The sequence below is a fragment of the Streptomyces sp. 7N604 genome (assembly GCF_052245475.1).
In the GTDB taxonomy this organism is placed as follows: Bacteria; Actinomycetota; Actinomycetes; order Streptomycetales; family Streptomycetaceae; genus Streptomyces.
Genome location: NZ_JBQQBX010000042.1, coordinates 1 through 57,671, shown reverse-complemented (window position 1 = coordinate 57,671; position 57,671 = coordinate 1). Strand labels below are relative to the sequence as shown.

Here is a 57,671-nt window from a genome sequence, read left to right as displayed (position 1 = left end):
CGCAGCCCCGCTCCGCCCCGTCCGCGTCCCCGTCGAAGCGGTGACCGCCGGGGGGAACACACCAGGGGGTTACGGACGCGTACCGCGCTGCTGGCGGCGGAGGGCGGCGACGCGGTGGTAGAGCTCGACCGCCTCGGCCGGGCGGCCGAGCTGCTCCAGGCAGTGGGCCTCATCGTTGCGGCTGGTCAGAGCGTCGGGGTGGTCCGCCCCGAGGATGTGCTCGCGCGCGTCCGCGACCTCCCGGTAGACGGCGAGCGCGTCGGACCAGCGCCCGAGCCGGCCGAGGCCGACGGCCACCTCGCGCCGACTGGCGAGCGTGTCGGGGTGGTCCGGGCCAAGGACGCTCTCGCGGATGGCGGATACCTCGCCGGCCTCGGCGAGCGCCTCCTCCCAGCGGCCGAGGCGTCCCAGGTTGACCCCGAGGCCGTGCCGGGCCCGCAGCGTCTCGGGGTCGGCAGGCCCCTGGGCGCGGGTACGGTCCTCCACCAACTCGCGGTACAGCGCCAGCGCTTCCGCGCTGCGCCCGAGTCGTCCCAGGCTGATCCCGACCTCGTAGCGGGCGGCGAGCGTGTCGGGGTGGTCGTGCCCCAGGGCCTGGCCGCGGGCCTCGGCGACCTCGCGGTACGCCTCGAGGGCCTCGTGCCAGCGGCCCAGCTGCCCGAGGGCGTGGGCGACCTCGCAGCGGGTCACGAGCGTGTCCGGGTGGTGCCCGCCGAGGACGCGGGCACGGTCGGCCGCCACCTCGCGCGCCATCTCGTACGAGTCCTCCAGCCGCCCGAGCCGCCCCAGGTTGAAGGCGACGTTGTGGCGACAGCGCAGGGTGTCCGGGTGGTCGGGGCCCATAGTCCGCTCGCGGGCGGCGAGCACGGCCGCGTACACCTCGTGGGCCTCGAAGTGGCGGCCGAGCCGCCCGAGCGCGTACGCGGTCTCCTGACGGGCGGTGAGCGTGTCGGCGTGGTCCGCCCCGAGCACCCGCTCGCGCCCCGCGGCGACTCTGCTGAACTCGCGGAGCGCGTCGGCCGGGCGGCCCAGACGGCTGAGGGTGAAGGCGACTTCATAGCGGCTGGCTAGCGTGTCGGGATGGTCGGGGCCGAGGGCGTGCTCGCGCTCGGCAGCGACCGAGCGGTGCACCTCTCCGGCCTCCTCCCAGCGGCCGAGCCGGCCGAGGCTGAGCCCCGCGCTGTGCCGGCCGGCGAGGGCGGCGAGGAGCCCGGGCGGCGGTACGGGCCGCTCCTGCCCTGAGGGCGGCGGCGCGGGCCGCCCGGTGTCGGCGCGGGCGGTCCACTCGCCGGTGAGCCCGGCGGACGGGTCCGGTGGGGTGGTTCCGGGAGCGCGGCCGGCGTGCGCCTTGGAGCCTGTGGTCATGCCACGCGCCCACGCGGGCAGCCGGGTCGGTCCCGGCCCCACGTACGGCAGCGCGGCGAGTCGCGCCCCGGAGTCGGCGCCACCCCAGGCGGCTTCACCCCAGGCTGCGACTCGGTCCCCGGCGACGCCAGGGCCTGCCGCGGCGCGCGCCGTGACGATCCGCTCGCCCAGTTCCGCGGCGTCGCCGGGGCGGTCCTCGGGGTCCTTGGCCAGCAGGTCGAGGACGATCCGCTCGAGGGATTCGGGGAGTTCGGGCCGGTGGGTGCGCAGCGGCTCGGGCGCGGTGTCGCGGTGGCCGACCAGCACCGCCCAGGCGTCGCCGTGATCGAACGGCGGGGCTCCGGTGGCCATCTCGTACAGCACGCACCCCAGCGAGTAGAGGTCGCTGCGGTGGTCGAGGGCGTCGCCCGCGATCTGCTCGGGCGACATGTAGGCCGGGGTACCCATGGCGACGCCGGTACCGGTCAGGCGCGCCGTGAAGCCGATGTCGTGGCCGAGCCGGGCGATGCCGAAGTCGCAGATCTTCACCGTGCCGTCGGGGAGCCGCATGATGTTCGCGGGCTTGAGGTCGCGGTGCACGATGCCCTGCCGGTGGGTGTAGGCGAGGGCGGCCGCGACCTGGTCGGCGATCTCCACGATGTCCGGTACGGGCAGTGGGTGCTGCTCGTTGTCCGCCAGCAGCTGACTGAGGTTGCGCCCGTCCAGCAGCTCCATCACCAGATAGAGCACCCCGTCGTGCTCGCCGAAGTCGTGCACGACGGTGACCCCGCGGTGCTGCAGGGCCGCGGCGACCCGCGCCTCCCGCCGGAACCGCTCGCGGCGCATCCGGCCGAAGGCCTGGTCGTGCTGCTGGTCGTGGTGCGGGCCCACCGGCTTGAGGCATTTGACGGCCACGCGCCGCCCGAGCGATTCGTCGAGCGCCCGCCACACCTCGCCCATGCCGCCGCGCCCGATCAGCTCGAGCAGCCGGTACCGGCCGTGGATCAGCCTGGTTTCCCCCATCGCGTACCGCCGCCCCCGTCGATTCGCCGCGCCCTCCCGGCTTCGTCCAGTATGGCGGCCGGTCCGCGCAGCTTGTAGGGCGAGGGGCGGGCCTCGGGGCCGAGCCGCGCCATGGCCTTGAGGATGTGTCCCGGCGGCAGTTTCCAGCGCAGCTCAGCGGGCACGGCGCGGAGGATGCTCCCGGTGGCCCGCAGCCGCCTGGTGACGGTCCCCGGTGCGGGCGCGGGACGGCCGTACAGGAGGTGGGCGTACGGCGGCAGGGCGGCGTACGCGAGTGCTGCGACGCGCCGCCAGAGCACCTCGCGCGCGGGGACGAGCAGCGGGTGGATGGGCGGGCGGCGGAGGAAGGCGTCGACCTCGTACGCCTCGGGGCCCGCGGCGAGTTCGGGCCGTACGCGCTCGAAGTAGGCGGCGAGCCCGGCCGTGTCCGCGGGGACCGCGGCAGGGTCGAGGCCGACGAGGCGGGCCGCCTCGCGCTGCTCGTCGACATAGGCGTCGGCCTGGCGGTCGGTGAGCGGGAACCCGGAGCGGTGCCCCACCTGGAGATACGAGTCGATCTCCGCGCAGTGGACCCACAGCAGCAGGTCCGGCTCGTCCACGCCGTAGCGCTCGCCGCTGTCCGGATCGGTCGCGGTGAGGTGCCGGTGGATGGCACGGACCCGGGCCCCGGCCTTCTCGGCGGCCTCGGTGGTGCCGTAGGTGATGGTGCCGACGAAGTTGGCGGTGCGCAGCAGCCGGCCCCAGGCGTCCTTTCTGAAGTCGGAGTTCTGGATGACGCCGCGGACGGCGCGCGGGTGCAGCGCCTGGAAGTACAGGGCGCGCACCCCCGCGATCCACATCACGGGGTCGCCGTGCATCTGCCAGGTGACCGAGTCCGGGCCGAAGAGCCCTTCATCGCCATCGCCCATGGCCGCCACCTCCCGATGACCAGGCTAAGACGTGCGTAGCGGGGTGCGCCCCGGCGGGCATCGCGGCCCGTGTCCGCTTCGGCTAGCGCCGGACTCTTGGCATGCCCAGGCCGATCCAGGAGATGATCTCCCGCTGGATCTCGTTGTTGCCGCCGCCGAAGGTGAAGATCACGGCGCTGCGGTAGCCGCGTTCCAGCTCGCCGTGGAGCACCGCGCCGGCGGAGCCCTCCTTCAGCGGGGCGGCCGCGCCGACGATCTCCATCAGCCAGGCGTACGCGTCCCGGCGGGCCTCGGAGCCGTAGACCTTGACGGCCGAGGCGTCCTGCGGGATGAGCGCGCCGCGCTGGAGGGCGTCCACCATCTGCCAGTTGAGCAGTTTCATGGCGTCGAGCCGGGCGTGCGTACGGGCGAGGCGGCCGCGGACCCAGCCGAGGTCGATGACGCGGCGGCCGTCGGCGAGCTTGGTGTCGGCGGCCCAGCGCTGGACGTTGTGCATCGCGCGGATCGCCATGGTGCCGTGCGCGGCGAGGGTGACGCGCTCGTGGTTGAGCTGGGTGGTGATGAGCCGCCAGCCCTTGTTCTCCTCTCCGACGCGGCGGCTGACGGGGACGCGGATGTTCTCGTAGTAGCTGGCGGTGGTGTCGTGCGAGGCGAGGGTGTTGATGCGGGTGCAGGAGTAGCCGGGGTCCGAGGTCGGGACGAGGAGGATGGAGATGCCCTTGTGGGGCGGCGCCTCGGGGTCGGTGCGGACGGCGAGCCAGACCCAGTCGGCCGTGTCGCCGTTGGTGGTCCAGATCTTCTGGCCGTTGACGACGTACGTGTCCCCGTCCCGTACGGCCCGGGTTTTGAGCGCGGCGAGGTCGGTGCCCGCGTGGGGCTCGCTGTAGCCGATGGCGAAGTCGATCTCGCCGGAGAGGATCTTCGGCAGGAAGTACGCCTTCTGCTCGTCGGTGCCGAACTGCATGATCGTCGGGCCCACGGTGTTGAGGGCCATCAGGGGCAGTGGTACGCCCGCCTGGGCGGCCTCGTCGAAGAAGATGAACTGCTCCATCGGGCTCATGCCGCGGCCCCCGTACTCGGTGGGCCAGCCGACGCCGAGCCTGCCGTCGGCCCCGAGGCGGCGGATGATCTTTCGGTAGAACCGCTTCTGGTCGCGGGGTTCGGCGATGGGGGTACCTCCCGTGCCCTTAAGGCTACGGGGGAGCGCGTAGGCGTTGTCGGGCACCAGCTCGGCGAAGTAGGCGCGCAGCTCGGCGCGCAACTGCTGCTGCTCGGGCGTGTATTCGAGGTGCACGGCCCCTCCTGGGAGTCTCGCTGTCCGTCGTTCGCGTCCCTGCGGCGCGCACAGACTAGAACGTGTTCCACTCATCTGGAAGAGAGAGTGCGACACCGCCTCAGGACCGCCTACTTCACGCCCCTCTCCGCCGGGACCGGCCGCGGCTTGCGGTAGACGTACGCGGGCGCTGCGGCCGGGGCGGCGTCCGCCGGAACCTCGTCCGCGTGGGCGTCGTCCGCCAGGGCGCGTACGAGGCCGTGGTCGGGGGACAGTGCGCACGCCGGGTCGGTGCGGGTGGCGTCGCCGGTGAGTGCGTACGCCTGGCAGCGGCAACCGCCGAAGTCGCTCTCGCGCCGGGCGCAGCTGCGGCACGGCTCGGCCATCCAGCCGGTGCCGCGGTAGCGGTTGAATCCCGGGGAGTGGTTCCAGATCCAGTCGAGCGGGTGGTCGCGGATGTTCGGCGGGTCCAGGTCCGGCAGGGCGGCGGCCGCGGGGCACGGCAGGACGGTTCCGTCCGGGGCGACGGTCAGCGAGACCGCCCCCCAGCCGCCCATACAGGGCTTCGCGACACCGTCGAAGTAGTCGGGCACCACCCACACCAGGTCGGTCCGGCCGACGAGTTGCCGCCGGCGGCGCCCGACGGTGTCGCGGGCGCGGGCGAGCTGGTCGCGGGTGGGGAGCAAGGCGGTCCTGTTGCGCAGGGCCCAGCCGTGGAACTGGGTGTTGGCGAGCTCGATCCGGTCGGCGCCCCAGGCCACGCCCAGGTCGACGATGGCGTCGATTGCCTCGAGGTTGTCGCGGTGCAGGACGACGTTGAGGCCCAGCGGCAGGCCCGCGTCCCGTACGAGCGCGGCAGCCCGCTCCTTGGCGGCGAAGGAGGGGCTGCCGGCGATGCGGTCGGAGGCGGCCGGGTCGGCGTGCTGGACGGAGAGCTGGACGCTGCGCAGCCCGGCGGCCGCGAGGGCGGACAGTCTCGGTGCGCCGAGTCCGACGCCGCTGGTGACCAGCTGGGTGTAGATCCCGGCGGAGTCGGCCGCGGCGGTGATCGCCTCCAGGTCGGAGCGCAACAGCGGCTCACCGCCGGAGAGATGGGTGTGGACGACGCCGAACCGGGCGGCCTGCCGCATGACCTCCTCCCACTCGGCGGTGGCCAGCTCGCGCGACCTGCGGACCAGTTCGAGCGGATTGGAGCAGTACGGGCAGTGCAGCGGGCAGGCGTGGGTGAGTTCGGCGAGCAGGGCCCAGGGGCGCGGTGGGGCGGTCATCGCAGCCAGCCCTCCTCGCGTACGCGGTGGAGGAAGTCGGGGACCTCGGTGGCCACGGGCGCGCCGGGGTGGCGCGCCGCCAGGACCTCGACGATCTCACCGACCGCGCGCCGGCCGTCGCACAGCCGGATGACGCCGCCGGCCTGGGTGTTGAGGACGACGACCCGCTCCGGCAGCACCAGGAGGACGGCCCTGCGCACCGGGTCGTACCGGAACAGCACACCCGGCGCCAGGGCGGGCCGCCACTCGGCGCCCTCGGCCGCGCCCTCGACTGCGCCGTCGGCCGCGCTCACGGCTCGTCCTTGGAGTCGCCGTGGTCCACCGCGTCGAGCAGCGACCACAGCACCTCGCACTTGAAGGTGAGAGCCGCGACCGCCCGCTCCTGGTCGTCCTCCGTGCGCGCCCAGTCCAGGACCAGTTCCAGCGCCTCCCCGCTGTCCTGCCGTCCTTGCGTCTCGCGGTTGCGGAAGTAGGCGAGTCCTTCAGGAGCGATCCACCCGTAGTGGCGCTCGAAGGCACCGATGCGGGCGCGCATGATGTCCGGGGCCGACAGCTCGGTGAGCGAGGCGGCCACGGCCTCCAGCGGGGAGTGCAGGCGGCAGAAGTTGACGTAGCCGTCCACGGCGAGCCGCACGCCGGGCAGGACGCCCTCCCCCGACAGGAGCCGGGCCCGGTCGATTCCGGCGGCCTCGCCGAGCCGCAGCCACCGCTCGATGCCGCCCTCCCCCGCGGCCCGCCCGTCGTGGTCCTCGATCCGCCGCAGCCACATGCGGCGCAGCTCCGGAGTCCCGAACTTGGCCGTGATCAGGGCGTCCTTGACGGGGATATGGCGCTGGTAGTGGAAGCGGTTGAGAATCCAGCGCCGCAGCTCGTCCGGGGTCAGGTCTCCTTGGTGCATACGGACGTTGAAGGGGTGCCGGTCGTGGTAGCGCTCCCGTGCGACAGCCCGCAGCCGGTCCTCGAATGCGGCTGACGCGGGGGATGCGGTCCGTGCGGTGGATGCGATTGATGTCGCTGATTCCGTTGGCGTGCTCACAGCTCGATGACCATTCCGTCAGCGGCGACCTCGATGCCCCGCTCGGCCAGCAGCTCGTACTGCGGGGCGCCCGGGTCGACCAGGGGGTTGGTGTTGTTGAGATGGGTGTAGAGGCAGCGGGCGGCGAGCGGGGCCAGGCGCTCCGCAGTGCCGCCGGGCCCGTCGATCGGGAGGTGCCCCATGCCGGTCGCGGTGCGCTGGGAGACACCGGTGCGCCGGGGCTCCTCGTCGTCCCAGAACGTGCCGTCGAGGATCACGCAGTCGGCGTCGGTGACGGCCTTCTGGAGAGCATCGGGCCAGGAGGCGAGCGCCGGGGCGTAGATGGCGGTGGCACCGGTGGCGCGGTCGGTGAGGCGCAGCGCCACGACCCAGGTCCGGTCGTCCGGACCGGTCATGTCCGTCGTGTACCGGGGGCGCTTGGCGGAGACGGGGACGGCGCTGATCTCGATCGCGGAGTCCGCGGCGAGCGGCTCGGGCAGCTTGTGGGGCCCAGGTGGTGACTCATGCCGCTCGTGCGGCAACTCCCGCCAGTTGAGGGAGGTGTACGGACCGAGGACCGCGCCCAGGTGGAGACCGGTGAGCAGGGCCTCGCGTACGGCACCCGTGGCGAGCACCTCCAGGCCACGGGCCTCGCGGAGGCGCGCGATGCCCAGCGTGTGGTCGAGCTCCGCGTCGGTCAGCACCAGGCCCGCCAGCGGGGTGCGCCGCGCGCCGGGCCCGGGGCGGAGCGAGGGGGTGTCCTCGATCTGATCGCCGATGTCGGGGGTGGCGTTGACGACGTACCAGCGGCTGTCCGAGGCCCGTACGGCGAGCGAGGCGTGGCGGCGGCGCCACCGCGGATGGGCGCGTGCCCCGGTGCAGCCGGGGCACGCGCAGTTCCACTGGGGTACGCCGCCGCCCGCCGCGGTGCCGAGCACCTGCAGCAGCATGGCGGCGGGACTAACGGTCGCTCAGGAAGTACGCGGTGACCTCGAGTCCGGTCTCGACCACCTCGTAGTCGGGGGTCTGCCAGGCCGCCGCGGCCTCCTCACAGCCGGGTCCCGCGTGCTGCGCCTGCTCCACGGCCTGCTGTACGGATTCGGTCATGGGCCATACCTGCCTTTCCTGGTGGGGGGTTTCCCGTTGCGGGAACTGTGCCGGGAGGCGTCTCGGGGGCCATGAGGGTTATCAGGGGTCATAAGGATCACTCCCCGCCCGGCGTGCTCTTGATGCAGGAGCTGTCACAGCGGCGGGAGTTCATCTGTTCAGGTCGACATCGGTCGCAGAATCGCGGACCTGGCGAGCCTCGGTCAATGGTGTGGACTAAGTTATTGACGAGTTAGGAAGGTTTCCTTACATTCACCGGCACGCACAACCCGGGCTCCACAACGCCGTGCTCCACAACCCCCTGCCCCACAACCCCACTTGGGCCCGCCATACCCAGGCTGTTCCTAGGAGGACCGCCCCATGGCAACAACCCCCCACACCTCCGGAAAGCGCACCTCCAGAAGACTCTCGCCGCACGCCCTCACCGCCGCCGCGGCCGCGACCGCCCTCGCCGCAGGGCTGCTCGTCGCGGTGGCCGGGACGGGGAACGCGGCGCCCGTGCTGCTCAGCCAGGGCAAGCCGGCGACCGCCTCCTCCGAGGGCGGCGCCGGTTACGCCACGAAGTTCGCCGTCGACGGCGACACCGCCACCCGCTGGGCGAGCGTACGCAATGCCGACCCGCAGTGGATCAAGGTCGACCTCGGCGAGACGGCCACCGTCAGCCGGGTCAAGCTCGTCTGGGACCAGTCCTGCGCCTCGTCGTACAAGGTCGAGTTCTCGACCGACAACTCCACCTGGAAGACGGCCCATTCGACGACGGCGGGCGACGGCGGCACCGACGAGATCAACGTCTCGGGCACCGCCCGCTACGTCCGGGCGACCGGGTCCGTGCGCTGCCGACCCACCATGGGCTACTCCTTGCAGGAGTTCCAGGTCTTCGGCACCCGCGGCAGCGACAGCCAGGCACCCTCCACCCCGCAGAACCTGCGCTCCACCGGTTCCACCGCGACCAGCGTCGAGCTGGCCTGGGAGGCGGCCGAGGACAACGTGGGCGTCGCGGCGTACGACATCTATCACGACGGCAACAAGGTCGCCGAGGCGGCGGGCAGCGCCACGGCCAAGAAGGTCACCGGACTTAAGCCCGGCACCGACTACCGCTTCACGGTCTTCGCGCGCGACGCGGCGGGCAATGTCTCCCAGGCCAGCAACGCGGTGCCGGTCACCACCCCGCCGAGTTCCGACACCACCAAGCCGTCCACGCCGTCCGGCCTGACCGTCACCGGCACCACGGCCGACAGCGCCTCGCTGAAGTGGACCGCCGCGACGGATGACGAGGCCGTGGCGGGCTACGACGTCTACAGCGGCTCGACCGTCGTCGCCCCCGACGTCGCGGGCACGACGGCGAAGGTGACCGGCCTCGCGGCCGACACGACGTACAGGTTCACCGTCCGGGCCAAGGACACCTCGGGCAACGTCTCGGACCCGAGCAACGAGGTCAGCGCGAAGACGAAGCCGGCCGGCGGAGGTGACTCGGTTCCCTCCGGCATCAAGACGATCTCGTCCGGCTGGTCGATCCCCTGGGGACTGAGCTGGCTCCCGGACGGCTCGGCGCTCTTCACCGAGCGGGATACGTATCTGGTGTACAAGCTCACCCAGGCGGGCCAGAAGACCGAGGTCGGCAAGGTGCCCAACGTGGTGACCACCGGGGGTGAGGGCGGGCTGCTCGGCGTCGCCGTGTCGCCGGACTGGAACAGCGACCACCACATCTATCTGATGCACTCGGCCTCGGGCGACAACCGCATCGTGCGGATGACGTACGACGGCTCCTCGCTCAGCGACTACACGGTGCTGGTCACCGGCATCAAGAAGAACAAGTACCACAACGGCGGCCGGATCAAGTTCGGCCCCGACGGCTACCTCTACGCCACCACGGGCGACGGCCAGACCCCGGACCTCGCGCAGGACAAGAACTCCCTCAACGGCAAGATCCTGCGGATGACCAAGGACGGAAAGCCCGCGCCGGGCAACCCGTTCGGCACGCTCGTCTACTCCCTCGGCCACCGCAACCCGCAGGGCATCACCTGGGACCCGGAAGGCAGGCTCTGGGAAGCCGAGTTCGGCAACAGCAAGTACGACGAGCTCAATCTGATCGAGTCCGGCAAGAACTACGGCTGGCCGGTCTGCGAGGGCAGCTGCGACAACTCCGGCATGACCAACCCCAAGCGGCAGTGGGCCGTGAGCGAGGCCTCGCCGAGCGCCATCGCCTACGCAGACGGCGCCATCTACATGGCGGCGCTGCGCGGTGAGCGGCTGTGGCGGATACCGGTCGACGGCTCCAACGCGGGCACCCCGGCCGCGTACTACGTCAACCAGTACGGGCGGCTGCGGACGGTGGAGAAGGTCCCGGGCAAGAACGCCCTGTGGCTGTCCACGACCAACGCCGACAACAACGGAGGGGAACCGGACGGTGCGGACAAGGTGTTCCAGGTCGAGCTGAAGTAGCGCACGGCCTGTCCGGTGGGGGCGCGCTCTCGCCGAGCGCGCCCCTGCGGGCCCTTGCGGGCCTGCCCCGCCCCAGGCGGACCTCTCGTCCGGGAGTGACGGCCCGCGGCACTACCGCATCCGGCGCGCCTGGAGCCCGTGCTCGGCGAGCGGCCCGACCTCCAGGCCGCGCTCCCGGCAGACCGTGACCAGGCCGGGCAGGGCGCCCAGCGCTGCCCGCCACGCGTCCGGGGCGCTCGTACGGTCGGAGTCGTGCAGCAGGACGGTCGCTCCGCCGCGCAGCGACCGCGTCATCTCGGACAGCACACCGGCCGGATTCGCCTCCGCCGTCCAGTCGTGGCCCCAGACCGACCAGAGCACCGGCTGCAGCCCGGCCCGCCGGGCGGCGGCCCAGCGCCCTCCGGTGAGGACGCCGTACGCCGGCCGGTACCACAGCGGCCGCACGCCGCCGATGCGCAGCACGGCGTCCGCGGCGCGCGACACGTCGCGGAGATCGCGCCGGGGCCTCGGGTACCACGGCCACTCGTGCCGCCAGCCGTGGACGGCCAGTTCATGGCCCTCGGCGACGATCCGGCGGCCGAGCCCCGCGTACCGCTCGAGTTCCGCGCCGAGGACGAAGAACGTGGCTCGCACGGAGAGCCGGTCCAGTTCCCGCAGGAAGTGCGGTGTGCTCCGCGGGTCGGGCCCGTCGTCGAAGGTGAGGGCCACATGGCGCGGGTCCCCCCGACCGTCGAGGGCGGGGCTCATCGCCCGGCGCAGGGCCGGGAGCCAGGTGGCCGCGGGTCCGAAGTGCCAGCCGGCGGTGGCCAGTGCCGCGACGGCTGTCACCGTGGCGGTGGTACGCGCTGTCACCACATCTGCTCCCCGTTCTTCCCCGAGACCACCGGTGACCTGGCCAGTTGCACACTGCCCAGCACCAGCACGGCGAGTGCCACCGCCTCCGGCAGTATCCGCAGTCCCAGGGTGATGTGCTCGTCGAAGAGCACACCGCCGAGGATCACGCTGAGGAGCGCGTCGCCCAGGGTGAGCGCGGGCTGCGAGGCCACGAGCGTGCCCGCGTGCAGGGTCACCTGGAGCAGGAAGAAGCTGGCGAGCCCGACGACCGCGACCGCATACGTCTGCCACGCCGTCAGGAAGTCCCCCACCCCCTCGGCCAGCCGCCCGATGGCGTCCTTCATCAGCGCCGCGGTGCAGGAGAAGCCGATGGCCGTCGCCGTACCGAGCACCGCGGCCTTCGGCGCGGACGGCAGCCGGAGACCCACGGCGATCAGCACGGCCACCACGACCAGCACCGACAGGGCCACCGGCAGCCACCTGCCGTCCGGCACGGTCGAGCTGCCCTCCGCAGGCTCGGCCAGGCGCAGGAAGGCGGCGAGTCCCGCGGCCATGGCGAGGAAGGCCCACCGGGTGCGGGCATCCGGCCGGTGGTGGAAGACCATGCTGCCCACCACCAGCGTGAACAGCAGTTCCGTGGTCATCACGGGCTGCACCACGGCCAGTGGCCCGGTGGCGAGGGCGCCGGCCTGGCAGATCCCCGACAGGACGAGCGTGCCCGCCCCCCAGAGCCAGACCGGGTGGCGGAGGAGGGGCAGCAGCCAGCCGAGCCGCCGGGCCGCGGCCGCGGGCTGCTCCTCGGCAGCGGCACGGCGCTGCAGCACGGACGCGGCCGCGTTGGCGAGCGCGCCGAGCAGCGCCAGGGCGACCGAGAGGGCCGTCAGCACTCGACGCCCACCTCGCTCGCCTCCGGGCGCTTGCTGTGTTCGATCAGCGGCTTCCGGCCGCGGACGGCGCGCCCTTTGGCTCGCTCGGTCGTCCTCGTCCCGTCCATGGCTTCTCCGGACCTCGCCGCGCGCCTCAGCCGAAGCGCTTGGCGAGCGCGCGGAAGACGCCGGGTGCGGCACCGTGCACGCGCGCGGGCAGGCCGAGCCAGGGCGGCACGAACGCCTCCTCCCGCCCGGTGACGAGGGCCTGCCACACGGCGTCCGCCACCCGCGCCGGGGGCACGGGCCGCGGCCTGCTGCGGTGGTACGGCACCCCCCGGCGGCTGAAGAAGGGGGTGTCCACGGCGCCGGGCATGACCATCGACACCCGTACGCCCGTAAGACCGAGCTCGTGGAGCTCATAGCGCAGACTGTCCGCGAAGGCCATGAGTCCCCCTTTCGTGGCGGCGTACACCGCCTCGTCGCGCACCCCCACACACCCCGCCATGGAGCCGATCATCACCACGCGCCCCGCTCCCCGGCTGACCATCCCGGGCAGGAAGAGCCGTACCAGGTGGACCACGGCGGACAGGTTGACCGACAGGACCCGGTCGATGGCCTCCCGCGGCATCCCGGTGAACGGTCCGGCCCAGCCGATCCCCGCGGCCGCGACCAGCGCGTCGACCCGGCCACCGCGCTCCAGAGCCTCTTCCGCGAGCCGCTCGCGGCCGCCGCTGTCGGTGACGTCGGCGGGCAGCGGGGTGCCGTCCGTCAGCTTGGCCACCCCGGCGAGCCGCTCCTCGTCGCGCCCGTTGAGCAGCAGCTGCCAGCCGCCCTCGGAGGCCAGCCGCTCGGCGACCGCCGCCCCGATCCCTGAGGACGCACCCGTGATGAGCGCTACGGGTCGCTCAGCGCCGGACGCGGCACGGCGCCGGGGCCTGTGGGGCATCGTGGGTCCTCCGGGTCTTCAGAAGCTGCGCTTCCAGCATCCTGGCTACCCGGCTGGGCCGCCTCCTCACAGCCCACGGTCCGATCCACCCGAACAGCTCGATTCAGGCCGCCGCCCGTGCGGCATTCAGCCCTTCGGCACGACCCTCGGCCCCGGCCTCACCCAGGCCGCGGCCCCAGCCCGGTCCCGACCGACCTCGACCCTGGAGTCTCATGGAGCGGCGTTTCGTGGTGCTCAGCGCGAGCATGGGCGCGGGCCACGACGCGGTGGCCGGCGAACTCGCGCGCCGATTGCGGGCCCGGGGCCACGACGTCCTGGTACGGGACGTGCTCGCGCTGCTGCCGCCGGGCGCCGGGGCGGCCCTGCGCTCCTTCTACCGCGCCTCGGTGCGCTATGCCCCGCAGCTGTACGCGGGGATCTACGCGGCCTTCCTGTCGCCCGGCGAAGGGCCTCGGCCCGGCACCTCCCCCCTGGCCGCGCTGGCCGAGCGCCGGCTGACGGACCTGGTGGAGCGCCGGCGTGCCGACGCCGTGGTGTCCACCTTCCACCTGGCGGCGCAGATCACCGGTCGGATGCGTGAACGGAAGGTCCTGGAGATCCCCAGCGCCGTGGTCGTCATCGACTTCGCCGTGCACCGGGGTTGGCTGCATCCCGGCAACGACCTGCACCTCTGCGTCACCGAGGCCGCGGCCGAGGCCGCGCGCCGGGGGACCGGCCGCCCCGCCGCCGCGCCAGGTCCCGTGGTGCCCCCGGAGTTCCTCGCGGCCGCCGGCGCCCCGGACCCGCGGTGGCGCGCCACGCTCGCCCGCCATGCGCCGGACCGTCCCGCGGTCCTGCTCTCCGCGGGCGCGTGGGGAGTCGGCTCGGGGCTGAAGTCCACGGCGCAGGCGCTGTCCCACCACGGCTGTCTGCCCGTGCTGCTGTGCGGCCGGGACGAGCGGCTGCGGCAACGGGCGGCCCGGCTGCCGGGTGTGCTGGCGCTGGGCTGGGTGGGCGACCTGGCGGGTCTGATGTCGGCAGCCCGGGTCCTGGTCGACAACGCGGCGGGCCAGACCGCGGTGCAGGCGCTCGCCGCGGAACTCCCCGTGATCGGTTACCGCCCCATCCCCGGCCACGGCGCGGAGGGGGTACGGGAGATGGCGGCGGCCGGCCTCTCCGCGTACGCCGAATCGCCGGGCGAGCTGCTCGCCACCGTAGGACGGCTGGCCCCGGACGGCCCTCAGCGCAGCCGGCGCATCGCCGAGGGAAGGGCGGCCTTCAGAGCGGACGCCGCCCAGCTCATCAGCGATCTGGCCGGATGACCGGGATCGTCAGCGTCGCTGACGACGTCCGGCAACGGCTCCGAGCGGGACCCCCGGGAGTGACGGCCACCGGGGGCGAGGCCGGCCGGATGGAGACGGGTCAGGCGTAAGCGCATGGCGTGAACCGCCGGGGTGTTCAGGCGCCGCTCCCGGACGGCTCGAGTCCGGCCAGTGCCGCACCTTCCGCCAGCGCCTCGCGGAGCATGGCGGGCGTGAGCCTGCCCGTGAAGGTGTTCTGCTGGCTGACGTGGTAGCAGCCGAGGAGGTGCAGCGTGGACCCGCCGCCCGCGTCGGGGAGTTCGATGTGCACGCCGTGGCCGAACCGCGGGCGCGGGCGCGGCACCTGCCACCCGGCCTCCTCGAGCACCGGCAGCAGCGCCTGCCAGCCGAACGCGCCGAGCACCACGACCGCCCGAAGGGTCGGCCGCAGCAGCTCGAGCTCCCGGGCGAGCCACGGACGGCAGGTGAGCCGCTCCTGCGGCGTCGGCTTGTTGGCGGGCGGCGCGCAGTGCACCGGCGCGGTCACCCGTACCCCGTAGAGCTCGAGGCCGTCGCCGCGCGCCGTTGATTCCGGCTGCGACGCCAGCCCTACGGCGTGCAGCGCGGCGAAGAGGACATCGCCCGAGCGGTCTCCGGTGAAGATCCGGCCGGTGCGGTTGCCGCCGTGCGCCGCCGGGGCGAGCCCGACGACGGCGAGCGCGGCATCGGGCGGCCCGAACCCCGGCACCGGGCGCGCCCAGTAGTCCCACTCCTGGAACGCCCGCCGCTTGACCCGGGCGGTCTCCTCCCGCCACTCCACCAGGCGCGGGCAGGCCCGGCAGCGGATCAGCTCGTCGTCCAGGGCGGCGAGGTCCCTGGCCCGGGGCGCCGTGCGGGACGGGAAGTCCGGCGCATCGGGGCCCGGCACTCCCCCGGTCCCTCGCTTCCGCTGCTCGCCCTGCACGACGCCGCCTCCTCGCAGACCTGGCCGGATCCCTGCACCGGCTCCCTGCACCGGCTCCGTACGCCGCGCCGTTGAGCGCTCCGTACGGATCCGTGGTTCCTCTCCGATCATCGCGCGATCCGGCCCGCCTGTGGGACCCAAGGGCGCTGACGCCTCAGCAGGTGTGACCGGCGGTAGCGGCGCATGTGACAGGTGTCAAGTGGCGTGACGCTCACGAATGTTTAACGAATCGCTGATTTTTGAGCCTCTTGATGTCAGAGTTGCTCACGAGGATGCAGTTACTGACCGGTTGGGCCAAAGAGTTGGGAGGGGCCATGGCACTCCGCAGAGCGACCGCAGCGGACGTTCTCGCCATGCTGAGCACCCTTCTGCTCGCGGTCCTGATGTTCTGCCAGGCAACCGCAACTCCCGCGGAGGCCGGGGACATCCGCGCCGGCGGAGCCCCGAAGGAAGCCGACTCCTTAGCCGGCGGCCCGTCCTGGGACGACCCCCATCCCGCCGACGGGCCGCATCCGCATCCCAGCGCCACCCGGCCGTACAACCGGCCCATTGCGCTCCCGCCGCCCACCGGCGGCCGCACCCTCAGCGTCTTCACCAGCGACGGCGGCCCAGCCGCCCGCTCCATTCCCCGGCCCACGGCGCATGGCCCTCCCCACGGCCCACCAGGCCTCGGCCCCGCAGCACGCCCCGCCGTACTGCAGGTGTTCCGCCTCTGATCGGGCCAGTCGGCTCCCGCACGGCTTTCCCCCACCGCGTACCTGCGATCCGACCAGGACGACCACCCCCACTCGCGCCCTTCACCGGGCGCGCCGGAGGAACACCCCCATGCACATCCTTATGAAGAACGCCCGTGCCTTCCGGGACCGGGCCGCCGCGCAGGCCGACGAGTTCGGCCGCCTGGCGGAAGGCCAGTCCCCGGAAGCGCTGTTCATCACCTGCTCCGACTCGCGGGTGATCCCCTCGCTGATCACCGGAGCCCGCCCCGGCGAGCTCTTCGAACTCCGCACGGCGGGCAGCATCATCCCCGCTCACCGGCCGGACCGACCATCGAGCGAGGCGGCCACGATCGAGTACGCCGTCGAGGTCCTCGGCGTCGCGGACATCGTCGTCTGCGGCCACTCCCACTGCGGGGCCGTCGGCGCCATGGTGCGCCGCGAAGACCTCTCCGGCGTCCCCGCCGTCCGCGGCTGGCTGGAGAGCGCATCGCCTCCGCCGGTCTTCGTCGACCCCTCGGCGCCCGACATCGCCCCGGCCGTCCAGGACCACGTACTCCGGCAGCTCCGGCAGTTGCGCGACTATCCGTGCGTCGCGCGGGGGATGGCCGAGGGTCGGCTGCGCCTGCACGGCTGGTTCTACGAGATAGCCACCGGGTCCGTGCTCGCGCACCGGGCCGACGACGACGCCTTCCTTCCGCTATGAACGCGGAGACCACCCGCGTGAGCGGGATACCCGAGCAGGAGAGTCGCGGACCGGAAACCTACGCCCCCGGGACCTATGACCCAGGGACCTACGACACGGGGACCTACGACACGGGGGCCCAAGGCCACGCAACCCATGACACAGGGCCCCACGGCCACCCGGCCTACGACACAGGGCCCCACGGCCACCCGGCCTACGACACAGGAGCCCACGGCACCGCAACCTATGGCACAGGAACCCACCGCCGCCCGACCCACGACACAGGCCCCCACGGCCACCCGGCCTACGACACAGGAGCCCACGCCACCGCAACCTATGGCACAGGAACCCACCGCCGCCCGACCCACGACACAGGCCCCCACGGCCACCCGGCCTACGACACGGGAACCCACAGCCAGCCGACCTACGACACAGGAACCCACGGCACCGTAAGCCCCGAACCGGAAAGCCGCAGGCGCGAAAGCAGCGAGCCCGGGGGCGGGCCAGGGTCTCGGGGAGCAGGCAACCGCGGACGCCACCGGCGGGCGGCGCAGCAGCGCGGGGACCGCCCCTCCACCTCCACTCTGCGGACCGACATCACCGCGTCGGTCGTCGTCTTCCTCGTCGCCCTGCCGCTGTGCGTGGGCGTGGCCGTCGCGTCCGGAGTCCCGGCCGAACTCGGCCTGGTGACGGGCATCGTGGGCGGTATCGTCACCGGGATGCTCCCGGGGAGCAGCCTGCAGGTCAGCGGGCCCGCCGCGGGCCTGACCGTCCTCATACTCGAAGCGGTCACCGAGTTCGGGATCGGTGCCCTTGGCGTGTTCGTCCTGACGGCGGGCGTGCTCCAGCTGGTGATGGGCGCGCTGCGTCTCGGCCGCTGGTTCCGCGCCATCTCCATCGCCGTCGTGGAAGGCATGCTCGGTGGCATCGGTCTGGTGCTGATCGCCGGTCAGCTCTACGCGATGGCGGACGCGAAGGCGCCCGGCTCGGGGCCGGCCAACATCGCGGGCCTGCCGGGGATGTTCGCCAAGACGGCCGGTTCGCCGCCGGCGCTGACGGCCTTCGCGCTCGGCGCGGCCACGGTCGCGATCATGGCCTTCTGGAAGCACATGCCGGAGAAGGTCCGGGTGCTCCCCGCACCGCTCGCGGCCGTCGCGCTCACCACCGCCGCCGTGGGGCTGTTCCAGCTGCCGGTGAAGCGGGTGGAGGTGAAGGGGCTCCTGGGCGCGATCCAGCCACCGGGCGTCGGCGACCTCGAGGGGCTCATGGAGGCCGGAATCGTCGGGGCGGTCGGCACCGTCGTCGCGATCACCCTCATCGCGTCGGCGGAGAGCCTGTTCAGCGCCGCCGCGGTCGACCGGCTGCACAGCGGCCCCGGCACCGACTACGACAAGGAGCTGATGGCCCAGGGAGCGGGCAACACGGTGTGCGGTGCGCTCGGTGCGCTGCCGATGACCGCCGTCATCGTGCGCAGCGCGGCCAACGTCCAGGCGGGCGCCAAGACCAAGGTCTCGCGGGTGCTGCACGGCGTATGGCTGCTCCTCTTCGCGGCGCTGCTGCCCGCCGCGCTCGGCCTCATCCCGGTGGCCACGCTCGCCGGCATCCTCGTCTTCTCGGGCTGGAAGCTGATCCCGCTGGGCGAATTGAAGCCGCTGTGGCGCGAACACCGCGGCGAGGCGCTGATTCTGGTGGTGACGGCCATCGCCATCATCGCCACGAGCATGTTCGAAGGCGTGCTGGCGGGGCTGCTGCTCGCGGTCGCCAAGACCGCGTGGGACACCTCGCACATCCAGGTGCAGGTGGACGACAGCGGCGGCAAGGCCGCCCCCGTACGCGTGGCCATTTCGGGCAACGCGACCTTCCTTCGCCTGCCGCGGATCCTCGACACCCTGGAGGGCCTGCCGAAGGACCGTCAGATCGAGCTCGACCTGCTCGACCTGCGGCACTTGGACCACGCGTGCCATACGGCGCTGACGAACTGGGCGGACAAGCACAACAAGGAAGAGGGCGTCACGCGTGTGGTGATGTCAACGGTCTGACCGAAGACCACGGTTGTGTGGTCGCGGGCCCCCTCACTCCCCGGGCGGGAGCGAGGGGGCCCGCGTGTCCTGTGGCGCGCCATCACGGCCGCTGACAGGTCCGGAACCCGCTCGCAGCCGGTCCAGGGGCTCCGCCCCTGGCCCCCTGAGGGCTGGGGGCCGAGCTCCGAGGTCCGGGAAGGGGCGGATCAGGGAGGAGAGCCCGCCGCGCCGGCGGCGGCGCGGCCACCTTCCCCATGATCGTGTTCTCGCAGACACAGGCGCTGCGTCATGTGTCCACGAGCGTCTCCGGAGCGATACTGGCACTACCCGGCGGTGCTACTTCGCCCAAGGGGGTTGCACGATGAGGATTGCCTGACACAGAGTCAGCAAAGTCGCCGCGGGTCCCGCCCGAGTCCACTCGGGCCCGCCGCGCAACTGTCGAGATCATTAAGCCGCCACCCTCTCTGACCTGCGAATACCTGGTCCTGGCGGCGGCCAGGCTCACTCGGAGGTACACCATGAAGATGCTGATCAACGTGCCCGAGACCGTGGTCGCCGATGGCCTGCGCGGGCTGGCCGCCGCTCACCCCGAGCTGACGGTCGACGTCGAGAACCGCGTGATCGTACGGCGGGACGCCCCCGTCGCCGACAAGGTCGGGCTGGTCTCGGGCGGCGGTTCCGGCCACGAGCCACTGCACGGCGGATTCGTCGGGCACGGGATGCTCGATGCGGCCTGTCCCGGAGAGGTCTTCACCTCCCCCGTCCCCGACCAGATGGCGCGCGCCGCGGCCGCGGTGGACAGCGGCAAGGGCGTGCTGTTCATCGTGAAGAACTACACGGGCGACGTGCTCAACTTCAACATGGCCGCGGAGCTGGCGGAGGACGAGGGAATCCAGGTCGCCAGCGTGCTGGTGAACGACGACGTGGCCGTCACCGACAGCCTCTACACGGCCGGACGGCGCGGTGTGGGCGCCACCCTGTTCGTCGAGAAGATCGCGGGCGCGGCGGCCGAGGAGGGCGCGCCACTGGAACGCGTCGAGGCCATCGCCCGAAAGGTCAACGAGTCCTCCCGGAGCTTCGGGGTCGCGCTGAGCGCCTGCACGACCCCGGCCAAGGGCGGCCCCACCTTCGACCTGCCGCCCGGCGAGCTGGAGCTGGGCATCGGCATCCACGGCGAGCCGGGGCGCGAGCGCCGCGCCATGATGACGTCGCGCGAGATCGCGGACTTCGCGGTCGACGCCATCCTGGAGGACCTGCGGCCGGACTCCCCCGTGCTGGCCCTGGTCAACGGCATGGGCGCGACGCCGCTGCTCGAGCTGTACGGGTTCAACGCCGAGGTGCAGCGCGTGCTGGGCGAGCGCGGCGTGAGCGTCGCCCGGACGCTCGTCGGCAACTACGTCACCTCGCTCGACATGGCCGGCTGCTCGGTGACGCTGTGCCAGTCTGATGAGGAACTGCTGCGGCTGTGGGACGCACCGGTGGCGACGGCGGGGCTGCGCTGGGGCCGGTGAGCCAGGACTAGGACCGGTGAACCAGGACTAGGACCGGACCCGGAGGAGGCCCGGGACCGGACGCGGCGCCCGGCGCCGGGGCTCGTGCGACATCGCCCTTGCGCCGGAGGCCGCCCGTCACCGGCAGCGCCGCCTCACTGCCCCTCCGTCGCCGACTCACAGCCCCTGTCCGCCGTCTCACAGCCCCCGCTCGGCGAGGTACCCATCGAACTCCTCGCTGCGCTGGGTGTCTTCGAAGACCACGTACCGCGTGAGCTTCCCCCACCGGATGTGCCCGTAGATGGTGCCCTCGTTCTCGTAGACGGTCTCGCCCCGCTCGTCCTCGCAGTAGTCGTGGAAGCGCAAGCAGATCCGGGTCGCCCAGGGCGGCCCCGAGACGAGGACGTCATCGAACTCGATCTTGAGGCCGGTGTCCACGAACCGCTGCAGCCACTTCTCGAGCTCCTTCTTGCCGCGGAACTCGCCGGCCCAGGAGCTGCGGCCGGGGAAGATGAACCGCACGTCGTCCGCGTACGTCCGGAGCTGCGGCGCGAGGTCGCCGTCGGCCAGCCGCCGCGCGTTGTAGCGGACCATCGCGCCCACCGCCGCCTCGTACAGCGCGGGCAGGACGGCCCCCGCGACGATTCCGGCGACAACGGCTGATCGGCTCCTGCCCGGCATCCCGGTCCTCCTCGCACTCGGCGGCCCCACTCGGATGTGACCGTAGTGCCCCGGGGAACCGCGCGCACGGCGGTCACGGCGGATCGTGGCAGTCACGGCGGATCGTGCCTGTTCCGCGCGTGGGTACGGCCCGGCGCAGGCTACGGGGGGAGCGTCGCGCCCGTGGATGAGCGATACGGAGCCGCGGTCCGCTTCGCCGGAGACGCCCTGCCGACGACCACCGAGGAGTTCCGCTCCCGTTCTCGACCGGCGGGCGGAGCGCACGCGATCGGCTGACGCAGGGTCAGAACTTGTCGCTGCCCATGTGCTCGGCGAAGGAAGCCGGATCGGCGTCGAATCCGCGGACGGCCGGCCGGAACTTCCATTCCCCCACGTCGTCCCGGGTGAACTCCGCAACGATGGCGGCCGTGGACTCCGAAACGTCTGCGAAGTCGCTCGTCGCCAGTTCAGCATGCCCTTCGAGGATCCGGATGCTGCTGTTCGGCACGTCGCCGAAGGTCTTCCGCCCCTCGCGCTGCTGGATGGCCACGCCCACGACCACGCGCGCGTACGTCGGCGCCAGCCGCTCGAGTTCCAGGGTCATGGCCTCATCGGTGCCAAGCCCCTGACCGGTGCGGCTGTCCCTGTTGAGGGTGATGGTGCCGTCGGGCGACCGGCTGTCGAAGTGGACGAGGTAGGCGGGCTTGCCGTACGGGGCATCCGCAGGATAGGTGGCGGCGACGATGTCGAGATCGTGGTCCGGCGCCCCGAAGGGGCTGGGGTCCCACTTGAGCGCCACCTCGACTTTGCTGATGCCCTTGCTGAGACTGCTCACGGACTTCCTTCCTCCCCGAACCGCGCCGGCATGTGGTGGAGCACCCTGGGGCCCGGCGCCGGTGACACCGTCGCGCCGCTCCATGGCTGAGAGTGTTTCAGCAGGCGGCTCCCCCTCTCCAGGGTGTTGGCCAAGGTGGCGCGGCGGAGGAGCGAATTTCGGCCATCCATGGCACGGCCAGGGCTCTGGCCTGTAGTTCACGCGTGCGGGACGACGGCGACAGGACGGGCCGCGTGATGCAGCACCGCCTGGGTCACAGGTCCGATGGGCGCTCCCGCGGCCGCGGTCCGGTTGCGCCGCCCCACGATCAGCAGACTCGCATCTGCACCCGCTTCCACGATCTGCCGTCCCGCCGAACCGGACGCCGGCCGCTCGTCCACCCCCACCGCGGGGAACCTCTCCCGCAAGGGACTCAGCACGTCCTCCAGCTCCTGCCTCACGCGCGACTCCAGCTCCGCGCCCGCCGCCGGGTCCAGGAGTGCGGACGGGGAGGCGTACAGCGAGTCCCGGCTCCAGGCATGGACCACGCGCAGCGTGGTTCCCCGGACGGCGGCGGTCTCGAAGGCGAAGTCGATCAACGGGCCGCACGGGCGGCGGAAGTCCAGCCCGACGACGACCGGGCGACCATCGTCCTCTTCCAGCCTGGCTTCCCCGCGGACCACCACCACCGGCCGCCGTGCCCGGGAGATCACCGTCAGCCCGACGGAGCCGACCAGGAATCCGGCGAGACCACCGAGCCCGCTGGAGCCGAGGACCAGGAGCTCCGACTCCCGGGCGGCGTCCAGGAGCACCTCGGCCGGCGTGTCCGCGGTCTCGTTCGCGGCGATCACCAGGCCCGGATGCCGGTCACCGGCCCGGCGCCATGCCCTGCGGAGCTGAGCCTCCTCCCAGTCGCGCTGGGCCGCGGCGCCCCTGGAGAACCGCTGGCCGGCGGTCTGCCCGTCCGAGGCGTGCACGATGCACAGCGCCAGACCGCGCAGCGCGGCCTCCCCGGCCGCCCATTCAGCGGCCGCCAGGCTCTCCGGAGAGCCGTCGACACCGACGGCCACGGGTCGTTTCACCATGGATATCCCAACGCCCCCCACGGCTTCGGGGCGTACCCCCTTCCCATGGCCAGCCTCCCGCCCGCGCTGCTTCCGCCAGAGGGGCCGAACGTCCTCTTCCTCGGCCATCGGTCCCGTGGGGACGGGGCGCCGGGATCACGTGTGAAGGTGCCTGGCCGTGGCCGCGGGCTTACTGTCTCCGTATGAGCGGCGGGGACGAATCGCCCGCCGGCTGGGGCGAGACCACGGGCGTCGCCGGCGACGGCGACGACGGCCTGGAGAAGCCGGCCGGGGATCTGCAGCAGGGGCTGGAAGGACTCGGCGCGCACGCCGGCGGGCTCTTTCTGCTCAATCCGGAGCAGGTCCTGGAGCTCACGATCCTGGTGGGGCTACCGCGCGAATTCGCCGGACCGTGGGAGCGCGTGAGTCTCGCCGCTCCGAATCCGGTGGCCGACCCGGTGCGCACGGGCGAACTGGTCTGGGTGAGCAGCCAGGAAGGCTGGATGCGCCGCTATCCGCGCATCGCCGTCGCCGTCCCGTACGACTACTCGCTGGCCGCCGTCCCGGTCAGCGGCTCGCGCGGCAGCTACGGGTCGGTGTTCGCGCTGTGGCCCGGCGCCCAGCCGTACCCGATCCCCGATGAGCTGCGGGAGGGGATCTGGAGCCTGGCTGCGCGCCTGGGCCGCGAGCTGGACCGGGCCACCGCTGAAGGGCACCGTCCGCGTCACCGGGGCGAGCCGCTCATCGTTAGCACGTCCAGCCCCGCCCCAGGGACCGCCGAGGCCACCGAGCGGATGTACGCGCGGCTGCCCGAGGGCGTCTTCGCGCTGGACGTCCACGGGAGCATCACCGCGGTCACCCCCGCCGCCGCTCGCCTGCTCGGAGAGCCGGCCGTACGGCTCGTCGGCGCCCGGCCCTGGGAGCTGCTGCCCTGGCTGCACGACCCGCTCTACGACCGCTACCGGGCCGCCGCGATCAGCGGGCTGCCCACCTCCGACATCGGGCTGCGGCCTCCCGACCAGTGGCTGAACTTCGAGGTGTACCCGGACACCTCGGGCGTCAGCGTCCGCGTCAGCCCGGCCGCCGGGCAGCGTGCTCCCGTCCAGCCGGCGGATCTGGCCCACGAGCTGCCGCCAGCCCCCACGGGGGCGCTGTATCACGTGCTCCACCTGGCGACGACCCTGACCGAGGCCATTGGCGTGGAGGACGTGGTGAACCTGGTCGCCGACGAGATCATGCCCGCGTACGGTGGCCAGGCCCTCGCCGTACTCGCCACCGACGGCGGACGGCTGCAGACCGTCGGCCAGCGCGGCTACCCGCGCGAGGTGGTCGCGCGCTATACCGACAGCCCGCGGTTCGCCTCCACGCCCGGCGCGCGGGCGCTGCACTCCGGCCAGGCCGGCTTCTACGAGTCGGTGGCGGACCTGGACCGGGACTTCCCGCACGGCACCGGCCGGCACGACGGCATGGCGTCCTGGGCCTTCCTGCCCCTCATCGCCTCCGGCCGCCCGATCGGCACCTGCGTCCTCGCCTACGCCCGGCCGCACCACTTCACCGCCACCGAACGCGCCGTGCTGATCTCCCTGGGCGGCCTGATCGCCCAGGCACTGGACCGTGCCCGCCACTACGACATGAAGCTGGAGCTCGCCCGCGGACTCCAGCACGCCTTGCTGCCTCAGGCCCTCCCCGTCGTCCCCGGCCTGGCGACATCCGCGCGCTATCTGCCGGGCACCGAGGGCATGGACATCGGCGGCGACTTCTACGACCTCGTACCCGTCGGCCGGGACGCCGCGGCTGCCGTCATCGGCGACGTACAGGGCCACAATGTCACCGCCGCGGCCCTCATGGGCCAGATCCGGTCGGCAGTCCACGCCTACACCACGGCCGACACCCATCCCGGGCAGGTCCTCGCCAGTACCAACCGGCTGCTCTCAGACCTCGAAACCAGCCTGTTCGCCAGCTGTGCCTGCCTCCGCCTGGACCTGCGGCACCGGGAGGCCTGCCTGGCCAGCGCCGGGCACCCGCACCCCCTGGTGCGCACGCCCGACGGGGCGGTCCAGGCGGTGCCCACCCCAGGCGGCCTGCTGCTGGGCGTCGAGCGGGACAGCGACTACCCGGAGTCCTGGTTCCCGATGCCGGTCGGAACCACGGTCATGCTCTACACCGACGGGCTGGTGGAGACGCCCGGTACCGACTTCGGCGATGCGGTGGCCGAGCTGGCCGGGGAACTGTCGCGGGCCGGAAGCCTGCCCCTGGAGGACCTCGCGGACGTCCTCGTCCGCCGCGCCCACATCGCCCGGCACCGCACCGACGACATCGCGCTGCTCCTCCTCCGCACGGTCCAGGCGGGCGGGGAATGAGGCCGAGCGGGCGCCGGGGTGCGAGGCCCTGCCGACGGGATGTCAGAGCGTCGAAGTCAGCGGCTGTTCCGCCCAGATGGTCTTGCCGTCGCGCGTGTAGCGAGTGCCCCACCTCTCGGCCATCTGGGCCACCAGGAACAGGCCGCGCCCGCCCTCGTCGGTGCTGCGGGCCCGGCGCATGTGCGGGGAGGTGCTGCTGGTGTCCGAGACTTCGCAGATGAGCTGGCGGTCGCGGATGAGCCGGAGCATCACGGGCCCGCCGCCGTAGCGGTAGGCGTTGGTGACCAGTTCGCTGACGATCAGCTCGGTGGTGAAGGCGATCTCGTCCAGTCCCCACTCGGCGAGTTGTGAGGTCGTCAGCGCACGGGCCCGGGCGGCCGCGGTCGCTTCCGCGGGCATCTCCCACGTGGCCACCTTGTGGGCGGCCAGGACGCGGGTGCGGGCGATGAGCAGCGCGACGTCGTCGCCGGGGCGATCGGGCAGCAGCGCGTCCTCCACCGCCTTGGCCGTCGCCTCCAGCGAACGGGCGGGACCGCTCAGCACCCTGCGCAGTCGCCCCATGCCCTCGTCGAGATCACCGCGCCGGGCCGCGACGAGCCCGTCGGTGTACAGGGCCAGCAGGCTGCCCTCGGCCAGTTCCAGCTCGGTGGACTCGAACGGCAGCCCGCCCAGGCCGAGCGGCGGCCCGGCGGGCAGGTCGGGGAAGTCCACCTGCCCGTCCGGCGTGACCACCGCGGGCGGCGGGTGGCCGGCGCGGGCGAGGGTGCAGCGCCGGGACACCGGGTCGTAGACGGCGTACAGACAGGTCGCGCCGATGAACTGCTGGGACCGTTCACGGGCCGGCTCCTGCTCGGAGGCCAGACGGTCCACGAGATCGTCGAGGTGGGAGAGGACCTCGTCCGGGGGCAGGTCGCTGTTGGCCAGGGTGTGTACGGCGGTGCGCAGCCGGCCCATGGTGGCCGCGGCGTGGATGCCGTGGCCGACCACGTCGCCGACGACGAGCGCGACGCGGAGCCCGGAGAGCGGGATGACGTCGAACCAGTCGCCGCCCACGCCCGCGGTGGCGTCGGCCGGCAGATACCGGTGGGCGATCTCGGCCGCCGGGTGCTCGGGCACCTCGCCCGGGAGCAGGCTGCGCTGCAGGGCGAGCGCTGCCTGGTGCTGCCGGGTGAACTGGCGTGCGTTGTCTATGCAGACGGCGGCGCGGGAGGCGAACTCCTCGGCCAGCGTGAGGTCGTCCTCCTCGAACGGCTCGGGCCGCCGCCACCGCCACAGGCTCACCACGCCCAGCACGAGACCGCGCGCGATCAGCGGCACGACCATCAACGAGTGGACTCCCAGGTCGAGGGCGCGCTCGGCCCTTTCCGTTTCCGCGGGGAACCACGCCGTGGACGTCCCCAGGACCGGTTCGAGGACCGGACGCCGCTCGGTCAGACACCGCGCCTGCGGAGCGTCCGGGGGGAAGTACATCTGGTTGCCCTCCGGATACATGATCAGCAGCGGATCCGGCGAGACGCTCCGGAGCGCTGCCCTGCTCACCGGTCCGCTCGCTTCCCGGACTGGCTCTTCGCCGCGGGTCACCGGCTCCAGCAGATCCACGGAGACGCAGTCCGCGAGGTCGGGGACCGCCACCTCGGCCAGCTCGTGCGCGGTCCGCGTCACATCCAGCGTCGTCCCGATACGGGCGCTGGCCTCGTTGAGCAGCGACAGTCTGCGGCGGGCCCGGTAGCGGTCGGTGACGTCCTCGACCAGCTGGGCGACGCCGAGGATCCGGCCGGTGGCGTCCTCCACCCGGAACGCCGAGAGGGACACGACGAGCTCCCTGCCGGGATCCCGCCGCAGTCGGCTGGGCTGTTCGGTGAAGATCAGGGGCTGACCCGTATCCAGCACCCGCTGCAGCCCCGTGTCCACCGTGGCCGCGTCCGCGCCGATGAGGAAGTCGCCGGTGCGATGCCCCGGGAACTGCTCGACCGGGAGCCCACCGAACCGGGCGAGCACCTTGTTCACCCGCAGAATGCTCAGGTCCGGGGCATAGACGGACAGACCGATCGGGGACCGGCGGAACATCCCCTCCAGAACGGCCCGGTCCGTCTCCCACTGGAGGACCTCCTCCGCCGGAGCGCAGACGACGAGCCACTCGAGGGCGCCGTCGGCTCTCATCACCGCCCGGGCCCGGCACCCCAGCCCGACCCGGCCGCCGCTGCGGTGGCGGACGGGCACGACCCCGAACCAGCCCCCGTCGCGTACGCATGCGGCCACTGCGTCCATGACGGCGGCCCCATCGCGGGGGTCGACCAGGAAATCCCGAGCCGGCCGGCCCAGCACCTCCTCGAGCGGGTAGCCGAGCAGTGCCTCCGCACGATCGCTCCAGCCGACTACATTCCCCCGGTCGTCCAGCACGGCAGAGGCCGACCGAAGCACGGCGAAGGGGTCGTGCGGGCCCTCGCTGATCGTCGTCACCGGTGTGTCCATCACCTACCACCCTCGTGCCCTTCGAGTGGAACCGCGCGTCGGCGCACTGCGGTGACTTCTCGGCGTTCCCCGGTCCCGGCGCCTGGCACGGCTTGAACCAGTATCGGCCCGGCGAAGACACCCCGCGTTCCGAAGGCTCACGCACCAGCGGAAGCCACCGCTCACCCGGGGAGCGACGCGGGGATCGCACCGCTCCTACCTGGAACGATTCGTGCCGCGCGGCAGTCAGTCAAGCCCTCTGCAACGAAGCGCCCCGGGTGGTGCGGGAGCGCGGCCGCCGTCGGTGGACCGCCCCCACCGGTGGCCGTGCGAGTCCGGCCGGGTGGGGTACCCGGTGCTCGAGCCACCGCACGAGTGCCGGAGGCCAGACCATGAGCGCGCACGATCCGCAGTTCGCACCCGGGCCCCACGGCCCCCGCCACGGGCGCAGGACCCACGCAGCCGATCCCCTGAGGCGTCGGTCCGACCGCGTCGAGGCCTGGGTCTCCCGTCTCGTCCTGCTCCTGCTCGTGATCGGACTTCCGGTGGCCGCGGTGAGTGTCGGTCTCGCGGCGTACTCGTCCCAGATGCGCGTCGTGCACACCGAGTCCGCGGAACGGCATCAGGTCACGGCGCGCCTGACCGAAGACGCCGCCGGCCCGCTGATGGTGTCGGACGGTGACGACTTCCAGAGGGCGCCGGTGCGCTGGACCGAGGAGGACGGCGCGCAGCGGGCGGGCACCGCGCGCGTGCCGCCGGGCACGGAGGCGGGTGAGACCGTCCGGGTCTGGGTGAGCCATGACGGTGCCGTAGCCCGGGCGCCGCTGTCCCCCGGGACCGCGGCGGCGAACGGCTGGCTCGCCGGCGGCGTTACGGCAGGTGGCGTGGCGGCCGCGGTGCTCGCGGCCCAGACAGGGGTCCGGCATGTGCTGGACCGCAGGAGGTACGCGCAGTGGGACGCCGAGTGGCAGGTGGTGGAGCCCCAGTGGTCCGCCCGGTTCCGCCAGTGAGGCCGGACGCAGCGCCCGCATGTCCGCATCGGCGCTGAGGAGGTGCCGTCGATGTCCGACGCAACGGTCACCGATCTGTACGAGGTGACAATGGCGATGTCGTATCTGCGGGAGGGGATGACGGAGCCGGCGACGTTCAGTCTCTTCGTCCGCGCCCTGCCGCCCGACCGCGGCTTCCTCGTCAGCGCGGGTCTGGATTCCGCGCTGGACTTCCTGTCCGCCTTCCGCATCGGCGACCAGGACGCCGATGCCTTCGCCGCGGCTCTCCACCGGCCGCGTCGCGCCCTGGCTCCCCTGCGCGGTCTGGAATTCACCGGCGAAGTGCAGGCCGTGCCGGAGGGCCGGATCGTGCTCGCGGGCGAGCCCCTCCTCGAGGTGACCGCGCCCCTCCCCCAGGCGCAGCTCGTCGAGACCTACCTCCTCAACCAGCTCAGCCACCAGACCGCGATCGCCTCGAAAGCCGCCCGGTGCGTACTCGCCGCGGCCGGACACCCCGTCGTGGACTTCTCCCTGCGCCGCACCCACGGCACCGCGGCCGGATTCCAGGCCGCCCGGCTCAGCGCGATGGTCGGCTTCACCGGGACCAGCAACGTGGCCGCGGCCACCGCCGTCGGAGTGCCCGCCGTCGGCACCATGGCCCACTCGTACGTGGAGGCCTTCGGCTCGGAGGAGGATGCCTTCCGCGCCTTCGCCAGGGCTCACCCCGGCCCGGTGACGCTTCTGGTGGACACCTACGACACGGATGCGGGCGTCCGTACGGCGGCGCGCGTGCTGCGGGACCTGGACCGCGGGCCCGGCTCGGCGATCCGGCTGGACAGCGGCGACCTCGGAGCCCTGGCGATACGGGCGCGCGGCATCCTCGACTGCGCGGGGCTGCCGGACGTACGCATCGTCGCCAGCGGCGGGCTCGACGAGTACGCCGTCGACCAACTGGTCCGCTCCGGAGCGCCGATCGACCTCTACGCCGTGGGCACCCGCGTCGGCGTCTCGGCCGACGCACCGTACCTGGACACGGCCTACAAGATGGTCGAATACGGCGGCCGGCCGGTGATGAAGCTCTCCTCCGCGAAGGTGACCGCGCCCGGCCGCAAGCAGGTGTTCCGGCGGCCCGGATACGCCGATGTGATCGGGCTCCGGGGCGAACCGCCCCCCTCCGGCGGGCGGCCGGTGCTGGAGACCGTCATGCGGGACGGACGTCGCACCGACGCGCCCTTCGCCCTCGAGCAGGCGCGGGCGCGGTTTACCGCGGATCTGCACGAACTGCCGCGAGCGGCCGCCCGTGTCAGGGATCCGGTCGCCCCGCGGGCGGTCGCCTCCGAGCGGCTGACCGCGCTCGCCGCGCAGGTGCGGCACCGCATCGGGGAGGAGAACCTGCCGCCCGCCGCCGCGTGGCGCAGAAGGCATGAACAGACCACGTGAACGAACCGGATGAGGAGAACGGCGATGGCGCACACAGTGGAGTGGAGGGTCCACCTCTACCTCTTCGAGGACGAGGGGACGACGAAGGCGCGCGTCGAACTGGACACCGGGGCCACGGCGCTCACCGGCCGGGGAGTCGCACGCTGCAATCCCGCGGACACGGACGTACCGGAGATCGGTGACGAGCTGGCGGCGGGCCGGGCCATGCACGATCTCGCCCAGCAGCTGCTGGACGCCGCCGAGCGCGACATCGGGGGCTCGGACACGTCGATGAGCGGCCCGGGCACTCGGCAGGCGGCGGGGTGGCCGATGTAGCCCTGCGCTGACCCGCGCGGCGCGGCGACAGCTGACCCTGCGAGGTTCGCGCCCGGTCAGGACGTCCATTCCAGAGTCTCGGCGGCGAGCGCTTCGGCGATGCCGCGCGCCCAGGCACGTACCCGCTCGGGGTCCCGGAAGTCGCCGCCCCGGCCGGACTTCAGAATCTGCCGGGCGATCAGGCCCTTCGCCCCTTCCTGGAGCCTGCCGCCGAAGGTGATGTGGCCAAGGACGTCCAGCCGGAAGGCGATCCGGTCCACGCCCGGTACCGGGGGAATGTCCCGCTCGCCGGCCGAGGGGTCCAGCGGTCCGCTGCTGAACAGCCAGACGGAGCGTGCGTAGAGCGCCGCGTCGTGGCGGCGGGCGAATCGGGTGGCATCGCGGTGCCACCGGCCCATATAGAGGGCGCCGCCCAGCACCACGGCCTCGTACTCCTCGATGTCCCGCACCTCGGCCGCGGACCGCACCTCGGCCCGCAGCCCGGACTGGCGCAGCGCATCGCCGATCCACTCGGCGATCTCGGCGGTGGACCCGTTCCTGGTCCCGTAGGCGACGAGTACGTTCTGCGGGCTCATGGCTACCTCCGCACTGCGATCCGGCGGCGACGTCCGTAGGGCGGCCGGCGGCGAGCAGCCGGGCAGCGGGGCGCGGCCGCCTCCGTCTCCCATCCTCAGCTTCGCGCGGCCCGGCCGCAGCCCCGAGAGGCCGATGGTCCTCGGGGCTGTGCCATCCGGCCCCGTGACCGTGTCACCGGGAGGTCCCTTCGCCCGGCGCGGAGGGCTGGAGGTCGGCCTCCTCCGGGAGTTCGTCGACGTCGACACCGCGGACCTGAGCCAGCTCGTGCTTGAGCGCGGCGAGTTCCGCGCCGCCCGCCATGTGGTTGGTCAGCTCCTCGAGGCTGATCTCGCTGCGGCCGGCGCTCAGCTCCAGGGTGCCGAGGCGGAGCACGGTGAAGTGGTCGCCGACCATGTAGGCGTGGTGCGGATTGTGGGTGATGAAGATGACGCCGAGGCCACGGTCCCGGGCGGCGGCGATGTACTTCAGTACGACGCCGGACTGCTTCACGCCGAGCGCGGCGGTGGGCTCGTCCAGGATCAGCACCCGGGCCCCGAAGTACACGGCCCGGGCGATCGCCACGGACTGGCGCTGGCCGCCGGAGAGCGTGCCGATGGGCTGGTCGAGGTCGTCGAGGACGATGCCCATGTTGCGCAGTTCCCCGTCGGCGGTCTTCTTCATCGCCGCGATGTCGAGGCGGCGCAGGGGCCAGACCCCGCGGGTCACCTCGGAGCCGAGGAAGAAGTTGCGCCACACCGGCATCAGGGGGACGGTCGCCAGGTCCTGGTAGACGGTGGCGATGCCGCGGTCGAGGGCCTCGCGCGGCGTGGTGAGCTGCACCGGCCCGCCGTCGATGCGGTATTCGCCCTCGGTGTGCTGGTGCAGCCCGGAGATGATCTTGATCAGGGTGGACTTGCCGGCGCCGTTGTCGCCGAGGACGCAGGTGACCCGGCCCGGCCGGACGGCCAGGTCGACGCCGTGCAGGGCGCGGATGTTGCCGTACGACTTGCCGACGCCCTCGAGTTCGACGATCGGCTCGGCGTCCTCGGGCGCGGTCCCGGCAGGTGCGGCCGCGCCGGGCGCGGTTCCGTTGGTTGACATGTGATCACCTCCGGGTCGCCTGGCGGCGGACCCACAGATTGACGAGTGTGGCGAGCAGGAGCATCACGCCGAGGAAGAACTTGAACCAGTCGGGGTTCCAGTTGGCGTAGACGATGCCCTGCGACACCATGCCGAAGATGAAGGCGCCGATGACCGGGCCGATCGCGGAGCCGTAGCCGCCGGTGAGCAGACAGCCGCCGATGACCGCGGCGATGATGTAGAGGAACTCGTTGCCCACTCCCTCGCCGGACTGCACGGTGTTGAACGAGAACAGCAGGTGCATACCGACGAACCAGGCACCGGCGCCCACGCCCATGAACAGGGCGATCTTGGTGAGATTCACCGGTACGCCGACGGCGCGGGCGCTCTCCTTGTTGCCGCCCACCGCGAAGATCCAGTTGCCGAACCTGGTACGCAGCAGCAGCCAGGTGGCGGCCGCGGCGAAGGCCAGCCACCAGAACACCGTGATCTTCACATGGACTCCGCCGATGCCGATCTCCGAGGCGAACAGGGACTTGGCCTGGTCGAAGCCATCCATGTCGCGGATCGAGTCGGTGGCGACATTGCCGGTGTAGATCTTGGTGATGGCGAGGTTCGCGCCCTGGAGCATCAGGAAAGTGCCCAGGCTGATCAGAAAGCTGGGCAGCCCGGTTCTGATCAGCAGATAGCCGTTGAACGCCCCGACCGCCAGCGAGACCGCCAGCGCGACCAGGACGCCGGTCCAGACGTTCAGGCTCAGCTGGAAGCTGAGCATGCTGGCGGTGAGCGCCGAGGTGGTGACGGCCACACCGGCCGACAGGTCGAACTCACCGCCGATCATCAGCAGGGCCACGGGCAGCGCCATGATGCCCATGACCGATGCCTGGTAGAGCACCGTGGCGAGCGAGCCCGCCTCGCGGAAGGACGGCGCCACCGCGAAGAAGAACACGTACACACCGATGGCTGCGATGAGCGCGCCGATCTCCGGGCGCGCCAGCAGCCTGCGCAGCGGCGAGCGTTCGGCCGCGCGGCCGTCCTTCGTGGCGTCCGGCGAGGCCGGCGACGAGGGGCTCGTCGCCGGTGCCGTCGTCTGGGTCATCGTCATCACCGGGTGCCCTTCGCGGCGTACTTGGCGATGGTGTCGACGTTGTCCTTGGTGACGAACGCCGGTCCGGTCAGTACCGCTTCCTCTCCGCCGCCGCTGAAGTTGCCGTTGTTCTTGTAGAGCCACAGCGCGTCGACCGACAGATAGCCCTGCAGATACGGCTGCTGGTCGACCGCGAACTCGACGTCGCCGTCCTTGACGGCGGCGACCAGGTCCTTGTTGAGGTCGAAGGTCGCGACCTCGGCCTCGCTGCCCGCGTCGGACACCGACTGGACGGAGGTCAGCGCGAAGGGCGCGCCCAGCGTGACCACGTGATCGATGGAGCTGTCCTGCTTGAGCTTGGCGGTGATCGTCGACTTCACGGACGGCATGTCGGTGCCGTTGACGTAGAGGTTCTCCGTCTTGCCCTTGAAGGTCTTCTTCACGCCGGCGCAGCGGGCCTCGAGCGCGACGTGGCCCTGTTCGTGGATCACACAGATGTTGTGCTTGGCGCCCAGCTCGTTGAGCTTCTTCCCGAACGCCTCGCCCGCGACCTTCTCGTCCTGTCCGAAGTACTCCAGCAGACCCATGTCCTTCCAGTCGTCGATACCGCCGTTCAAGCCGACGACCGGGATGCCCGCACGCTTGGCCTTGGCGACCGCGCCCTTCATCGCCTCCGGCTTGGCCAGCGTCACCGCGATCCCGTCCACTCCCTGGTCGATCGCGTTCTGGACCAGGTTGGCCTGGGTGGCCGCATTCGGGTCGCTGGAGTAGACGAGCTCGATGTTGTCCTTGGCGGCGGCCGCCTGGGCGCCCTTGCGGATCAGGTCCCAGAAGGTGTCGCCGGGAGCGGCGTGGGTGATCATCGCGACCTTCATCCGCGGGGTGTCGGCCTTGCCTGCGGCGGCGCTGTCCGCCGCTTCCTCGGACTTCTTGCCGCCCGCACTGCTGGAACAGCCTGCGGCGAACAGGGCCGTCGCGGCGGCTGCGGCGACGATCGCGGTGTATCTGCGCGGACGGGGGTGACGCGTGCGGTCCATCTGTCCTGCACCTCACTGTGAGACAGGGGAAGGGAGAGAAGGGGGCCCGGCCGGGACGGCCGGGCCATGTGCCGGTTGCACGGCGGGTTCTTTGGGACCGGATACAAACCCGTGGCGCATCCCACTGTCAATAGATTGTTAGGACATTATTTCACTAGCAGGTCCGAATGTAAGTACAAACGGTTGACAGCGCTGCGTGGCGCCGACTACATCTGGACGCGGCCGGACCGCCCCGGCATCAGCACCCCGAGCCCGAGGAGCGCCGCGCATGACCACGTCGCACGACCTGATCACCATGGGCCGCATCGGGGTCGACATCTACCCCCTGCAGACCGGTGTGGGACTGGCGGAGGTCGAGACCTTCGGGAAGTTCCTGGGCGGCTCTGCGGCCAATGTCGCGGTGGCCGCCGCGCGGCTCGGGCGCTCCACGGCCGTGATCACCCGCACCGGCCGGGACCCCTTCGGCAGCTACCTGCACCAGGCGCTGGGGGAGTTCGGCGTCGACGACCAGTGGGTCACCCCGGTCGACGCGTACCCCACGCCGGTCACCTTCTGCGAGATCTTCCCGCCGGACGACTTCCCGCTGTACTTCTACCGGCAGCCCAAGGCCCCCGACCTGGAGATCAGGCCGGAGGAACTCGATCTCGACGCCATCCGCGCGGCCCGCATCTTCTGGATCACCGGTACGGGCCTGAGCGAGGAGCCCAGCCGCTCCGCCACCCTCACCGCTCTCCAGGCGCGTGACAGGGCAGGCATCACGGTCTTCGACCTCGACTGGCGCCCGATGTTCTGGGCGGACCCGGCCGAGGCACGGACGCACTACGCCGAAGCGCTCCGCCACACCACCGTCGCCGTCGGCAACCTCCGCGAGTGCGAGATCGCCACCGGCGTACGCGAACCGCGCGCCTGCGCCCGGGCGCTGCTCGACGCGGGCGTGGAGCTCGCCGTCGTCAAACAGGGCCCGGGGGGCGTGCTCGCCGTGCACCGCGACGGCACCACCGCCGAAGTCCCGCCCGTGCCCGTCGAGGTCGTCAACGGCCTCGGCGCCGGGGACGCGTTCGGCGGGTCCCTCTGCCACGGTCTGCTCGCCGGCTGGGAGTTGGAGAGGATCATGCGCTACGCCAACGCGGCCGGCGCCATCGTCGCCTCCCGCCTCGCCTGCTCCTCCGCGATGCCCACCGAGTCCGAGGTCGAAAACCTCCTCGCACGCGGCTGACCCGCAACTCGCCTCCGCGAAAGAGAGCACCCCTTGAGCATCAGCATCCCCGACCTCGTCACGGTGCGAGCCCGGCACCCGGAGGCCATCGCCGAAGCGGCCGCCCGCCGTACCCGCCGCCCCCTAATCGGGGACAGCGGCCGGCTGATGATCGTCGCCGCCGACCACCCGGCGCGCGGATCCCTCGCCGTCGGCGACCGGCAGTTCGCCATGGCCAACCGGGCCGACCTGCTGGAGCGGCTCTGTGTCGCACTGTCCAGGCCGGGCGTGGACGGAGTGCTCGCCACCGCCGACATCCTGGAGGACCTGCTGCTGCTCGGCGCCCTCGAAGGCAAGGTCGCCATGGGCTCGATGAACCGCGGCGGACTCGCCGGAGCCTCCTTCGAACTGGACGACCGCTTCACCGGTCACCGCGCCCAGGACATCGCCCGGCTGCACTTCGACGCGGGCAAGCTGCTGCTGCGCATCGACTACGAGGACGCCGGATCGCTGTCCACCATGGAGTCGACCGCACGTGCCATCGACGCGATGGCGCAGCACCAACTGCCGGTCTTCGTGGAGCCGTTCATCTCCGGCAGGGTCGACGGCAGGGTCAGGAACGACCTGAGCGCCGGGGCCGTCACCCGGTCCATCGCCATCGCCTCGGGCCTCGGCGGCACCTCCGCGTACACCTGGCTCAAACTCCCGGTCACCGACGACACGGACGACATGGCGGAGGTCATGGATGCCTCCACCCTGCCCGTCGTCCTGCTCGGCGGCGACGTCGGCAGGGACCAGGAAGTCGCGTACGAGAAATGGCGCAAGGCGCTGCGACTGCCCACCGTCCAGGGCCTGGTCGTCGGCCGCTCGCTGCTCTATCCCGCCGAGGGAAGCGTCGAGACCGCGGTGGACACCGCGGTCGGCCTGCTCTGAACAGCCCTGGAGGGACTCACGCATGACCAGTACGCAGGACCAGCACCACCACCTGCCCGCGGGGACGGCCGCGCGCGGCCCGTACGCGGTCGACGTCGCCGAGCCCTCCGCGAGGTCCCGATGAGCACCAGCACCCGGCGCCTGACCCTCGCTCAGGCGCTGCTGCGGTTTCTGTCCGCGCAGTACGTGGACCTGGCAGCCAACGCCTCCAGCCTGAGCATGGACGTCATCAGCCCCAAGACCGTCCGCGAGCTGCGTGAGGCGCTCGCCCAGGCCCGTACGAGCGAGCGCCCGACCTGCGTGTACGTCGAGACGGACACCGGCAGCACAGCCCCCGAAGCCCTTGCCGCCGAGGCCTGGTGGGACGTGCCCGTCGCCGAGGTCGCCTCCCGCGAGGCGGCGGTGAAGGCCCGCAGGACGTACGAAGCCCGTGCCGCCGAGCGCCGCCGCCACCTCTGACCGCAGCCGGGCCCCACCCTCACGAAAAGGTCAACCCGTCGACAGCGGCGCTCGGCGGCAGGGGCACCGCCCCTGCGGAACCGCCCGTGTCCGCAGCGGAGTTCAGGATCAGGGCGAGCAGGCCGAGGGCCGTGCAGCTGCCCACGTCCGCCTGCTCGAGCTCGTTCGCGGACATCTCCCCGGCCTGGTCCGGGTCCGCGCTCGTCACGACACAGCGGATATCGGCCAGGCCGTCATGACTCGCACGACCGACCGGTGGAACCCTCACGGGCATGTCTCACCTCCGTTGTCCGCCTGCGCTCGCCTCTGCGCGCCGCCGCTTCACACCGGATCGCTCAGCTTCTGATCTCGCAGATGACGGCGCCGGAGGTGACCTTCGCGCCGACTTCGGCGGTCAGGCCCTTGATCGTGCCCGAGCAATGCGCGCTGAGCGGCTGCTCCGACTTCATGGCCTCGAGGACGACGACGAGGTCGCCCTCGTTGACGTGCTGACCCTCTTCGACGGCGACCTTGATGATGGTGCCCTGCATCGGGGAGGCCAGCGCGTAACCGGACACGACCGATCCCGGCTTCCGGGCGGGCATGTGCCTGGGCGGTTCCGGCCGCGCGTGGCCTGCGGCAGCGGCGGCCGCGCTGGTGAGGAGTTCGGTGGGGAGGCGGACCTCCAGGCGCTTGCCGTCGACCTCGACGACGAGCCTTTTCCAGGCTGTTGATGCCGACCCGGCTCCGTCCGGGCTGGGCACGGCGTAGGGCTTGATCTCGTTGACGAACTCGGTCTCGATCCAGCGGGTGTGCACGCGGAACGGTTCGCAGACGAAGGCCGGGTCGGTGACCACCGCGCGGTGGAAGGGGATCGCGGTGGCCATGCCCTCCACCTGGAACTCCGCCAGCGCACGCGCCGCACGCTGCAGCGCCTGCTGCCGGGTGGCGCCGGTGACGATCAGCTTGGCCAGCAGCGAGTCCCAGGCCGGGCCGATCACGCTGCCGGACTCCACGCCCGCGTCCAGCCGAACACCCGGCCCCGCGGGTGGGACGAAGGCGGTGACCGTGCCCGGGGCCGGGAGGAAGTCACGGCCAGGGTCCTCCCCGTTGATACGGAACTCGAAGGAGTGCCCCCGCACCACCGGATCGCCCCCATCCCCCATCAGCGCCGCGCCGAGCTCTTCGCCGTCGGCGATGCGGAACATCTCGCGGACCAGGTCGATGCCGGTGACCTCCTCGGTCACCGGATGCTCGACCTGAAGACGGGTGTTGACCTCCAGGAAGGAGATCGTGCCGTCGTTGCCGAGCAGGAACTCCACCGTGCCCGCCCCGACATAGCCCGCCTCACGCAGAATCGCCTTCGAGGCGCGGCGAAGTTCCGCCTCCTGCTCATCGGTCAGAAAGGGAGCCGGGGCCTCCTCCACCAGCTTCTGATGCCGACGCTGCAGCGAACAGTCCCGCGTCGACACCACCACCACATTGCCGTGGGAATCGGCCAGACACTGCGTCTCCACATGCCGGGGCCTGTCCAGGTAACGCTCGACGAAGCACTCGCCGCGGCCGAAGGCGGCGACCGCCTCGCGCACCGCCGACTCGTACAGCTCCGGGACCTCCTCCAGCGTGCGGGCCACCTTCAGACCGCGCCCGCCGCCGCCGAAGGCGGCCTTGATCGCGATCGGCAGGCCGTGCTGTTCGGCGAAGGCCACGACCTCCTCGGCGCCGGAGACCGGGTCGGGCGTGCCGGCCACCAGCGGCGCACCGGCGCGCTGCGCGATGCGCCGGGCCGCGACCTTGTCACCCAGATCGCGGATGGCCTGCGGCGGCGGGCCGATCCAGATCAGGCCCGCGTCCAGCACGGCCTGGGCGAAGTCGGCGTTCTCGGAGAGGAAGCCGTACCCGGGATGGATGGCGTCCGCGCCCGAATCGGCGGCCGCCTGGAGGACTTTGGCGATGTCCAGGTAGCTGGTGGCCGGGGTGTCACCACCCAGCGCGTAGGCCTCGTCGGCCGCGCGGACGTGCAGAGCGTCCCGGTCCGGATCGGCGTAGACGGCTACGCTCGCGATCCCGGCGTCCCGACAGGCACGGGCAACGCGGACAGCGATTTCGCCACGGTTGGCGATGAGCACCTTGCGCACGATGGCTCCTCCTCTTCCGTTCTCTCGCCTGCGGTGCCGCTACCGCAGGATGCTCCTGAGCCAGGCGCCCGACCCGTGCTCGGCCAACTGATGGGTCATCTGCTGTACCCGCTGGTTCCACCGCCGCGCCCTCCCGTACGGCCCGGCCGCGGCGCTCGCCACGACCGCCGTGGAGACCCACGTCGTGACCGCCACGACGACCGCCGCGAGTTCCTCCTCCGTCGGGTTGCCGCGGATCCCGTACACCCCGCCCCGGGCAGGGTGCATCCCGCCACCCTTCACAGCGGGATGTTCCCGTGCTTGCGCGGAAGCCTCGTGACGCGCTTCGTGCGCAGCATGCGCAGGGCACTCGCGACGTGGAACCGCGTCTTCCGGGGCATGATGACCGCGTCGATGTAACCGTGCTCGGCCGCGATGTAGGGGTTGCACAGGGCCCGCTCGTACGCCTCGCGCAACTGTTCCCGTTCCGCATCCGGATCCTCGGCCTGCTGCAGCGTCTCCCGGTGCAGGACGCTGACCGCGCTCTCGCCCCCCATGACGGCGATCTCGGCCGTCGGCCAGGCGAGATTGATGTCCGTGCCGAGGTGCTTGGACCCCATGACGCCGTACCCTCCGCCGTACGCCTTGCGGGTGACCACGGTGACCATGGGGACCGTGGCCTCCGCGTAGGCGTAGATCAGCTTGGCCCCGCGCCGGATGATGCCGCCCCGCTCCTGGTCGAGCCCGGGCAGGAAGCCGGGCACGTCCACGAAGGTCACCACGGGGATGTGGAAGGCGTCGCAGGTGCGGATGAAGCGGGCCGCCTTCTCGCTCGCGTCGATGTCGAGTGCGCCCGCCGCGCAGATCGGCTGGTTGGCGACCACGCCCACGCTCTCGCCCTCGACACGGCCGAAGCCGCAGATGATGTTCTGCGCGAACAGCGGCTGGACCTCGAGCAGTTCGCCCATGTCCAGGACGCTGCACAGGACCTGGCGCATGTCGTACGGCCGGCTGGGGTCGTCCGGGATGAGGCTGTCCAGTGCGGGGTCCGGTTCGTCGGCGCCGTGGTCCCGGGGGTGGGCGAAGGAAGGGGGGTCCTCCATGTTGTTCGGGGGCAGAAAGCTCAGCAGGGCCCGTGTGTAGTCGAAGGCATCCTTCTCGTCCTGCGCCAGGTAGTGGGCGTCGCCGGACATGGTGTTGTGGCCGAGCGCCCCGCCGAGTTCCTCTCGGTCCACGGACTGGCCGGTGATGGTGCGCAACACCTCGGGGCCGGTGACGAACATGTGGGAGATGCCGTCGACCATGACGACGAACTCCGTGATCGCGGGTGCGTAGACGGCGCCTCCCGCGCACGGGCCCATCATGAGCGAGATCTGCGGGATGACACCGGAGGCCTGGACGTGGCGCTTGACCATCTCCGCGTAGAGGGCGAGCGACTCCACGCCTTCCTGGATGCGGGCACCTCCGGAGTCGTTGATGCCGATGACCGGGCAGCCGGTGCGGATGGCAAGGTCCAGCACCTTGACCACCTTGTGTCCGTACATCTCGCCCAGGCTGCCGCCGAAGACCGTGAAGTCCTGGGCGAAGACGAACACCTGGCGGCCGTCCACCGTGCCGTATCCGGTCACGACGCCGTCCCCCAGCGGCCGGTGTTCCGCCATTCCGAAGTCGTGGCACCGGTGCCGGACCAGGGCGTCCAGTTCGACGAACGAGTCGGCGTCCAGCAGGGCGTCGATGCGTTCACGCGCCGTCATCTTGCCCTTCGAGTGCTGTCGTTCGACCGCCTCTGCCGAGGACGTCGCGGCCAGCTCCTCGTGGCGCCGATCGAGCTCGGCAAGCCGCTCCGCGGTGCTTCTTTCGGGGGTTGTCGTCACGGCGCCACCCCGAGTGCGGCGAGCACGGAGGGCCAGGCGACGTGCAGTTCGCGCTCCCAGTACGGCCACGCGTGGGATCCGGACGGATAGAAGTTGGCGGTGACGTCCACGCCTGCTGCGCGCAACTGATCGGCGAATCTGACGTTGGGGCGGTAGACGGGGCCCTCCAGGAAGAATCCCGCCGTCGGGTCGTATCCCTTGTCGAGGGAGCCGGGCATGCCGGCGGCGGAAGACAGGTGCACTTTGGTGCCGCGGAGCCGGTCGGCCTGCTTGGAGGGATTGTGGGCGTCCCACACGTCCCGGTTCCGTTCCGGGTCGCCCCACAGCCGCACCGGGTCCTCGCCCTCGCGCATGCAGGTGAGGTAGATGCCCCACCGCAGAGCCTGGTCGGCAGTGTCGACGACACCGCTGAAGGAGCCCGCGAAGTCGTACGTGCCGCGGTGGTGGGCCGCGTAGTTGAGTGCGCCCAGACCGCCCTCGGAGATGCCGATGACCGCGCGGTGCCGGTTCGCCCGGTATCCGCGCTCGAGGATTTGCGGCAGCTCGGAGGTGTGGAAGGTCTCCCACTGCGGCCCGCCCTTGCGGCCGTGGTTCCACCAGTTGGTGTAGAAACCCGCACGCCCGCCCTCAGGGGTCACGACGATCACGTCCGCGTCCGACGCGAGCTCTTCGACATCGGTCTCGCGGGTCCAGGAGGTGTAGTCGTCGCTCGCTCCCTGGAGCAGGTACACGGTGGGATACCTGCGCTTCGAGTCAGGAGACCAGCTGCGCGGCAGGATCACCCGCACGGGAACTCCGTCTCCCAACGAGGGCGACGCGATCGACAGATCGGCGGTGCGCTCGTCCAGCCGTTCCACGCCGGTGACACGGGCACCGTTGTCGGCCCGGGACCGGGGGAACTCGTACAGACCCTCGGGGTCAGTGCCCGTCGCGGAGGCCATGGGGGCCATGGCCAGAGCCGAGACGGTCGTCAGGCAGCCGACGAGAGCCGTCAGGACGCGCAGGCGGCGCGCGCTCGGAAGGCGGCGACTCCGGGTGGCACGTGCGGTCCGGCGGGGAGGAGTTGCTTCGGGGGCCAAGGGTCAAGTTCCTTCGCTGTCGGTGCGGTCGTGCGGCTGGGTATGGCTGCGGGATGCCTGTCGGTGCCGGGAGCCTCGGGGTGTTGCCGAACCACCGGTCTCCTGGTGGCGGTGCGCGTCAGGTGGGCTCGTCCAGAACCGCGGTGAGATGCCTGGCGATGACCTCCACATGCGGTGGATCGATCATCGAGAGATGGTCACCGGGTACCGGGACGACCTCCAGTCCGGGGCACAGCGGCGCCCAGCCCAGATCCGTGTCGCCCCGCTGATAGCGGGGATCGATCGCGGAGGTGAGCACCTGTGCTTCCTGCGCGCGGTAGAGGACGACGCGCTCCGGGTACGGCCGTGGCCGGTAGCGCTCGCCGATACGGGCGTCGATGTACGACGTGCGCTGGTGCTCCAGCACGCCGGGGCTCATGTCGAGCCCGGCCTCGGCGACATGGCGCATCAGCGTCTCGATCTGATCGTGCTCGTCCATGCCCGCCAACTCCTCGTACGGCAGTTGCAACTGCCGGCCGTACGCGGTCTCGACGTACTCGGCGAATCGCGCGAACCGCTCCAGCAGGATCTCCTCCGGTGTCGGTCCCGGCAGGGCGGCGGGCAGGATGGTGTCGATCAGCCCGAGGAACCCGACGCGCTCACCCTGGTCGCGCAGCCGCGTGGCCGCCTCGTACGCCAGACAGCCGCCGAAGGACCAGCCGAGCAGCCGGTACGGGCCTTCGGGCTGCACGCGGCGCATGAGGTGGATGTAGTGCTCGGCCTTGTCCTCCACCGACTCCAGCGCTTCCACGCGGTCGAGCCCGAAGACGGGTTGACCGGCGGGCAGCAGGTCGGTCAGCGGCCAGTAGACGCTCGTGGGTCCCCCGGCGGGGTGGAAGACGAACAGCGGGGCGCGATCGGCCCGGGGGCCGGGATCACGCAGGACCCGCGGCAGCGAGCCGTCCGCTCCGCCCTCCAGCGCGGGCCGGACCAGATCGGCCAGGGCGGCCACGGTGGGGGCCTGCTGAATCTGCGCCGCGGTCGGAGCGGATTCCGACCCGCCGAGCCGGCCACGGATGCCCTCGGCCAGCTCCCTGGCGCGGGCCTGGTCGCTCCGCACGGCCGGCAGCTCCTGGTGGACCCCTGCCAGGGATTCCCCCGACACCTGGGCCCAGACCCCGGCCACCAGCCGCTCCGCGGCATCCCGCGGCAGAACGCCCCGGGGCAGAGCGGGCGGTGACGGCGGCGCGGACCGCTGCTCGTGCTCCGTTGCCGCGGTCCCGTCGCCGATGTCGAGTGCGGTGACCAGGGCCTGCGCCACGTCACCCAGAGCGGCCCCCCTCTTCAGCAGGGTTTCCTGCAGAACGATCCCGAAGTCCTGTTTGACGGCGTTGCGGAGGCGCACGGCCATCAGCGAGTCGAGCCCGAGTTCGGTGAGCGGCAGGCCGGCGTCGATCTCCTGCTCGGCATAGCCCATGATCATCGCGGTCCGCCGGGCGAGCCGCCCGAGCACCGCCGTCAGCGCGGCCTCGGTCCCCAGCCCGCGCAGCGCCTCGGGACCGCCCCAGTCGCCGCTGTCCTCGGCCGCGCCGCGCACCAGACCGGCGAAGAAAGGCACGGCCTCGATCCCGGGGAACGCCTGCACGGCGCGGCGCACGTCCAGGCGTACGACGCCCGTGTACGGCCGCCCGCTCGCGATGATGAGCTGGAGGGCGTCCAGTCCCTCGTCCGGTGCGATCGGGTCCAGGGCCAGCGCCGTCATGTCCGGCGCGGCACCGAGCCCCGACCAAGGCCCCCAGGCGATGGACTCCCCGGGCACTCCCCGGGCCCGGCGCTGGTGCACCAGGGCGTCCAGCCACGCGTTGGCGGCCGCGTACGCGGCTTGCCCAGGGGATCCGAAGAGGGCGGCGGCGGAGCTGAACACCAGCCACCAGTCGAGGTCGTGGCCCGCGGTGGCCTCGTCCAGCCGCCGGGCGCCGTCGACCTTGGGCCGGAACACCGCGTCCAGGTCGTCCGGTTCCAGTCCGGTGACCACGCTGTCGCGCAGTACACCCGCGGCGTGGGCGACACCCCGCAGAGTGTGTCCCGACCGGACGGCGGCCTCCACGAGCCGGGCCGCGGTGCCGGTTTCCGCGATGTCCCCCTGCACGACCTCGACGGAGGCACCGAGGGCGCGCATCTCGTCCAGTGCGGCCTCGGCCTCGGGGCCCGGCGGGCGACGCCCGTTCAGTACGAGCCGGCCCGCGCCGCGCTCGGCGAGTCGGCGGGCCGTGGCCAGCCCGAGGCCGCCGAGCCCACCGGTCACGATGTACGCGCCCCCCGGCCGCGCGAAGGCCACAGGAGCGGCGTCGTCGCCGAGTTCGGCAGCGGCCAGCCGTGCGATGAAGCGGGTGCCCGCGCGCCAGGCGACCTGGTCCGCCTCGGAGTCCCCGAGCAGCTCGCGTGCGAGGTCGTCCCCGGCGCCCGGGGAGCGGTCGACGTCGATCAGGCAGGGCCTGAGGTGGGGATGTTCCAGGGCGAGTACGCGAAGCAGGCCGCGCAGGCACGCGCGGTCGGGGTCACCTCGCTCGCCCGCGGTCACGGCCTCCGCCCGCTCGGTCACCAGGTACAGCCGCGGAGCCTGTCCTGGTCCCGGTCCGGGGACTTCGGCGAGGCGGCGGGCCACGTCCGCGACGCCGAGGACCGCTTCGCGGGCTCCTGCCGGGCCTGCGGCCTCGGTGAACAGCACGGCGACGGCGGCCTGTGCGCCATCCGCCGTCCGCTGGAGCAGGCCGTTCAGCGCCCGCTCCGCGGATCCCGCGCCGTGGCGGGCGACGGTGACCGTGGCTTCCGCCTGCTCCAGGGCCGCCCGCAGCGCGGTGGCGAAGCGACTGCCGCTCGGTGGATCGCCGCCGGGACCGATGGTGAGCAGCAGCCATTCCGACGGGGCGGCCGCCTGTGCGGTGGGCACTGAGCTCTTGTCCCAGGCGATCTCGTAGGTGGTCTCGTGGAGCGGCAGCGGTACTTCCCCGGCCTCCGGGACGCGCAGGACGACGCCGTCGGCCTCGATCATCGCGGCTCCGCCGGTGTCCTCCAGGCGCAGGGACCAGCTGCTCCGCACGTCTCCCCCGGCCGGGCCGACCGCCGCCCGTGCCCCGCCCTCGGCGGGCGTTCGCCGGACACGGCACAGGCCCGCGACCGGACCCGGGCGCCGTACGCGCAGCGTGCCGACCGCGACAGGAATGGCTTCCCGGGGGACGGCGGTTGCCGCTTCGCCGGACGTCGCGGGATCCGCTTCCGTACCGGTTCCGGCCCCGGTCGCCGCGGCCGGGGCGCGCAGGCAGGTGTTGAGCAGCGCGGGGTGGACGTGCCAAGGCGTGGAGAGGCCGTCCGGCGCGCAGTCGTCGGGAGGGGACAGCGCGACGGTGAACGCACCGCGGTCCGGCTCGCCGGGAACGCTCGGACCGCTCGATGCGCAGAGCTCCACGGCGGCGGTGGCATGACGCGCCCAGGTGCCGGCCGCCGACCTGGTGTGGATGCTCACCTCCGCCCGCTCCGGCCCGGTCGGATCGAGCAGCGTGGTGACCGGCGTGGTCCCGGACAGGGGCAGGAGGTGATCCAGCGTCAGGTCGTACAGAACGACGCTCTCCACGGGGGCGCCGAAGAACTCGGCGGCTGCGGCGAGTGCCATCTCGGCGCACGCGGCCACGGGCAGCACCGTGACGCCGTGCACCTGCTCCTCCGGTCGGTACCACCCGTCGGTGCCCACGTCTCCGCGCCACATCGCACGGCGCGTGCCGGGGACGTCGACGCGCGTGCCGAGCAGCGGGTGGCCGTCCGGGCGCGCCACCCGGCGGGCCCGGCCCGCGCCGTCCACCCAGTGCCGCCGGTGCCGCCAGCGTGGGGTGGGCAGCGCCGTCCGCCGCCCGGCCGGCCACAGCAGGTCGGGCCGCTGCTGAGCACCGGCCGTGTGCAGTGCGGCCAGCGTCGTGCGCAGCAACAGCGGCTCGTCGCCGTCCCGGCGCAGCGTCGGCAGCACCAGGGTCTCCCGCTCGGTCACCGCGTCGAGCGTCTCCTGTACGGCAGGAGCGGCGACGGGGTGCGGAGAGATCTCCAGGAAGATGTCGTGCCCGTCCGCGGCCGCGGCTGCCACGGCCTGGCGCAGCCGCACGGGGCGGCGGGCGTTGTCGCACCAGTAGTCGGCGTCCGCACGGGGCGTACGGTGCGGATCCTCGTGCACGGTCCCGTACCAGGGGATCGCCGGATCCCGCCCCTGGATGCCCGCGAACCCCGAACGCAGTTCGGGCAGGACGGGATCGACCGCGGGTGAGTGCCCGGCACCGCCGACGTCGAGCATCCGGGCTGCGGCCCCGGACTCCTCCAGCTCCGCGACCAGACGGTGGACGGGTTCGGCCGGGCCGGTCACCGTGCATTTCAGCGGCGAGGCGTCCACCGCGATCTCGACGCCGGGGAAGCGTGCGAGTACCTCGGCCCGTACGTCATGGTGCAGTTCGACCGCGGCCATGGAGCCGGCGCGCTCCGCGACGACGGCACCGAGCAGCGCCGAGCGACGGAGCATGATACGAAGCCCGTCGCGCGGGTCGAGGGCCCCGGCCGCCACCGCCGCGGCCACCTCGCCCATGGAGTGCCCGATGACCGCCGCGGGCTCGACGCCGTATGCCCGCCAGGTCCGGGTGAGCGCCAACTGGAGTCCGTACAGGAGCGGTTGTACGCGATCGAGGGCGGTGAGCGGTACGCCATCGGTGATCCAGTCGCTCAGCGGCGTACCCGCCTCGGCCGCGAAGACCGGGTCGAGGGTGCGGACGGCGGCCGCGAACTCGTCGTCCTCCTCGAGGAGGCGGCAGCCCATTCCGGCCCACTGGGAGCCGTAGCCAGAGAAGACGAACACCGGCCCTGGCCCCGCGTTTTCGCCGGGATCGACCTGGCGCGGCCGCACCACGCCCGTCGCCGGCTGATTCTGCCCGAGGGCGCGCAGCGCTTCGGTGACGGCCTCCCGTCCGCGGCCCACGACCGCGGCGCTCGTCCGTCCGTGCCGGTGGTGCCCGAGCGTGTAGGCCACATCCTCCAGGGGTGCCCGCAGCCCTGCCGGAGTCATCAGCCAGTCGGCGAGACCGACAGCCGCATCGCTGAGCCGGTCGGCCGAGCGTGCCGAGATGACCAGGATGTGCGGAGCGGCTTCCCTCCGGCTGTCGTCCGCGTCCGCGACCCCGGACGGCGCCGCCAGAGCCCCGTGCGGAAGAGCCCCGTGCGGCTTCCACTGTTCGAGGACGGCATGCGCGTTCGTGCCGCCGAACCCGAAGGCGGAGACGCCCGCGCGTGCGGGGCGCTCGCCGTCGCCGGGCCAGGGGGTGGCGTCAGCCACGACGCGCAGCCGGGCGGCCGGAAAGTCGATGTGCGGGTTGGGCGTGCGGAAGTGCAGGCTCGCGGGAATCCTGCCGTGGTGCAGGGAGAGCACCGTTTTGATCACTCCCGTGATGCCGGCCGCGCTCTCCAGGTGCCCGAGGTTGCTCTTCACCGAGCCGATCAACAGCGGCCGGTCGGGCGGACGTTGGTGTCCCAGTACGGCACTGAGTGCCTCCGCCTCGATCGGATCGCCGAGCAGCGTGCCGGTGCCGTGCGTCTCGACGTAGTCCACGTCCGAGGCGTGAGCTCCCGCGTCCTGCAGAGCGGCGCGCAGCAGCGCCTGCTGGGCCACCGGATTCGGCGCCACCATTCCGGCCGAGCGGCCGTCGGAGTTGACCGCCGTTCCGCGGATCACCGCGAGGATCCGGTCCCCGTCCCGCACCGCGTCCTCCAGGCGCTTCAGCACGACGACTCCGCAGCCCTCACCCCTCGAGATGCCGTCGGCCGCGGCGTCGAACGCCTTGCAGCGGCCGTCCGGCGCCAGCACGCCCGCCTGGTCGAAGCTTGCGGTGATCATCGGCGAGAGCAGAACGTTGACCCCCGCGGCCAGTGCCGTATCGCACTCGCCGGCGCGCAGGCCGCGGCACGCCTGGTGCAGCGCGACGAGCGAGGACGAGCAGGCCGTGTCGATCGTCAGGCTCGGACCGCGCAGATCGAAGGCGTACGACAGACGGTTGGCCGCGATGCTGCCGGCCGAGCCGGTGCTGGTCCACTCGGTGACACGGGACAGATCCCCGGTGGTCAGGGACCCGTAATCGAGCGAGCTGAGGCCGACGTACACCCCTGTCGCGCTGCCGCGCAGGCCGGGAGCGGGCATTCCGGCGTGGTCCAGAGCCTCCCACGCCACTTCCAGCAGCAGCCGCTGCTGCGGGTCCATCAACTGCGCCTCGCGCGGCGTGATGCCGAAGAAGTCGGCGTCGAAGCCGGCTACGTCGTCCAGGAACGCCCCCCAGCGGGTGGTCCTGGCGAGCGCCGCCGCGGTGGGCGCCGAGCCGTCGTCGAAGTCCTGCCAGCGCTCCGCGGGCACCTCGCTCACGGCGTCCCCGCCCGCGAGCAGGAAGTCCCAGAACTCGTCGGGCCCCTCGATGCCGCCGGGCAGGCGGCAGCCCATCCCCACCACCGCGATACGGCCGGAACCCGCCTCCGGCAGCGCCTGGTCCGCATCCGCCGGGGACTCCTCCGCGTCCTCCGTGAGACGGGTTACGAGCGCCGCGATCGTGGGGTTGCCCCACAGCAGGGTGGCCGGCAGCACCCGGCCCAGCGCCTCCTCCAACTCACCCGAGATCCCGACGGCATCACGGGAGGACAGGCCGTAGTCGACCAGGGGCCGGTCGGTCTCGATGTCCTCGGGGGCCACTCCGCAGCGCTCGGAGAGCAGACGCCTCAGCAGGTCGCGGATCGTGGCCGCATCGGCCGGCCCACCCGTGTCGTTTTCGGCTTCCTCTGGTCGGGTCATTCCGCTCCCCCGGCTCCCGCACGGTCCAGGTCCACGCGGTCCGTCCAGGTGCCGGCGAGGTAGCGTCGGCGGCAGGCGCTGCGCGCGACCTTGCCGCTGCTGGTGCGCGGCACCGTACCGGGCGGCGCGAGTACGAAGTCGTGGACGGCCGCCCCGTGCCCGGCGACCACGGCGTCGCGCACCGCACGTGCGACGGCATCGCGCTCGGCGCCGGGGTCACTGATCTGGCGGGAGTGCTCGGCGACGATGACCAGGCGCTCTTCGTCGTGGACCGTCAGCGCGAATGCCGCCACGTGGTCGTACCGGATGAGGGCGTGCGCCTCCTGGACGGTCGCCTCGATGTCCTGCGGATAGTGATTGGTGCCGTCGATGATGATCAGGTCTTTTATCCTGCCCGTCACGTACAGGCAGCCGTCGTGCAGCACCCCGAGGTCGCCCGTGCGCAACCAATGCCGGTCACCGGCGACGTCCGAGGGGTCGTCGGCGAGCACGGCGCCGAACGTCTCAGCGCTGCGGCCGGGGCTGCGCCAGTAGCCGCGCGCGACGTTGGGACCGCGCACCCAGATCTCCCCCACCTCGCCGTCCGGCAGGCGACGGCGGGTCTCGGCATCCACGACGACGACTTCCTGGCCAACCGGCCGTCCGCAGGAGACGAGTTCGGTGAACGTCCCCGGGGCGGCACCCGCGACGGGGCGGGCCGTGCCCTTCCCCAGCAGTTCCCGGTCGAAGGCGGTCACCCGCGGTGCCTGACCGGTCGGCGAGGTGGAGACGAAGACGGTGGCCTCGGCCAGGCCGTACGAGGGACGGATCATCTCCGGGGTCACCCCGTTGGCCGCGAATGCCTGCTGGAACCGGCTGACGGTGTCCGGGCGGATCGGCTCGCTGCCGCTGATCATCACCGACACCTGTCCGAGCGCCAGGCCGTCCCGGTGCTCGCCCTGCACGCGCCGCGCGCAGTAGTCGTAGGCGAAGTTCGGCGCGGCCGTGACGGCTCCAGGGTGTTCGGCGAGCAGGCGCAGCCAGCGCACCGGCTGCTGCAGGAAGGCCAGCGGGTCCGTGATCAGCGAATGGATGCGGCCGACGACCGGGGTGGCCACGGCGATGACCAGGCCCATGTCGTGGAAGAGCGGCAGCCAGGAGACCACCTGGTTCCGGTCCCGCTGGATGTCGAAGGCCGCGACGCCCTGCTGCACGTTGGCCACGACATTGGCGTGGGTGACCTCGACGCCCGATGGCGTCCGGGTCGCCCCGGACGTGTACTGCAGGTACGCGCAGTCCTCCGGCCGCACCAGCGCAGGGGCCGCGTCATCGGCAGGGCCCGCGGCGGCCTTCCCCAGTTCCGCGCCGTCGACGGCGATCGTACGAGGGCTGCCCGGGAGGCGCCTGCCGGTACAGAAGTCGGCGATGGCCGCCCGGCTGCTGTTCGTGGTGAGGAGGCACGCCGGGCGCGCGTCGTCCAGTGCGGAAGCGAGCCGCTCGTCATGGCCGGGCAGGTTGGGCGGGAACAGCGGTACCGCGATCGCGCCTGCGCGCAGGGCGCCGAGGAAGCCGATCACGTACTCGAGTCCCTGGGGTGCGACGATCGCGACCCGCTCACCGGCGGCTCCGGCTTGGGTCAGGATCCCCGCCATCGCGCGTACGCGATGGTCGAGTGCGGACCAGGTGAGCACGGTGCGCCGTCCCGCGGATTCCGCGGTGAAGTCGGCGAAGGTAAAGGCGGGATCGTCCGGGGCCACCGCCGCGGCCCGGGCCAAGTGGCCGACGAGGGTGTCCACTTCAGCTGTCGGAGTCTGCTCCGTACCGGGCGGGGCGTCGTGGCGTGCGGACATGGTGGCTGCACCCTCCGGTGGATCATCCGACGTGGCTTCCCTCTCTCCACGGCGAACGCCGCCTATTGGAGACGAAAAGAGGGGGCCAATGGGCCGAAAGTTGACCATTCGGACGTTAAAGTCGCCAACGGTATATGTCAAATACCTATGGCCCGTTTGATTTACCCCGAGTGGCTGCGAACGCATTTGCGAGTTCCGGTGCAGAGCCCGGCCTGAATTCACCGCGTCCGGCACACCCATGAAGAAATGGAGGTACCCCCGGATGAGCCGACCGGGTGACTACGCGCTCCTGGTGGCGCTCGCATTCGCAGCCTTCATGACGTGCCTGGACAACACCGTCGTCAATGTGGCCCTGCCCCGCATCCAGCAGGACCTGCAGCTCGACCTGCCCGGCCTGGAGTGGGTGGCCGCCGCTTATCCGCTGACCTTTGCCGCGCTCCTGCTCACGGGTGGCCGGTCGGCCGACGTCTGGGGCCGCCGTCCGACGCTCCTGACAGGTCTGGGGCTCTTCACCGCGGCGTCGCTGCTGTGCAGCCTGGCGGACAGCGGGACCGCCCTCATCTCCTGCCGCGGGCTCCAGGGAGTCGGGGCTGCCCTCCTCATCCCGGCCTCGCTGGCCGTGCTGACGCGCGACCTCGGAGCCCGGGCCCGGGCGGCCGGCGTCGCCACCTGGATGGGCGCGCTGGCAGCCGCGCTCGCGCTCGGGCCGGTCATCGGGGGGCTCGTCAGCCAGCACTGGGGCTGGAGTTGGATCTTCGCGATCAACGTGCCCTTCGGGGTGCTCGCCATGGCTGCCGTGGCCGGGGCAGTGCCGGGGGGCGGGGTTTCCGGCGCGCAGGAGGCGGAGCGGGCGGGCGGTCGCCCGGCCGGATTCTGGAACGGGCGGTTCGATCCGGCGGGGGTGGCGCTGTCATCCGTGGCCGCGGGGGGCTGTGCGTACGGGTTGATCGAGGGGCCGCGCCATGGATTCGTATCACCCGGGATCATGTGGGCGTTCGCAGGCTCGCTCTGCGCCCTGGGTCTGTTCCTGGTCCGCCAGTGGACCGCGTGCACGCCCATGGTCGACCTCTCCCTGTTCCGCGACAGGGTCTTCAGCGGCGGTGTCGCCGCACAGGTGCTGTGGGGGCTGGGCATCAACGGCGTCTTCTTCTTCACCGCGCTATTTCTGCAGCGGGGGTTGGGCTTCACCCCGACCGAAGCCGGGCTCACGTTCAGCCCGGTGGCCCTTTTCCTGATCCTCGCGACTCCGCTCACCGCGGTTCTGGTCCGCAGGTTCGGGGCACACCGGACATCCGCGGGGGGTCTGTTGGCGGTTGCCGCCGGACTGCTGCTGCTGGCGCAGGTAGGCGAGGGGGCGAACCTCGTCGACCTGCTGCCGGGGCTCATCGCGATCGGAGCGGGCTCGGCCGTGACGGTGCCCTTGACCGCCAAAACGCTGGACACTGCTTCCGGCACGTCGTCAGGGATCGTTTCCGGCGTGGTGAGCGCCGCGCGCGAGTTCTCGGGACTGCTGGGTATCGCCGTGGTAGGAGCGGTTGTTGGACGCCACCAGGCCGAGGCGGTACGGCGCGGGCTCGACCCGGCGGCCGCGTTTCTGGAGGGCTACCGCGCGGGACTGCTCGTGGCGGCCGTCCTGGTGGCGGTGGGCGCGGTGGTGGCCGGCCTGGCATTGCGTCCCGGCCCCTAAAGTCTCCGGCGCACTGCCATGCACCAAAATGTGAATCGCATTCGCACGTGCTTTGCCCGGTCGGCCGTTGGTAATTTCCGGTGGCGCGCGTTTTCCTCCTGAGGTCGGCGAGCGCCGCAAATCTCTCCACCGCGACCACGGATTACGGGGCAGCGCGGACTACAGAGGTCCAGTTCCCGCGGAATTCCGAATCCGCCCGGATCCTCCGACTCTCCGTCAAAGTCCACCGAAACCGGGCGTGATGAGCTGCCCACGGCCCTGCGGCAAATGACAGGGGAGCGCAAACAGGGATCGCGGAGGTGGTACGGGCGGTGGTACATGAAACCACCGCACGCTATCCGCACTCCGCCGACTAGTACGACTAGTTCTGAATTCATTGAACGGGCCCGGGCCCGGTGCTTTGCTGTCCATATCCACACCGGCGGGCCGCCCACCCTCCTGGAGGAGTTTCGACAAGGCGGCCCGCCGTTGGCTTTTTGGCCGGCGGAAAGCACTTCCCGGTCGCGGCGTCGTTGGGCAGGCTCCTCCACGGAAGGGTCGGAACCACCAGCCGGTGCCGTAACTCGGCACCGGCTGGTGCGGCTCGCAACTCCAGACAGAAGGAGCACCCCCCATGCGAGCTAGCCGTAGGATCTCCGCTCTCCTCGGGGCCTCGGCCCTGGCGATGGGCCTGTCGCTCATCCCGACCAACGCCCAGGCCGCGAACATCGTGGGCTGCAGTGAGAACGCCCTGGTCGCCGCAATCGACGCAGCCAACATGACCGGCGGGGACGACCTGGTGCTGGCCCCGTTCTGCACCTACAACCTCACCGCGGCCCACAGCGCCGACGGAGCGTCAGGGCTGCCCGACATCACCACCCCGATCACCCTGACGGGGGCCTTCACCGACATCGTCCGCTCCCCGAGCGCCACCACGGACTTCCGGATCCTGAAGGTCGACGGAAGCGGCACCAACAGCGGCGACCTGAAGCTGTCCTCGGTCACCCTCCGGGGCGGCAAGGCCCCTGCGGGCCAATCAGGGGGCGGCATCTCCAACGTCGGCGGCGAGCTGCTCGCCACAGGCACCTCGCTGCGCGACAACCAGGCCGACCTCGGCGGCGGCCTCTACAACGAGGACGGTACGTCGACGCTCATCGGAGGCGTCGTCGTCGGTAACACGGCAACCGCCGGCGCAGGCGGCGGCATCTACGAGGCCTCCGGCTCGGTGAACATCGCGGGAACGCTTGTCAGGAGCAACTCGCCGGACAACTGCGCTCCTCCCGGCAGCGTGCCATTCTGCCGCGGCTGACGCGTACGAGTAAGAGCGGTTCCCGTGCACGCCGTTGGGGGGTCTCCTCGGCCCCGGCTGTAGCCGCGAGGCGGCGTGCGCGGGGTCTCCGCTCTCGACATCCCTCAGACAGCTCACGCAACATCCGCCCGAGAGATCGGGCACCAGGGGCCACCCACATCAGCGGGCCCCGGCCGGGTATCCCCCCACGGTCCGGCCGGGGCCCGCATCTTCATGTCTGTCAACGGATGGCCATTGCCGTCCGAGCCACTTCCGGAACCATCGCGAATGTCGAATTCGCCTGCCCTGACAGGTAGGTTCAGTTCGGCATGAGCCCAGGCGTTACGGACTCGGTCCGGCAGCCGTCCACCGTACGGGCTGCGTACCGCCCTTGCACCGGTGACCGCACCATCCCAGTCCGTTTTTATGCCACTTCGCCAGCGATTTACCGCTCCACACCGCGCGAGCAGCCGCCGGCAACGTGATCAGCCTTTGTGCACCGGGCGAACGGTGCACAATGACGCACCCCGCGAGCGAATCCTCAAGTCACACACGCGAGTTGGCACAGCCTGCTGTTTCCGATGCCCGAGATCCGGTAGTGAAAAACGGCGCTGATATGACCAATCCGCGCCCGGCGGCTTTTACCGGGTGCGCCGTGTGAGCCGCGCAGCGCTCCGCCATCCAGGGCAATTCCACGTCACTGCTATGGCGTGGCGGCACATCTGCCCCGCCTACTGGTGGTACCGACCGGTGAGTTACTCATCTATCTGTCGGGGGACGGCGGCTGCAAGCCGATGTGAAGCGTCGTCAACCACCGGTAAAAGGACCCCTCGCACAGGATGAAGTCGCCCTGAGCAGCAACCAGAAGGCTTGACGGGCGATGAGAGCGGCTCACCTCCATTCACAGCATTCGGAGGGCCCCCACCATGGCATTCACCATTACCCGGGTGACGTCGTCGCCGAATCCAACGGTCTTCGGACAGCCTGTCACTCTGACTGCCCAGGTCATCCCGCTCTGGTTCGGAACTCCCACGGGCACCGTCACCTTCAGCACGCCCGGCGGACCCACGCTCACCGCCACGCTGTCCGGCGGCACGGCCTCCGTCACCACCAGCGCCCTGCCTGTCGGCCTGGACGTCATCACCGCCAACTACAACGGCGACTCCAACTTCAGTCCTTCCAGCGGCACGACCAACCAGCTGGTCTTCAAGGCCTCGACGACCACCACGGTGACCTCCTCGCCCGACCCCTCGACCTTCGGCCAGACGGTCACGCTCACCGCCAACGTCGCGGCGATCGCGCCCGGTTCGGGCACCCCGACCGGCACGGTCACCTTCGTCATCAGCGGCGGAGGCGGAGGCGTCCTCATCGCACCGCTCTCCGGTGGTACGGCCACCGTCACCACCAGCTCCCTCAGCGTCGGCAACCACGTGGTCACCGCCACGTACAACGGCAACGCCAACTTCAACAGCTCCACCGGGACGGACACGCATACGGTGTCGAGCAAGGCGCCGACGACCACCACGGTGAGCTCCTCGCCCGACCCCTCCACGTTCGGCCAGACGGTCACCCTCACCGCCAACGTCACGGCCGTCTCCGGCACGCCGACCGGCACCGTCACCTTCGTCATCAGCGGCGGCGGAGGCGGCACCATCACCGCACCGCTCTCCGGCGGCACGGCCACCGTCACCACCAGCACCCTGACGGCCGGCACCCACAACATCACCGCGACCTACAACGGCGACATCAACTTCAACACCTCAAGCGGCACCGACACGCAGACCGTTGGCCAGGCCGCGACGACCACCACGGTGAGTTCGTCGCCCGATCCATCGGTGACGGGACAGACGGTCACGTTCACTGCCAATGTCGCGGCCGTCTCGCCTGGCGCGGGCACGCCGACCGGCACCGTCACGTTCGCCATCAGCGGCGGGCCCACGCTCACCGGCACCCTCTCCGGCGGCGTCGCCACCGTCACCACCAGTGCGCTGACGGCCGGCTCCCACCCCGTCACGGCCACCTACAACGGCAGCGCCAACTTCAGCACCTCAAGCGGCACCGACCCGCACACCGTCACCCAGGCTACGACCACCACGTCGGTGGCCTCCTCGCCCGACCCGTCCGTATCCGGGCAGCCGGTCACCATCACCGCCACCGTCACGGCGAACGCGCCCGGATCGGGCACACCGACCGGCACCGTCACCTTCGTGATCGACGGCGGCGCCCCTCAGACCGCAACGCTCAGCGGCGGCACTGCCAGCATCACCACCAGCACCCTGGGCGTCGGCAGCCACACCATCACGGCCACCTACGGTGGTGACGCGAACTTCATCGGTGGTTCGGTCGGCAACGACACCCACCTCGTCAACCAAGCCGGGACCACGACGACGGTGAGTACATCGCCCGACCCATCCGTGTCCGGGCAGTCGGTCACCTTCACCGCCCAGGTGGCGGCCACGGCCCCCGGCGCCGGAGTCCCCACCGGAACAGTCACCTTCGTGGCCACCGACGGCACCACCACCGTAAGCCTCAGCGGGACCCTGGACGGCAGCGGTGCCGCCACCGCCTCCACCACGGCACTCGACGCCGGCAACTACACCGTCACCGCAACCTACGGCGGAGACGCCAACTTCACCGGCTCCAGCGACACCGACACCCACACGGTCAACCAGGCCGCGACGACCACCACCGTCGTCTCGACACCCGACCCGTCCGCACCCGGGCAGTCGGTCGCCTTCACCGCCTTCGTGGTGCCGGTGGCCCCCGGCTCCGGGACGCCCACGGGGCCCGTCCAGTTCGTCATCACCAACGGCATCAACACCGTGACCCTCAGCGGCAACCTGGACGGCAGCGGTGCCGCCACTGTCTCCACCAACGCCCTCGGCGCCGGCAACTACACCGTCACCGCAACCTACGGCGGAGACGCCAACTTCACCGGCTCCAGCGACACCGACACCCACACGGTGAGCCAGGCCGCGACGACCACCACCGTCACCTCGTCGCCCGACCCGTCCGTATCCGGGGAGACGGTGACCTTCACGGCGACGGTTACGGTGAACCCGCCCGGTTCGGGCACCCCGACCGGCATCGTCACCTTCGCGATCAGCGGCGGTCCCACGCTCACCGGAACCCTCTCCGGCGGTGTCGCCACCGCCACCACCAGCGCCCTGACCGTCGGCAACCACACCGTCACGGCCACTTACGGTGGGGACACCAACTTCGCCGGCTCCAGCGGCACCGACACCCACGACGTCATCCAGGCTGGGACGACCACGTCGGTCACCTCGTCCCCCGACCCGTCGGTGTCCGGGGAGACGGTCACCATCACGGCGACGGTTACGGCGAACCCGCCCGGTTCGGGTACCCCGACGGGTAACGTCAGCTTCGTGATCGACGGCGGTGCTCCGCAAAGCGCTGCCCTGTCTGGTGGCAGCGCCAGCATCACGACCAACTCTCTGAGCGTCGGCAGCCACAGCATCACCGCCACCTACGTTGGGGACGCGAACTTCACCGGCTCCGTCGGCACCGACACCCACACCGTCAACCAGGCTGCAACCACCACCACGGTGACGTCGTTCCCGGACCCGTCCAGTTCCGGGGAGTCGGTAACCTTCGCGGCCTTGGTGACGGCTACGGCCCCGGGCGCCGGAACCCCCACGGGGAACGTCCAGTTCGTCATCACCGACGGCGCCACCACGGTGACACTCAACGACAACCTGGACGGCACCGGCGTCGCCACCGTCAGTACGGGCCTCGTCGCCGGCAACTACACCGTCACGGCCACCTATGCCGGGGACGTCAACTTCACCGGCTCCAGCGACACCGACACTCACATCGTCAACGAGGCCGACACGGTTACAACGGTGACCTCCACACCTGACCCGTCGGTGTTCGGTGAATCGGTCACCATCAGTGCGACTGTTGCGGCGGATCCGCCTGGTTCAGGTACTCCCACGGGCAGTGTCAGCTTCGTCATCGACGGTGGCGCCCCGCAGAGCGCCGCGCTCGTGGCCGGCAGCGCCAGCATCACCACCAGCTCGCTGAGCGTCGGCAGCCACAACATCACCGCCACCTACAGCGGAGACGCCGATTTCAACGGCTCAAGCGGCACCGACACCCACACCGTCGGCCAAGCCCAGACCACGGCCAACATCACGCCCCCGGCCGGTCCCACCGACTTCGGGGAAACAGCCACCTTCACCATCGCCGTCACCGCGAACCCGCCCGGCGCAGGCACACCGACCGGCACCGTGACCTACCAGATCGACGGCGGCGCAACCCAAACCGCAACACTCACCGGCGGCACCGCCACCGTCACCGACAGCACCCTCGCCGTCGGCACACACACCATCACCGCCACCTACACCGGCGACGGAAACT

At 71.8% G+C, this 57,671-nt stretch carries 43 protein-coding genes and 1 pseudogene (1 of these 44 running past the window's edge); 17 read left to right on the top strand and 27 right to left on the bottom strand.

Features of this window, described 5'->3' with window-relative positions; translation table 11 throughout:
- Window positions 1-44: the 3' end of a sulfatase gene (locus ACTWP8_RS33815; RefSeq protein WP_443325906.1), read on the top strand. 1,936 nt of this gene lie to the left of the window's left edge; only the last 44 of its 1,980 coding nucleotides appear in the window; its start codon lies off the left edge, out of view; its stop codon occupies window positions 42-44.
- Between the two features lie 25 nt (window positions 45-69).
- On the opposite strand, the gene ACTWP8_RS33810 is transcribed toward ACTWP8_RS33815, so the two are convergent.
- The 8 genes from ACTWP8_RS33810 to pqqA form a co-directional block, all read right to left on the bottom strand.
- Window positions 70-2,367, bottom strand: coding sequence for a tetratricopeptide repeat protein (locus ACTWP8_RS33810; protein ID WP_443325905.1), 2,298 nt, complete (start codon window positions 2,365-2,367; stop codon window positions 70-72).
- The gene (locus ACTWP8_RS33805; protein WP_443325904.1) at window positions 2,349-3,275 is read right to left on the bottom strand and encodes an oxygenase MpaB family protein; all 927 of its coding nucleotides are present in this window, start codon (window positions 3,273-3,275) and stop codon (window positions 2,349-2,351) included. The genes ACTWP8_RS33810 and ACTWP8_RS33805 overlap by 19 nt, the downstream gene beginning before the upstream one ends.
- An 82-nt stretch (window positions 3,276-3,357) precedes the next feature.
- The gene (locus tag ACTWP8_RS33800) at window positions 3,358-4,569 is read right to left on the bottom strand and encodes an acyl-CoA dehydrogenase family protein (protein ID WP_443325903.1); all 1,212 of its coding nucleotides are present in this window, start codon (window positions 4,567-4,569) and stop codon (window positions 3,358-3,360) included.
- Between the two features lie 110 nt (window positions 4,570-4,679).
- Window positions 4,680-5,816: a pyrroloquinoline quinone biosynthesis protein PqqE gene (gene pqqE, locus ACTWP8_RS33795; protein ID WP_443325902.1), complete on the bottom strand. Its 1,137-nt coding sequence runs from the start codon at window positions 5,814-5,816 to the stop codon at window positions 4,680-4,682.
- Entirely contained in the window at window positions 5,813-6,109 is a 297-nt protein-coding gene (gene pqqD, locus ACTWP8_RS33790) for a pyrroloquinoline quinone biosynthesis peptide chaperone PqqD (protein ID WP_443317559.1), read from the bottom strand. The genes pqqE and pqqD overlap by 4 nt, the downstream gene beginning before the upstream one ends.
- Window positions 6,106-6,822 (bottom strand): pyrroloquinoline-quinone synthase PqqC, encoded by a 717-nt coding sequence (pqqC, locus tag ACTWP8_RS33785; RefSeq protein WP_443325909.1) that lies wholly within the window; start codon window positions 6,820-6,822, stop codon window positions 6,106-6,108. The genes pqqD and pqqC overlap by 4 nt, the downstream gene beginning before the upstream one ends.
- Before the next feature lie 26 nt (window positions 6,823-6,848).
- Window positions 6,849-7,781: a pyrroloquinoline quinone biosynthesis protein PqqB gene (pqqB, locus tag ACTWP8_RS33780; protein ID WP_443325901.1), complete on the bottom strand. Its 933-nt coding sequence runs from the start codon at window positions 7,779-7,781 to the stop codon at window positions 6,849-6,851.
- Between the two features lie 10 nt (window positions 7,782-7,791).
- Window positions 7,792-7,938: a pyrroloquinoline quinone precursor peptide PqqA gene (gene pqqA / locus ACTWP8_RS33775; protein WP_443325900.1), complete on the bottom strand. Its 147-nt coding sequence runs from the start codon at window positions 7,936-7,938 to the stop codon at window positions 7,792-7,794.
- A gap of 360 nt (window positions 7,939-8,298) precedes the next feature.
- Here pqqA and ACTWP8_RS33770 point away from each other — a divergent pair, with 360 nt between their 5' ends.
- On the top strand, window positions 8,299-10,380 hold the full coding sequence (locus ACTWP8_RS33770; protein WP_443325899.1) for a PQQ-dependent sugar dehydrogenase: 2,082 nt from the start codon (window positions 8,299-8,301) through the stop codon (window positions 10,378-10,380).
- Between the two features lie 111 nt (window positions 10,381-10,491).
- Here the strand turns inward: ACTWP8_RS33770 and ACTWP8_RS33765 are convergent, their stop codons facing one another.
- The 3 genes from ACTWP8_RS33765 to ACTWP8_RS33755 form a co-directional block, all read right to left on the bottom strand.
- Entirely contained in the window at window positions 10,492-11,235 is a 744-nt protein-coding gene (locus tag ACTWP8_RS33765; RefSeq protein ID WP_443325898.1) for a polysaccharide deacetylase family protein, read from the bottom strand.
- Window positions 11,229-12,098 (bottom strand): DMT family transporter, encoded by an 870-nt coding sequence (locus ACTWP8_RS33760; protein ID WP_443325908.1) that lies wholly within the window; start codon window positions 12,096-12,098, stop codon window positions 11,229-11,231. The genes ACTWP8_RS33765 and ACTWP8_RS33760 overlap by 7 nt, the downstream gene beginning before the upstream one ends.
- 136 nt (window positions 12,099-12,234) lie before the next feature.
- Entirely contained in the window at window positions 12,235-13,029 is a 795-nt protein-coding gene (locus tag ACTWP8_RS33755; protein WP_443325897.1) for an SDR family NAD(P)-dependent oxidoreductase, read from the bottom strand.
- 212 nt (window positions 13,030-13,241) lie between these two features.
- Between ACTWP8_RS33755 and ACTWP8_RS33750 the strand changes: the two genes are divergently transcribed.
- Window positions 13,242-14,330, top strand: a complete 1,089-nt coding sequence (locus tag ACTWP8_RS33750) for an MGDG synthase family glycosyltransferase (RefSeq protein ID WP_443325896.1) — start codon at window positions 13,242-13,244, stop codon at window positions 14,328-14,330.
- Between the two features lie 136 nt (window positions 14,331-14,466).
- Here ACTWP8_RS33750 and ACTWP8_RS33745 read toward each other — a convergent pair whose 3' ends face one another.
- A complete protein-coding gene (locus tag ACTWP8_RS33745; protein ID WP_443325895.1) occupies window positions 14,467-15,273 on the bottom strand; it encodes a uracil-DNA glycosylase in 807 nt (268 codons plus the stop codon).
- A gap of 314 nt (window positions 15,274-15,587) precedes the next feature.
- On the opposite strand from ACTWP8_RS33745, the gene ACTWP8_RS33740 reads away from it, so the two are divergent.
- From ACTWP8_RS33740 to dhaK, 4 genes are all read left to right on the top strand, one after another.
- Window positions 15,588-15,989 (top strand): hypothetical protein, encoded by a 402-nt coding sequence (locus ACTWP8_RS33740; protein WP_443325894.1) that lies wholly within the window; start codon window positions 15,588-15,590, stop codon window positions 15,987-15,989.
- A gap of 109 nt (window positions 15,990-16,098) precedes the next feature.
- On the top strand, window positions 16,099-16,692 hold the full coding sequence (locus tag ACTWP8_RS33735) for a carbonic anhydrase (protein WP_443325893.1): 594 nt from the start codon (window positions 16,099-16,101) through the stop codon (window positions 16,690-16,692).
- 563 nt (window positions 16,693-17,255) lie between these two features.
- Window positions 17,256-18,710, top strand: coding sequence for a SulP family inorganic anion transporter (locus tag ACTWP8_RS33730; RefSeq protein WP_443325907.1), 1,455 nt, complete (start codon window positions 17,256-17,258; stop codon window positions 18,708-18,710).
- A gap of 500 nt (window positions 18,711-19,210) precedes the next feature.
- Window positions 19,211-20,203 (top strand): dihydroxyacetone kinase subunit DhaK, encoded by a 993-nt coding sequence (gene dhaK, locus ACTWP8_RS33725; RefSeq protein ID WP_443325892.1) that lies wholly within the window; start codon window positions 19,211-19,213, stop codon window positions 20,201-20,203.
- Between the two features lie 177 nt (window positions 20,204-20,380).
- On the opposite strand, the gene ACTWP8_RS33720 is transcribed toward dhaK, so the two are convergent.
- From ACTWP8_RS33720 to ACTWP8_RS33710, 3 genes are all read right to left on the bottom strand, one after another.
- Window positions 20,381-20,863 (bottom strand): nuclear transport factor 2 family protein, encoded by a 483-nt coding sequence (locus tag ACTWP8_RS33720; RefSeq protein WP_443325891.1) that lies wholly within the window; start codon window positions 20,861-20,863, stop codon window positions 20,381-20,383.
- Between the two features lie 283 nt (window positions 20,864-21,146).
- Entirely contained in the window at window positions 21,147-21,677 is a 531-nt protein-coding gene (locus ACTWP8_RS33715; RefSeq protein ID WP_443325890.1) for a TerD family protein, read from the bottom strand.
- A gap of 197 nt (window positions 21,678-21,874) precedes the next feature.
- Window positions 21,875-22,741: a universal stress protein gene (locus tag ACTWP8_RS33710; RefSeq protein ID WP_443325889.1), complete on the bottom strand. Its 867-nt coding sequence runs from the start codon at window positions 22,739-22,741 to the stop codon at window positions 21,875-21,877.
- 182 nt (window positions 22,742-22,923) lie between these two features.
- Here ACTWP8_RS33710 and ACTWP8_RS33705 point away from each other — a divergent pair, with 182 nt between their 5' ends.
- Window positions 22,924-25,080 carry a SpoIIE family protein phosphatase gene (locus tag ACTWP8_RS33705; protein ID WP_443325888.1) on the top strand — a complete coding sequence of 719 codons (2,157 nt, stop codon included), beginning with the start codon at window positions 22,924-22,926 and terminating at the stop codon, window positions 25,078-25,080.
- 42 nt (window positions 25,081-25,122) lie between these two features.
- Here the strand turns inward: ACTWP8_RS33705 and ACTWP8_RS33700 are convergent, their stop codons facing one another.
- Window positions 25,123-27,552 (bottom strand): SpoIIE family protein phosphatase, encoded by a 2,430-nt coding sequence (locus ACTWP8_RS33700; RefSeq protein ID WP_443325887.1) that lies wholly within the window; start codon window positions 27,550-27,552, stop codon window positions 25,123-25,125.
- Between the two features lie 371 nt (window positions 27,553-27,923).
- Here ACTWP8_RS33700 and ACTWP8_RS33695 point away from each other — a divergent pair, with 371 nt between their 5' ends.
- From ACTWP8_RS33695 to ACTWP8_RS33685, 3 genes are read left to right on the top strand one after another with little or no spacing between them, the layout of a single operon-like run.
- Window positions 27,924-28,541, top strand: a complete 618-nt coding sequence (locus ACTWP8_RS33695; protein ID WP_443325886.1) for an Rv1733c family protein — start codon at window positions 27,924-27,926, stop codon at window positions 28,539-28,541.
- Window positions 28,542-28,592: 51 nt separating this feature from the next.
- Window positions 28,593-29,960 carry a nicotinate phosphoribosyltransferase gene (locus tag ACTWP8_RS33690; RefSeq protein WP_443325885.1) on the top strand — a complete coding sequence of 456 codons (1,368 nt, stop codon included), beginning with the start codon at window positions 28,593-28,595 and terminating at the stop codon, window positions 29,958-29,960.
- Window positions 29,961-29,984: 24 nt separating this feature from the next.
- Window positions 29,985-30,275: a DUF1876 domain-containing protein gene (locus ACTWP8_RS33685; protein WP_443325884.1), complete on the top strand. Its 291-nt coding sequence runs from the start codon at window positions 29,985-29,987 to the stop codon at window positions 30,273-30,275.
- Between the two features lie 56 nt (window positions 30,276-30,331).
- On the opposite strand, the gene ACTWP8_RS33680 is transcribed toward ACTWP8_RS33685, so the two are convergent.
- The 4 genes from ACTWP8_RS33680 to ACTWP8_RS33665 form a co-directional block, all read right to left on the bottom strand.
- Window positions 30,332-30,850: a flavodoxin domain-containing protein gene (locus ACTWP8_RS33680; protein ID WP_443325883.1), complete on the bottom strand. Its 519-nt coding sequence runs from the start codon at window positions 30,848-30,850 to the stop codon at window positions 30,332-30,334.
- A 172-nt stretch (window positions 30,851-31,022) separates the two neighbouring features.
- Entirely contained in the window at window positions 31,023-31,931 is a 909-nt protein-coding gene (locus ACTWP8_RS33675; RefSeq protein ID WP_443317580.1) for an ATP-binding cassette domain-containing protein, read from the bottom strand.
- Window positions 31,932-31,935: 4 nt separating this feature from the next.
- On the bottom strand, window positions 31,936-33,009 hold the full coding sequence (locus ACTWP8_RS33670; RefSeq protein WP_443325882.1) for an ABC transporter permease: 1,074 nt from the start codon (window positions 33,007-33,009) through the stop codon (window positions 31,936-31,938).
- A 5-nt stretch (window positions 33,010-33,014) separates the two neighbouring features.
- On the bottom strand, window positions 33,015-34,034 hold the full coding sequence (locus tag ACTWP8_RS33665) for a sugar ABC transporter substrate-binding protein (protein WP_443325881.1): 1,020 nt from the start codon (window positions 34,032-34,034) through the stop codon (window positions 33,015-33,017).
- A 268-nt stretch (window positions 34,035-34,302) separates the two neighbouring features.
- Between ACTWP8_RS33665 and iolC the strand changes: the two genes are divergently transcribed.
- From iolC to ACTWP8_RS33650, 3 genes and pseudogenes are all read left to right on the top strand, one after another.
- Window positions 34,303-35,250 (top strand): 5-dehydro-2-deoxygluconokinase, encoded by a 948-nt coding sequence (gene iolC, locus ACTWP8_RS33660; RefSeq protein WP_443325880.1) that lies wholly within the window; start codon window positions 34,303-34,305, stop codon window positions 35,248-35,250.
- A gap of 33 nt (window positions 35,251-35,283) precedes the next feature.
- A complete protein-coding gene (locus tag ACTWP8_RS33655; protein ID WP_443325879.1) occupies window positions 35,284-36,162 on the top strand; it encodes a Cgl0159 family (beta/alpha)8-fold protein in 879 nt (292 codons plus the stop codon).
- A 186-nt stretch (window positions 36,163-36,348) separates the two neighbouring features.
- Window positions 36,349-36,621: pseudogene (locus ACTWP8_RS33650) on the top strand (3D-(3,5/4)-trihydroxycyclohexane-1,2-dione acylhydrolase (decyclizing)); the annotation flags it as partial.
- 19 nt (window positions 36,622-36,640) lie between these two features.
- On the opposite strand, the gene ACTWP8_RS33645 reads toward ACTWP8_RS33650, so the two are convergent.
- The 7 genes from ACTWP8_RS33645 to ACTWP8_RS33615 form a co-directional block, all read right to left on the bottom strand.
- Window positions 36,641-36,829, bottom strand: a complete 189-nt coding sequence (locus tag ACTWP8_RS33645; RefSeq protein WP_443325878.1) for a hypothetical protein — start codon at window positions 36,827-36,829, stop codon at window positions 36,641-36,643.
- Between the two features lie 127 nt (window positions 36,830-36,956).
- Complete coding sequence (locus ACTWP8_RS33640) at window positions 36,957-38,738, bottom strand: acetyl/propionyl/methylcrotonyl-CoA carboxylase subunit alpha (RefSeq protein ID WP_443325877.1); 1,782 nt, start codon at window positions 38,736-38,738, stop codon at window positions 36,957-36,959.
- Window positions 38,739-38,777: 39 nt separating this feature from the next.
- A complete protein-coding gene (locus ACTWP8_RS33635; protein WP_443325876.1) occupies window positions 38,778-39,005 on the bottom strand; it encodes an acyl-CoA carboxylase epsilon subunit in 228 nt (75 codons plus the stop codon).
- An 11-nt stretch (window positions 39,006-39,016) separates the two neighbouring features.
- Window positions 39,017-40,591, bottom strand: a complete 1,575-nt coding sequence (locus tag ACTWP8_RS33630; RefSeq protein WP_443325875.1) for an acyl-CoA carboxylase subunit beta — start codon at window positions 40,589-40,591, stop codon at window positions 39,017-39,019.
- Window positions 40,588-41,670, bottom strand: coding sequence for an alpha/beta hydrolase (locus ACTWP8_RS33625; RefSeq protein WP_443325874.1), 1,083 nt, complete (start codon window positions 41,668-41,670; stop codon window positions 40,588-40,590). Before ACTWP8_RS33625 ends, ACTWP8_RS33630 begins: the two co-directional genes overlap by 4 nt.
- A gap of 118 nt (window positions 41,671-41,788) precedes the next feature.
- Entirely contained in the window at window positions 41,789-48,508 is a 6,720-nt protein-coding gene (locus tag ACTWP8_RS33620; RefSeq protein ID WP_443325873.1) for an SDR family NAD(P)-dependent oxidoreductase, read from the bottom strand.
- The gene (locus tag ACTWP8_RS33615) at window positions 48,505-50,337 is read right to left on the bottom strand and encodes a fatty acyl-AMP ligase (protein WP_443325872.1); all 1,833 of its coding nucleotides are present in this window, start codon (window positions 50,335-50,337) and stop codon (window positions 48,505-48,507) included. Before ACTWP8_RS33615 ends, ACTWP8_RS33620 begins: the two co-directional genes overlap by 4 nt.
- Window positions 50,338-50,599: 262 nt before the next feature.
- Between ACTWP8_RS33615 and ACTWP8_RS33610 the strand changes: the two genes are divergently transcribed.
- The 3 genes from ACTWP8_RS33610 to ACTWP8_RS33600 all read left to right on the top strand — a co-directional run.
- Window positions 50,600-52,024: an MFS transporter gene (locus ACTWP8_RS33610; RefSeq protein WP_443325871.1), complete on the top strand. Its 1,425-nt coding sequence runs from the start codon at window positions 50,600-50,602 to the stop codon at window positions 52,022-52,024.
- Window positions 52,025-52,637: 613 nt separating this feature from the next.
- On the top strand, window positions 52,638-53,312 hold the full coding sequence (locus ACTWP8_RS33605) for a hypothetical protein (protein ID WP_443325870.1): 675 nt from the start codon (window positions 52,638-52,640) through the stop codon (window positions 53,310-53,312).
- A 905-nt stretch (window positions 53,313-54,217) separates the two neighbouring features.
- Window positions 54,218-57,671, top strand: a 3,454-nt coding sequence (locus tag ACTWP8_RS33600) for a beta strand repeat-containing protein (protein WP_443325869.1), incomplete at its 3' end; no start/stop codon positions are given.

Coding starts and splice junctions, on each gene's coding strand:
- ACTWP8_RS33615 (WP_443325872.1), bottom strand. CDS start 50,337: ATGTCCGCACGCCACGACGCCCCGCCCGGTACGGAGCAGACTCCGACA.
- ACTWP8_RS33610 (WP_443325871.1), top strand. CDS start 50,600: ATGAGCCGACCGGGTGACTACGCGCTCCTGGTGGCGCTCGCATTCGCA.
- pqqA (WP_443325900.1), bottom strand. CDS start 7,938: ATGACCGAATCCGTACAGCAGGCCGTGGAGCAGGCGCAGCACGCGGGA.
- ACTWP8_RS33810 (WP_443325905.1), bottom strand. CDS start 2,367: ATGGGGGAAACCAGGCTGATCCACGGCCGGTACCGGCTGCTCGAGCTG.
- dhaK (WP_443325892.1), top strand. CDS start 19,211: ATGAAGATGCTGATCAACGTGCCCGAGACCGTGGTCGCCGATGGCCTG.
- ACTWP8_RS33750 (WP_443325896.1), top strand. CDS start 13,242: ATGGAGCGGCGTTTCGTGGTGCTCAGCGCGAGCATGGGCGCGGGCCAC.
- pqqE (WP_443325902.1), bottom strand. CDS start 5,816: ATGACCGCCCCACCGCGCCCCTGGGCCCTGCTCGCCGAACTCACCCAC.
- ACTWP8_RS33670 (WP_443325882.1), bottom strand. CDS start 33,009: ATGACCCAGACGACGGCACCGGCGACGAGCCCCTCGTCGCCGGCCTCG.
- ACTWP8_RS33720 (WP_443325891.1), bottom strand. CDS start 20,863: ATGCCGGGCAGGAGCCGATCAGCCGTTGTCGCCGGAATCGTCGCGGGG.
- ACTWP8_RS33740 (WP_443325894.1), top strand. CDS start 15,588: ATGGCACTCCGCAGAGCGACCGCAGCGGACGTTCTCGCCATGCTGAGC.
- pqqB (WP_443325901.1), bottom strand. CDS start 7,781: ATGCTGCTGCAGGTGCTCGGCACCGCGGCGGGCGGCGGCGTACCCCAG.
- ACTWP8_RS33770 (WP_443325899.1), top strand. CDS start 8,299: ATGGCAACAACCCCCCACACCTCCGGAAAGCGCACCTCCAGAAGACTC.
- ACTWP8_RS33680 (WP_443325883.1), bottom strand. CDS start 30,850: ATGAGCCCGCAGAACGTACTCGTCGCCTACGGGACCAGGAACGGGTCC.
- ACTWP8_RS33605 (WP_443325870.1), top strand. CDS start 52,638: ATGCGAGCTAGCCGTAGGATCTCCGCTCTCCTCGGGGCCTCGGCCCTG.
- ACTWP8_RS33675 (WP_443317580.1), bottom strand. CDS start 31,931: ATGTCAACCAACGGAACCGCGCCCGGCGCGGCCGCACCTGCCGGGACC.
- ACTWP8_RS33635 (WP_443325876.1), bottom strand. CDS start 39,005: ATGCACCCTGCCCGGGGCGGGGTGTACGGGATCCGCGGCAACCCGACG.
- ACTWP8_RS33700 (WP_443325887.1), bottom strand. CDS start 27,552: ATGGACACACCGGTGACGACGATCAGCGAGGGCCCGCACGACCCCTTC.
- ACTWP8_RS33805 (WP_443325904.1), bottom strand. CDS start 3,275: ATGGGCGATGGCGATGAAGGGCTCTTCGGCCCGGACTCGGTCACCTGG.
- ACTWP8_RS33735 (WP_443325893.1), top strand. CDS start 16,099: ATGCACATCCTTATGAAGAACGCCCGTGCCTTCCGGGACCGGGCCGCC.
- iolC (WP_443325880.1), top strand. CDS start 34,303: ATGACCACGTCGCACGACCTGATCACCATGGGCCGCATCGGGGTCGAC.
- ACTWP8_RS33710 (WP_443325889.1), bottom strand. CDS start 22,741: ATGGTGAAACGACCCGTGGCCGTCGGTGTCGACGGCTCTCCGGAGAGC.
- ACTWP8_RS33695 (WP_443325886.1), top strand. CDS start 27,924: ATGAGCGCGCACGATCCGCAGTTCGCACCCGGGCCCCACGGCCCCCGC.
- ACTWP8_RS33690 (WP_443325885.1), top strand. CDS start 28,593: ATGTCCGACGCAACGGTCACCGATCTGTACGAGGTGACAATGGCGATG.
- ACTWP8_RS33755 (WP_443325897.1), bottom strand. CDS start 13,029: ATGCCCCACAGGCCCCGGCGCCGTGCCGCGTCCGGCGCTGAGCGACCC.
- ACTWP8_RS33705 (WP_443325888.1), top strand. CDS start 22,924: ATGAGCGGCGGGGACGAATCGCCCGCCGGCTGGGGCGAGACCACGGGC.
- ACTWP8_RS33685 (WP_443325884.1), top strand. CDS start 29,985: ATGGCGCACACAGTGGAGTGGAGGGTCCACCTCTACCTCTTCGAGGAC.
- ACTWP8_RS33620 (WP_443325873.1), bottom strand. CDS start 48,508: ATGACCCGACCAGAGGAAGCCGAAAACGACACGGGTGGGCCGGCCGAT.
- ACTWP8_RS33665 (WP_443325881.1), bottom strand. CDS start 34,034: ATGGACCGCACGCGTCACCCCCGTCCGCGCAGATACACCGCGATCGTC.